Source organism: Allostigmatella hybrida, assembly GCF_020103775.1.
GTDB classification, from domain to species: Bacteria; Myxococcota; Myxococcia; order Myxococcales; family Myxococcaceae; genus Hyalangium; species Hyalangium aurantiaca.
In genome coordinates this window covers 113,493-168,799 of record NZ_JAHXBH010000017.1, presented here as the reverse complement: position 1 = coordinate 168,799, position 55,307 = coordinate 113,493, and the positions used below count along the sequence as shown (strand labels likewise).

General features: G+C 69.2%; 53 protein-coding genes and 1 pseudogene (2 of these 54 cut by a window edge). 23 read left to right on the top strand and 31 right to left on the bottom strand.

Annotated elements, in window-relative coordinates; translation table 11 throughout:
• On the bottom strand, positions 1-576 hold the 5' end (the start) of the coding sequence (locus tag KY661_RS24050; RefSeq protein WP_225412430.1) for a hypothetical protein. It extends 768 nt beyond the left edge of the window; only the first 576 of its 1,344 coding nucleotides appear in the window; it begins with the start codon at positions 574-576; its stop codon lies off the left edge, out of view.
• 184 nt (positions 577-760) lie between these two features.
• Between KY661_RS24050 and KY661_RS24045 the strand changes: the two are divergent.
• Positions 761-2,101 (top strand): annotated as a pseudogene (locus tag KY661_RS24045) (serine/threonine protein kinase).
• Between the two features lie 19 nt (positions 2,102-2,120).
• Here KY661_RS24045 and KY661_RS24040 read toward each other — a convergent pair.
• The 4 genes from KY661_RS24040 to KY661_RS24025 form a co-directional block, all read right to left on the bottom strand.
• A complete protein-coding gene (locus KY661_RS24040) occupies positions 2,121-2,879 on the bottom strand; it encodes a DUF5953 family protein (protein WP_225412429.1) in 759 nt (252 codons plus the stop codon).
• Between the two features lies 1 nt (position 2,880).
• Entirely contained in the window at positions 2,881-3,636 is a 756-nt protein-coding gene (locus KY661_RS24035) for a DUF6310 domain-containing protein (protein WP_317987294.1), read from the bottom strand.
• A gap of 308 nt (positions 3,637-3,944) precedes the next feature.
• Positions 3,945-5,078, bottom strand: a complete 1,134-nt coding sequence (locus KY661_RS24030) for a hypothetical protein (protein WP_225412427.1) — start codon at positions 5,076-5,078, stop codon at positions 3,945-3,947.
• Positions 5,079-5,126: 48 nt separating this feature from the next.
• Complete coding sequence (locus tag KY661_RS24025) at positions 5,127-5,777, bottom strand: DUF2278 family protein (RefSeq protein ID WP_225412426.1); 651 nt, start codon at positions 5,775-5,777, stop codon at positions 5,127-5,129.
• 171 nt (positions 5,778-5,948) lie between these two features.
• Between KY661_RS24025 and KY661_RS24020 the strand changes: the two genes are divergently transcribed.
• On the top strand, positions 5,949-6,530 hold the full coding sequence (locus KY661_RS24020) for a hypothetical protein (protein WP_225412425.1): 582 nt from the start codon (positions 5,949-5,951) through the stop codon (positions 6,528-6,530).
• An 82-nt stretch (positions 6,531-6,612) separates the two neighbouring features.
• Positions 6,613-7,263 (top strand): cobalamin B12-binding domain-containing protein, encoded by a 651-nt coding sequence (locus KY661_RS24015; RefSeq protein WP_225412424.1) that lies wholly within the window; start codon positions 6,613-6,615, stop codon positions 7,261-7,263.
• An 8-nt stretch (positions 7,264-7,271) separates the two neighbouring features.
• Here the strand turns inward: KY661_RS24015 and KY661_RS24010 are convergent, their stop codons facing one another.
• The 4 genes from KY661_RS24010 to KY661_RS23995 all read right to left on the bottom strand — a co-directional run bounded on the left by KY661_RS24010 (position 7,272) and on the right by KY661_RS23995 (position 13,110).
• Positions 7,272-8,555: a GAF domain-containing sensor histidine kinase gene (locus KY661_RS24010; RefSeq protein ID WP_225412423.1), complete on the bottom strand. Its 1,284-nt coding sequence runs from the start codon at positions 8,553-8,555 to the stop codon at positions 7,272-7,274.
• Between the two features lie 146 nt (positions 8,556-8,701).
• Positions 8,702-10,738 carry a secreted glycosyl hydrolase gene (locus tag KY661_RS24005; protein ID WP_225412422.1) on the bottom strand — a complete coding sequence of 679 codons (2,037 nt, stop codon included), beginning with the start codon at positions 10,736-10,738 and terminating at the stop codon, positions 8,702-8,704.
• Positions 10,739-10,797: 59 nt separating this feature from the next.
• Complete coding sequence (locus KY661_RS24000; RefSeq protein WP_225412421.1) at positions 10,798-12,318, bottom strand: right-handed parallel beta-helix repeat-containing protein; 1,521 nt, start codon at positions 12,316-12,318, stop codon at positions 10,798-10,800.
• Between the two features lie 225 nt (positions 12,319-12,543).
• Positions 12,544-13,110: a hypothetical protein gene (locus KY661_RS23995; protein WP_225412420.1), complete on the bottom strand. Its 567-nt coding sequence runs from the start codon at positions 13,108-13,110 to the stop codon at positions 12,544-12,546.
• A gap of 107 nt (positions 13,111-13,217) precedes the next feature.
• Between KY661_RS23995 and KY661_RS23990 the strand changes: the two genes are divergently transcribed.
• Positions 13,218-14,216 (top strand): class I SAM-dependent methyltransferase, encoded by a 999-nt coding sequence (locus tag KY661_RS23990; RefSeq protein ID WP_225412419.1) that lies wholly within the window; start codon positions 13,218-13,220, stop codon positions 14,214-14,216.
• A 4-nt stretch (positions 14,217-14,220) separates the two neighbouring features.
• On the opposite strand, the gene KY661_RS23985 is transcribed toward KY661_RS23990, so the two are convergent.
• Entirely contained in the window at positions 14,221-14,577 is a 357-nt protein-coding gene (locus tag KY661_RS23985; protein ID WP_225412418.1) for a DUF952 domain-containing protein, read from the bottom strand.
• Positions 14,578-14,769: 192 nt separating this feature from the next.
• Between KY661_RS23985 and KY661_RS23980 the strand changes: the two genes are divergently transcribed.
• The gene (locus KY661_RS23980) at positions 14,770-15,474 is read left to right on the top strand and encodes a hypothetical protein (protein WP_225412417.1); all 705 of its coding nucleotides are present in this window, start codon (positions 14,770-14,772) and stop codon (positions 15,472-15,474) included.
• A 44-nt stretch (positions 15,475-15,518) separates the two neighbouring features.
• Here KY661_RS23980 and KY661_RS23975 read toward each other — a convergent pair whose 3' ends face one another.
• The gene (locus KY661_RS23975; protein ID WP_225412416.1) at positions 15,519-16,607 is read right to left on the bottom strand and encodes a metallophosphoesterase; all 1,089 of its coding nucleotides are present in this window, start codon (positions 16,605-16,607) and stop codon (positions 15,519-15,521) included.
• A 48-nt stretch (positions 16,608-16,655) separates the two neighbouring features.
• On the bottom strand, positions 16,656-17,687 hold the full coding sequence (locus tag KY661_RS23970) for a hypothetical protein (RefSeq protein ID WP_225412415.1): 1,032 nt from the start codon (positions 17,685-17,687) through the stop codon (positions 16,656-16,658).
• A gap of 494 nt (positions 17,688-18,181) precedes the next feature.
• Here KY661_RS23970 and KY661_RS23965 point away from each other — a divergent pair, with 494 nt between their 5' ends.
• Positions 18,182-20,626 carry a discoidin domain-containing protein gene (locus KY661_RS23965; protein WP_398577229.1) on the top strand — a complete coding sequence of 815 codons (2,445 nt, stop codon included), beginning with the start codon at positions 18,182-18,184 and terminating at the stop codon, positions 20,624-20,626.
• 209 nt (positions 20,627-20,835) lie between these two features.
• Positions 20,836-21,135 carry a hypothetical protein gene (locus tag KY661_RS23960; protein WP_225412413.1) on the top strand — a complete coding sequence of 100 codons (300 nt, stop codon included), beginning with the start codon at positions 20,836-20,838 and terminating at the stop codon, positions 21,133-21,135.
• On the opposite strand, the gene KY661_RS23955 is transcribed toward KY661_RS23960, so the two are convergent.
• The 3 genes from KY661_RS23955 to KY661_RS23945 are packed head-to-tail and all read right to left on the bottom strand — an operon-like array spanning position 21,118 to position 23,510.
• Complete coding sequence (locus KY661_RS23955) at positions 21,118-22,203, bottom strand: hypothetical protein (RefSeq protein ID WP_225412412.1); 1,086 nt, start codon at positions 22,201-22,203, stop codon at positions 21,118-21,120. The genes KY661_RS23960 and KY661_RS23955 overlap by 18 nt on opposite strands.
• Positions 22,204-22,259: 56 nt before the next feature.
• The gene (locus KY661_RS23950) at positions 22,260-23,042 is read right to left on the bottom strand and encodes an alpha/beta hydrolase family protein (RefSeq protein WP_225412411.1); all 783 of its coding nucleotides are present in this window, start codon (positions 23,040-23,042) and stop codon (positions 22,260-22,262) included.
• A 9-nt stretch (positions 23,043-23,051) separates the two neighbouring features.
• Positions 23,052-23,510, bottom strand: coding sequence for a Crp/Fnr family transcriptional regulator (locus tag KY661_RS23945; protein ID WP_075005141.1), 459 nt, complete (start codon positions 23,508-23,510; stop codon positions 23,052-23,054).
• A 71-nt stretch (positions 23,511-23,581) separates the two neighbouring features.
• Here KY661_RS23945 and trxB point away from each other — a divergent pair, with 71 nt between their 5' ends.
• Genes trxB through moaC form a run of 3 tightly spaced genes read left to right on the top strand, consistent with a single transcriptional unit; the run spans position 23,582 to position 26,230 of the window.
• Positions 23,582-24,544, top strand: coding sequence for a thioredoxin-disulfide reductase (trxB, locus tag KY661_RS23940; RefSeq protein ID WP_225412410.1), 963 nt, complete (start codon positions 23,582-23,584; stop codon positions 24,542-24,544).
• Between the two features lie 28 nt (positions 24,545-24,572).
• Positions 24,573-25,763, top strand: a complete 1,191-nt coding sequence (locus KY661_RS23935; protein ID WP_225412409.1) for a trans-sulfuration enzyme family protein — start codon at positions 24,573-24,575, stop codon at positions 25,761-25,763.
• On the top strand, positions 25,760-26,230 hold the full coding sequence (moaC, locus tag KY661_RS23930; protein ID WP_317987293.1) for a cyclic pyranopterin monophosphate synthase MoaC: 471 nt from the start codon (positions 25,760-25,762) through the stop codon (positions 26,228-26,230). Before KY661_RS23935 ends, moaC begins: the two co-directional genes overlap by 4 nt.
• Here the strand turns inward: moaC and KY661_RS23925 are convergent.
• From KY661_RS23925 to KY661_RS23910, 4 genes are all read right to left on the bottom strand, one after another.
• The gene (locus tag KY661_RS23925) at positions 26,227-26,784 is read right to left on the bottom strand and encodes an NUDIX hydrolase (RefSeq protein WP_225412408.1); all 558 of its coding nucleotides are present in this window, start codon (positions 26,782-26,784) and stop codon (positions 26,227-26,229) included. The two genes, moaC and KY661_RS23925, sit on opposite strands and share 4 nt — an antisense overlap.
• 14 nt (positions 26,785-26,798) lie before the next feature.
• The gene (locus KY661_RS23920) at positions 26,799-27,623 is read right to left on the bottom strand and encodes a SirB1 family protein (protein WP_225412407.1); all 825 of its coding nucleotides are present in this window, start codon (positions 27,621-27,623) and stop codon (positions 26,799-26,801) included.
• Positions 27,624-27,706: 83 nt separating this feature from the next.
• Positions 27,707-27,985, bottom strand: a complete 279-nt coding sequence (locus tag KY661_RS23915; protein ID WP_075004757.1) for a hypothetical protein — start codon at positions 27,983-27,985, stop codon at positions 27,707-27,709.
• Positions 27,986-28,008: 23 nt separating this feature from the next.
• Positions 28,009-29,592, bottom strand: coding sequence for a YiiX/YebB-like N1pC/P60 family cysteine hydrolase (locus tag KY661_RS23910; RefSeq protein ID WP_225412406.1), 1,584 nt, complete (start codon positions 29,590-29,592; stop codon positions 28,009-28,011).
• Between the two features lie 181 nt (positions 29,593-29,773).
• On the opposite strand from KY661_RS23910, the gene KY661_RS23905 reads away from it, so the two are divergent.
• The 3 genes from KY661_RS23905 (at position 29,774) to KY661_RS23895 (ending at position 31,483) form a co-directional block, all read left to right on the top strand.
• On the top strand, positions 29,774-30,091 hold the full coding sequence (locus tag KY661_RS23905) for a DUF2795 domain-containing protein (protein WP_075004759.1): 318 nt from the start codon (positions 29,774-29,776) through the stop codon (positions 30,089-30,091).
• Positions 30,092-30,248: 157 nt separating this feature from the next.
• On the top strand, positions 30,249-31,043 hold the full coding sequence (locus KY661_RS23900; protein ID WP_225412405.1) for a hypothetical protein: 795 nt from the start codon (positions 30,249-30,251) through the stop codon (positions 31,041-31,043).
• Positions 31,040-31,483, top strand: coding sequence for a CoA-binding protein (locus KY661_RS23895; RefSeq protein ID WP_075004760.1), 444 nt, complete (start codon positions 31,040-31,042; stop codon positions 31,481-31,483). The genes KY661_RS23900 and KY661_RS23895 overlap by 4 nt, the downstream gene beginning before the upstream one ends.
• A gap of 9 nt (positions 31,484-31,492) precedes the next feature.
• Here KY661_RS23895 and KY661_RS23890 read toward each other — a convergent pair whose 3' ends face one another.
• Positions 31,493-32,362, bottom strand: coding sequence for a patatin-like phospholipase family protein (locus tag KY661_RS23890; RefSeq protein ID WP_225412404.1), 870 nt, complete (start codon positions 32,360-32,362; stop codon positions 31,493-31,495).
• A gap of 97 nt (positions 32,363-32,459) precedes the next feature.
• Between KY661_RS23890 and KY661_RS23885 the strand changes: the two genes are divergently transcribed.
• From KY661_RS23885 to KY661_RS23875, 3 genes are read left to right on the top strand one after another with little or no spacing between them, the layout of a single operon-like run.
• Positions 32,460-33,356: an ArsR/SmtB family transcription factor gene (locus KY661_RS23885; RefSeq protein WP_075004761.1), complete on the top strand. Its 897-nt coding sequence runs from the start codon at positions 32,460-32,462 to the stop codon at positions 33,354-33,356.
• Positions 33,353-36,865, top strand: a complete 3,513-nt coding sequence (metH, locus tag KY661_RS23880; protein WP_225412403.1) for a methionine synthase — start codon at positions 33,353-33,355, stop codon at positions 36,863-36,865. Before KY661_RS23885 ends, metH begins: the two co-directional genes overlap by 4 nt.
• A 9-nt stretch (positions 36,866-36,874) precedes the next feature.
• On the top strand, positions 36,875-37,960 hold the full coding sequence (locus KY661_RS23875) for a uroporphyrinogen decarboxylase/cobalamine-independent methonine synthase family protein (protein ID WP_225412402.1): 1,086 nt from the start codon (positions 36,875-36,877) through the stop codon (positions 37,958-37,960).
• 6 nt (positions 37,961-37,966) lie between these two features.
• Here the strand turns inward: KY661_RS23875 and KY661_RS23870 are convergent, their stop codons facing one another.
• From KY661_RS23870 to KY661_RS23860, 3 genes are all read right to left on the bottom strand, one after another.
• A complete protein-coding gene (locus tag KY661_RS23870; RefSeq protein ID WP_225412401.1) occupies positions 37,967-38,218 on the bottom strand; it encodes a DUF2934 domain-containing protein in 252 nt (83 codons plus the stop codon).
• Positions 38,219-38,329: 111 nt separating this feature from the next.
• Positions 38,330-39,445, bottom strand: coding sequence for an A/G-specific adenine glycosylase (gene mutY, locus KY661_RS23865; protein WP_225412400.1), 1,116 nt, complete (start codon positions 39,443-39,445; stop codon positions 38,330-38,332).
• A gap of 80 nt (positions 39,446-39,525) precedes the next feature.
• Positions 39,526-40,776 carry an ATP-binding protein gene (locus KY661_RS23860; RefSeq protein WP_225412399.1) on the bottom strand — a complete coding sequence of 417 codons (1,251 nt, stop codon included), beginning with the start codon at positions 40,774-40,776 and terminating at the stop codon, positions 39,526-39,528.
• Positions 40,777-40,877: 101 nt separating this feature from the next.
• On the opposite strand from KY661_RS23860, the gene KY661_RS23855 reads away from it, so the two are divergent.
• The gene (locus KY661_RS23855; protein ID WP_225412398.1) at positions 40,878-41,840 is read left to right on the top strand and encodes a RecB family exonuclease; all 963 of its coding nucleotides are present in this window, start codon (positions 40,878-40,880) and stop codon (positions 41,838-41,840) included.
• An 11-nt stretch (positions 41,841-41,851) separates the two neighbouring features.
• Here KY661_RS23855 and KY661_RS23850 read toward each other — a convergent pair whose 3' ends face one another.
• Together KY661_RS23850 and KY661_RS23845 are read right to left on the bottom strand one after the other, a co-directional pair.
• Positions 41,852-42,733 carry a tRNA threonylcarbamoyladenosine dehydratase gene (locus KY661_RS23850; RefSeq protein ID WP_225412397.1) on the bottom strand — a complete coding sequence of 294 codons (882 nt, stop codon included), beginning with the start codon at positions 42,731-42,733 and terminating at the stop codon, positions 41,852-41,854.
• 28 nt (positions 42,734-42,761) lie between these two features.
• Entirely contained in the window at positions 42,762-43,559 is a 798-nt protein-coding gene (locus KY661_RS23845; protein WP_225412396.1) for a TatD family hydrolase, read from the bottom strand.
• A 127-nt stretch (positions 43,560-43,686) separates the two neighbouring features.
• Between KY661_RS23845 and KY661_RS23840 the strand changes: the two genes are divergently transcribed.
• Together KY661_RS23840 and KY661_RS23835 are read left to right on the top strand one after the other, a co-directional pair.
• Positions 43,687-45,174 (top strand): TolB-like translocation protein, encoded by a 1,488-nt coding sequence (locus KY661_RS23840; protein WP_225412395.1) that lies wholly within the window; start codon positions 43,687-43,689, stop codon positions 45,172-45,174.
• A gap of 171 nt (positions 45,175-45,345) precedes the next feature.
• Positions 45,346-45,594: a hypothetical protein gene (locus KY661_RS23835; RefSeq protein WP_225412394.1), complete on the top strand. Its 249-nt coding sequence runs from the start codon at positions 45,346-45,348 to the stop codon at positions 45,592-45,594.
• A gap of 15 nt (positions 45,595-45,609) precedes the next feature.
• Here KY661_RS23835 and KY661_RS23830 read toward each other — a convergent pair whose 3' ends face one another.
• Positions 45,610-45,858, bottom strand: coding sequence for a hypothetical protein (locus tag KY661_RS23830; protein ID WP_075004771.1), 249 nt, complete (start codon positions 45,856-45,858; stop codon positions 45,610-45,612).
• Positions 45,859-46,144: 286 nt separating this feature from the next.
• Between KY661_RS23830 and KY661_RS23825 the strand changes: the two genes are divergently transcribed.
• Positions 46,145-47,101: a DHH family phosphoesterase gene (locus KY661_RS23825; RefSeq protein ID WP_225412393.1), complete on the top strand. Its 957-nt coding sequence runs from the start codon at positions 46,145-46,147 to the stop codon at positions 47,099-47,101.
• Positions 47,102-47,107: 6 nt separating this feature from the next.
• Here the strand turns inward: KY661_RS23825 and KY661_RS23820 are convergent, their stop codons facing one another.
• On the bottom strand, positions 47,108-47,692 hold the full coding sequence (locus KY661_RS23820) for a Maf family protein (RefSeq protein ID WP_225412392.1): 585 nt from the start codon (positions 47,690-47,692) through the stop codon (positions 47,108-47,110).
• A gap of 109 nt (positions 47,693-47,801) precedes the next feature.
• Here KY661_RS23820 and KY661_RS23815 point away from each other — a divergent pair, with 109 nt between their 5' ends.
• Entirely contained in the window at positions 47,802-49,052 is a 1,251-nt protein-coding gene (locus tag KY661_RS23815) for a metallopeptidase family protein (RefSeq protein ID WP_225412391.1), read from the top strand.
• 3 nt (positions 49,053-49,055) lie between these two features.
• Positions 49,056-50,240, top strand: coding sequence for a class I SAM-dependent rRNA methyltransferase (locus KY661_RS23810; protein ID WP_225412390.1), 1,185 nt, complete (start codon positions 49,056-49,058; stop codon positions 50,238-50,240).
• 3 nt (positions 50,241-50,243) lie between these two features.
• On the opposite strand, the gene KY661_RS23805 is transcribed toward KY661_RS23810, so the two are convergent.
• Together KY661_RS23805 and KY661_RS23800 are read right to left on the bottom strand one after the other, a co-directional pair.
• Positions 50,244-51,419, bottom strand: a complete 1,176-nt coding sequence (locus KY661_RS23805) for an MFS transporter (protein ID WP_225412389.1) — start codon at positions 51,417-51,419, stop codon at positions 50,244-50,246.
• Positions 51,416-52,192 (bottom strand): DeoR/GlpR family DNA-binding transcription regulator, encoded by a 777-nt coding sequence (locus tag KY661_RS23800; RefSeq protein WP_225412388.1) that lies wholly within the window; start codon positions 52,190-52,192, stop codon positions 51,416-51,418. The genes KY661_RS23805 and KY661_RS23800 overlap by 4 nt, the downstream gene beginning before the upstream one ends.
• A 119-nt stretch (positions 52,193-52,311) precedes the next feature.
• Here KY661_RS23800 and KY661_RS23795 point away from each other — a divergent pair, with 119 nt between their 5' ends.
• Entirely contained in the window at positions 52,312-54,324 is a 2,013-nt protein-coding gene (locus KY661_RS23795; RefSeq protein WP_225412387.1) for a S9 family peptidase, read from the top strand.
• A 7-nt stretch (positions 54,325-54,331) separates the two neighbouring features.
• On the opposite strand, the gene KY661_RS23790 is transcribed toward KY661_RS23795, so the two are convergent.
• Entirely contained in the window at positions 54,332-54,826 is a 495-nt protein-coding gene (locus KY661_RS23790) for a caib/baif family protein (RefSeq protein WP_075004778.1), read from the bottom strand.
• Between the two features lie 30 nt (positions 54,827-54,856).
• Positions 54,857-55,307, bottom strand: the 3' portion of a protein-coding gene (locus KY661_RS23785) for a hypothetical protein (protein WP_398577230.1). It continues 62 nt past the right edge of the window; the window shows 451 of its 513 coding nt (coding positions 63-513); the start codon falls outside the window, past its right edge; the stop codon is at positions 54,857-54,859.

Here is a 55,307-nt window from a genome sequence, read left to right as displayed (position 1 = left end):
GACCAGGACTCCGCGGGTGAAGCCTGAGAGGCTCAGGTTCCTGGGAGACACGCTCGCGGCGTCCGAGAAGAACAGGGCACTCTTCGCGTCACTCCAGTTCTCGGGGAAGGTGACTTGGGGCTTGGTGCCACCGGTGACAGATGCGGTGCTCAGCTCGACGGCGGGCGAGGCGGTGCCGTCCTCCAGGTGGGTGCGCGTGGCGACGGCTCCAATCTCCACCTGCCCCAGCGAACCGCCGGCGATATGGATTCGCTGGCCTTCCAGCACGAGGAGCCCCGTCTCGGCTCCGACCTGGGCGTCCGCGAAGAAGAGGTAGTGCTTGTTGTCCGGGAAGAGGGGCCCTGTGGCGAAAACGCCGGAGTCGACCTGCACCCGCCCCTTTCCGCTGATGTGGATGGGGTTGCCGGAGAGCTCGAAGGTGGCCGGCACGCCGCGGGGGCGCCCCGCCTTCTCGGCCGTCCAGCGGGCGCGGCGTTGCTCGAGCGTCTCGGGGGGCTGGTTCTCATCGTCCGGCCCGGCTCCCACAGCGGGGCCGGAGGAATCACCACACCCCAGTGAGCTCAGGAGGGTGAGCACGGCACATACCGATGCCAGGGATCTGCTCAGGTTTCGCATGAACGCTCCATCACGGCCGGCCCACGGTTGACCAGTGTATTGTCCGTGGGCTGACGTTCTGGATCATGCCGCAGTGCGCAGGCCCCCCGCCAGGCGCTCATGGGACTGGCCAACAGTAAACTTCCGGGGTGTGAAGCCGGTCTTGATGACTCCTGGAACGGAAGTGGGCCCATGGCGCGTGCTGGAGCAGCGCGGCCAGGGCTCCTACGGCGCCGTCTATCGTGTCGAGAAGGGAGGGCACCCGGAGGAGGGACCCTTCGCATTGAAGCTGGCGCTCCACGTGAACGATCCGCGTTTCGAACGCGAGGGGGAGCTGCTCTCCCGTCTCCAACACGCAGGCATTCCCCGGCTGGTGGAGCGGGGCACCTGGGAAGTGCAGGGAGGAGGGGGCTTCCCCTTCATCGTCATGGAGTGGGTGGAGGGAGTACCCCTCTACGAGTGGGCTGCGCAGCACCCGCTGACCTCGCGCCAGGCCTTGAAGTTCCTGGCGCAGGTGGCTTCCGCGTTGGCGGCCACACACGAAGCGGAAGGCGTTCACCGGGACGTCAAGGGTGACAATATTTTGGTGCGGACGTGTGATTCCGGGGCCGTGCTGATGGACTTCGGCTCGGCGTATTACCGAAGGGCCCGGGTGCTCACGCACCAGTTTCCGCCGCCAGGAACGCCCGAGTATCAGAGCCCCGAATGCCAGCGCTTCCAGTGGGAAGCCCGGCATCAGCCGTCGGCCCGCTATGAGGCTCAGCCCTCCGATGACCTGTACGCCCTGGGAGTGACGGCGTACCGGCTTGTCACGGGCAGGTATCCACCGGCCTTGGACATGAAGGTGACAGAAAAGGGGGTCGAGTTCTTTCAGCCGCCGTGGCTACCCCCCGAGACCTTGGTCTCCGTGTGCCCGGAATTGGCGGAGATCATCCAGCAACTGCTCAGCGACGAGCCCTCCGCGCGGGGCAGCACCTAGGAAGTGGCCGAGGTGCTGGAGTACCGTGCAAAGACTGCCGGACCTCGTGCGGACCTCCGCATCACCCCGTTGTCCGCTCAAGCAAGCCCTGGCCAGTTACTCCCGCCGCAATCATCTTGGGCGGAGGCCCCGTGGCTGGCGATGGCTGCGCTGGTGTACCTGTTGATCGGGGCATGGTGGATGAAAGAGGGACACGTGCCTGCGCCCGAGAAGGTTCAGCACGCGCAGACCCATGAACAAAGGGACGGTGGAACGGTAGGCCTCGGGGAGCAGGTGCTTGCCAGTCCTCCAGAGGCGCGCCCACATGAGCCGGGAATGAGTGGGATCGCTCTCGACATCCCCAAGAAGCCGCTGCCTGGGCAGCGGCGTCCTCCTTGTGAAAAATACACGGTGGAGATCCATGGGGGATGCTGGGCACAGGTGAGCGGTGCGGTATCGCCATGCAGTGCCAGTATGTATGAATGGAAAAAGGCGTGTTACCTGCCCCATATCGATCCCAGGAGGCCTTCGACCTCAGCTGCCCCGTAAAGGCCCTTGAATCGTGGGTTCAGTGCGCTGCGCGTCCGCCTATTTTCGGAAAACGCTCGTAGGCCCGAAGGAGTGCCGCGAGGTGCGCTGGGTTGTCGAGTTCAAGGGGGGCGTCCGTGAGCCGGACAACCCACCCACCCGTTGCGGTGCGTCGTGACTGCGAGAGCAGGTCCGCGTCGCGTGCTGGCTCTGGGAAGCCGATGGCCCGTGCGGCATTGGCAGACCAGTAGTTCAGCCATCCCAAGCGATGAGGAATCTCAGGCGAGCGGATATCTTTCCCTTGCTTGAGCGGTGGGAGTCCTCTGGGAGGGCTCGGCACCCCCTCCAACGTGCGGCTCGCTTGCCTCACAATGTCTAGGGCCGCGGCAAAGGGTGTGGCTTGCCCCCACAGCGCTTGCGCGCCCTCTGCGATTGCCTCCAGCATCTCCGCTGCTGCCGCAATGACAGCCGGTTCCAGTGGCAGGTCTGCATGGATGTCGAGCATCGGCTGACCGCCGGGGCCATATGTGGCCGGTATCTCCAATGCGGCCATCGTGACCGGGTAACTCTCGTCGTTATTGCAGACGAAGGGAAGACTGCGAGTCCTTCGTGCATGGGCGAACCATTCATCACGTTGCGGAAGGTGGATGAGCTTTTTGTCCTCTGAGACGGTCCAGTCAAGGCGCATGCCTGAGAGCGCCTGCTCCAACCCATGGACGGCACCGACAAGGCGAGCATCGTCACCCACATGAACGGGTGTATAAACTTTGATGCCCAGAACGTTTCGAATCACCGGCATTTCAGCACCAGGGCATGAGGACGATAATGAGATCGGGCGTCAAGCTCTCCAGCATGTCTTTGTGCTCTTGCGTCCGAACTCCAATGACAAACTGGTAGCCGCAGGCCTCTGCGAGTTCGCGCTCTCGCAGTCCTTCCGCCACCTGTTTTCCGAGTTCAATCCGCTGAATGTAAGCGTTGTACGTCTCGATGTCGGTAGTTTTGACTTCCCAGAGTGTTCGTGTGGTCAGTTGCAGGGCGTCGAAGCGCTTCCCATTGACGAGCACATCCCAGCCCGGGAAGCTGTTCTGCGGAACCCTGTCGGCGCACGTATTGTGCAGTTCATCTCCGCCCAGGTGAGGCACGCGCTGAGGCGTACACTTCGGGTTGCGCTCTCGCTCAACGGAAGAGGGTGGCAAGGGGGGCCAATTCTGGCCTGAGGGCTGCGGCTTGGGTCTTCGTTTCGGCAGGGCTGCTGTTGAGGAAGGCTCTGTTTGGAGCACAGGCCTCTCGTCATCAGGACGGACCCCGCTCAACTCATGCGTATCCAGAGCTTCCTGGATGGCGACGGCGACCACCACCGCGCCCGTGAGAATGACGGCGCCCACAACGATCTCCGGTGCCGCCAGAATACAGACGCCGATTCCTACGGCCGCCGCCCCCGCGGAGGCGACGGCGCATCGTCTGGTGGGGTCTCGAAACCGGACCTTCTCGCGGTCGAGTTCCTGAAAGCACCGGTCCACCAGCACGGGCCAGGGGTGGGAAGCCTCCTGGACCACGCACCGTCCCTCGTCTTTCCAAGGCAGCGCCGCCGCTCTCTGGAGGTTGGCGATCCGCTGGCTCCGGGCCACTGGCTTTTTCGGGCCTGGCGTCGGAGCAGCGCAGGCAGAGAGGAAGAGCAGAAGCGCGGCGTAAGTTCGGAGACGCATGACCCTGTCCGTTCAATCAAGCCAGGAGGCTGGAGGTCAAGGACGGCCTGCGCTGCTGGCCCAGTCCGGGTTCAGCAGCAGTCGCACGGGTGAACCCACGTCCGGCACGGCCTGCGCCCCACTTCCGGCAGCCACCTCACGAGGCGGGGCGTGGCCCGTTACTTCCCACCGCAGCTCGTGATGAAGGTCTCCGGCCGCTTGCAGGTGGCACTCCCCTTCACCTGGGTGAACACTGGGGCGCAGCTGGCCGAGGCGGGGGTCTTCCCGGGGGACGTGGAGAGCACGGACAGTGTGGGGATGCCAGCCGGGAGGCTCTCGCTGTTGGAGTCCGGGGTGTGCCCGATGATGCGGCGCACGTGCGACAGGCTCTGCCGGTACCATCCCAGGAAAGGCCGGTAGGCCGGGCCCGCGTAGTGGCTGTCGGCGATCATCGGCGTGTCGTCGGGGGGCGGCTTGCCCTGGTTGTAGCGCTCGAAGTCCGCGCCCAGGAGGAGGGTGCGGTCCGGGTTGCTGGCGAGCTGGCCATAGGTCATGCCTGTCCAGACCACCACGTGGGTGATGTTCGTGTTCGGTGCCTTGCCCTGTCCTCCCTGGGCATTGCCCATGATGTAGAGCAGGTCCCCAGGCAGCAGGTCTTTCTGGTGCGCGGCGAAGGTGTTCGCGTTGATGTCGAGCAGCACCCCGGCCATGCCCTGCTCACACGCCTGCATGTCGATCTGGCTGGGGAGCTGATCGAGAGGCACCCCGAGGGCGAAGCTATAGAGGAAGGTGGTGAAGTTCGAGCAATCGAAGCCTTGCTGCTTCACCTGCTCGTCCGGAAACGGCTGGCCTGGCGGGGCCTGGGTGCCGCCGGTGTTGCGGTTCGAGGTACAGGTCGTGGGAGAAGTGTCCTTCATCCGCTGCGGTTTCGCAGGCGGCAGCCAGGTGGGCACGTGGTGATGGCAGTAATTGAACTGCTGGCGGATGATGAAATCCACGGCGGCCAGAATGCGCTGCCGCTGCCAGCCCGGCTCCCGTACCGGGCACTGGGTGCCAGGGGCCACGTCGGGTACCCCGTAGAGGTACATGGAAGGCCCCCAGGTCCCCACCTGGGAGGAATTCACAGAGGAGGACAGATTCAGGCGGCAGGAGAGATCGGACTGCAAGGCTTCCGGACTGCCACACTGCGGACCGGAGATGGCGCAGGAGACCTGGGCGGTGCCCTTCGGAGGCGCTGCCCCGCCACGCGCGCTGACCAGGAGTGCCGCGGCCAGGACGCCTTGGCCATACCGTTTCCAATGGGACGTATTCATGGTGAGTTCCTTCCCGAAGAAAAAGAGGGTGTCAGGGGACGAGGCGCGTCAGTGGGTGCCGCCCGCCTGGGAGAGCTGGCTGTCGAAGGCGATGAACAGGCCGCTGTAGGTGCCGTCACCGTTGGAGACGATCAGCGCGCCATCCTGGTAGCGGCTCGGATGGGTGACGCCCTGGGTCATGTGCACCTCGTCGATCCCGGCCGTCCCGTCCGGGTCCGAATACCCGCGGCCGAAGACATAGAGGGTCCCGTTGCCCCCCACCTTCGCGGACTGGATGAGGGCTTCCACCATCTCCACCAGGCTCACCTCGCCGGGCGAGTCGCTCGGGGCCGACTCATCGAGGAGCTGCATCTGGTTCAGGTCGAAGAGGTCGCTGAAGCACACCCCCTGGTCGAGCGGGGTGAAGCTCTTGGAGGTGTTCCGGATCAGCTTCAGCACCGATTCGTCCGTCAGCGGGTCGAGCCGCAGGTAGCGCAGGTTGGGGTCCCCGAGCTTGGAGCGGATGTTGATGTTGCACTGGATCGTCCTGGGCTGGCCGACGTCGAGCGACAGGTTGAAGTGCTCAGAGTTCGAGCGCGCCCCCGAGGTGTCACCCGGCTGGCGGTCGTTGATGACGCCACCCGCCACGTCGATCTCCGGGGGAGAGAAGGCTTCGACGACGTTTCCGATGGCGAGGGAGTAGGTGTAGTGGCTGCTCATGATGGGCTCCTGGGCGTGAGGGCTGGAGTGCGACGGCCTTGAGGAGTACCAAGCGCATGCGTTGCTCACTGTGAGCCCGCTCACCCGAAACCTGTGAATGGGAAGACACCCCTTCAGGAAGCGCGAAAGAGAGCCCATGGGGTGGCAGGGCGCTTGCTATCCTGAGCATTCATGGCCACGAAACTTCGATGTCTCGCGCTGATGCTGGTGACGTTGGGTGGGGCCGGGTCATGCCGTGCCCATCAGGAAGACGGCATCCCGGCCGCCATGGCCTGCGTGGATGATGCGTGGGAGGACGACGACACGCTGGAGCAGGGGAAGGCCACCCCCCCTCTCTCCCACATCTACAACCACGGGCCCTTGGTGCTGGAGGGAAGGGTGGCGTGCCCTGGCGACGCGGACTGGATTCAGGCCTGGGTGGACTGCTGTCACCCTGCCGGTGCCGTCGTGCGCTGGGATGCTTCACGGGGACCGCTGGAGGTGGAGCTCCTGGATTCCAGTGGCCAGCCCATCCCGCTGAGCGAACCCGGAGACACCGTCCAACGCCAACCGGGTGAGATCCGCCTGCTTCGGGCCGAGCTTCAAAACGTCTTCTTCGTCCGGGTTCGTGCCGGGGGCGCGGCAGCGGTGCCGTACACCGTCAGCCTGATCGCGCCCGTGTTCGTCCATCGGAGGCCTGAGGACCTCTTCGAGCCCTCGGCAGCCTGCGCTCTGGCTCAAGGGCGCAGAGGGGGCCCCGTCGGGTGCCTGTGAGCCCTTGCGAGCGGCCCGCTTTGCAGGGGAGGGGAGCGTCATCAAGGTTGGTGTGAGGGCCCGTCCTCAAGAGGTGGGTGTCATGTCGAATCCCCGGCTGCCTTCTCCCCGTACCATCGCGGACGCGCTGCTTGCCGGAGACAACGCGGCCGTTTTCGATGCCGCGAGCCGCTACATGAGCTTTGGAGGTGCCCCGTTCCTCGTGGATGCGCTTGCCTGTCCCGTCATGGAGGAGGTGGGGGCGCGCTGGCATGCTGGCACTGCATCCGTGGCGGACGAACACGCCGCCTCGGAGCTGTTGCGTGAGCTTTTCTCAACCCTGCTGCCTGGCCTGGCGTGGCATCAGGGGGGCCCCAAGGCCGTCGTCACCTGCGCTCCCGGCGAGCAGCACCTTCTGGGGGCCAAGCTCATTTCCCAGGTCTTGGCGCTCGACGGCTGGCACGTGCGGTTTCTCGGCGCGGACACCCCTGCCAAGGACCTCGCCCTGTTCGTCGTCCGCGAGCACCCGGTCCTCGTGGGGCTCTCGGTCACCATGGCCGACCACGTTCCCGCCGCGCACACCGCGCTCGCGTTGATACACCGCAGGGCACCCGATGTCCGTCTCGTGGCGGGCGGGAGCGCGGCATGGGCGCTGAGGCCTGCCGGGCGAGAGGCGTGGACCGTGCTCTCCTCCACCCAGGAGCTCTTGTGGCTGACGCGCGGCGGCACTGGCGAACACATCGGCCTCCGCTAACCGGAGGCTCATCCCCCGGAGGGGAGGTGAGACGCCTCTCCGAGGGAGGGCCGCTGCGGCTGAGAATCCATCGGCAGGACCACGATGAAGGTCGAGCCCTTCCCTGGCTGACTGCGCACGACGATGGTCCCCCCGTGGGCCTCGACGATCTGCCGCGCGACATACAACCCAAGCCCCATTCCCCCGTAGCGCTTGGGAGAGACCGCCCGCTCGAAGCGCTCGAAGATGCGGCTTGTGTCCGCGGGCACCAGGCCGATCCCCTGGTCCTGGACGAACAGGCGCGCGACCCCCTGCTTCTCTTCCACGGACACGTCGATGGGATGCCCGGCCCCGTACTTGATTGCATTCGAGATGAGACTGGAGAGCACCTGCTCCAGCCTCAGCCGGTCCCACACGCCTCGAACCTGGCCAGGGGTATGGGCTTCCAGCTGGCACCCCGCTCCCTCCGCCTCTTCCTGGAAGCGGTCCGTCACCTCGGTGGCCAGTGCGGACAGATCCATGTCCTCCAGCAACAGGCCCAGCCGTCCGGTCGCGATGCGCGACACATCCAGCAGGCGGTCCACGAGCTGGATCAGGCGCTGCACCTGGGCCGTGGACCTTTCGAGGTGCCGCATCACCCGGGGGTCGTCGAACCCGGCCGCCACCACGCTGCGGCGGAGCGTCTCCAGCTGTAGCTTCAGGGGGGTCAGGGGCGTGCGAAGCTCGTGGGCGGCAATGGAGAGAAATTCGTCCCGTGATTTGACCCCCTCGCGCTCCTTCTGGAGCAGCGGCTCGAGTTCGCGTGTGGCCCGGAGCTCCACCTGGGCCATCACACAGGCCGCGAGATCCTTGAGGATGCTCGCCTCGCGGTCCGTCCAGCGGCGCGGGACTGTATCCAGAACGCAGAGTGTCCCCACGGCATGGCCGCCGGAGCCGATGAGCGGAGCGCCTGCATAGGCAATCGCTCCCAAGGTCCCCAGGGCCAGGCACTCGCGGAGCAGGGGGTGCTGACGGGTGTCCTCCACCAGCAAGGGCGCCCCCCCGGCCATCGTGTGTTGACACACCGTGTGCGACAGCGGCATCGCGCGTTGTCGCAGCCACGGCTCGGGCAGGCCAAGACAGCTCTTACAGAACAGGCGCTCTTCAGCCAGAAAGTTCACCATCCCCATGGGGGCGTGGAGACAGTGGCACGCCAGCCGGGTGAGGCGGTCGAACGCCTCCTCCGTTGGGCTGTCCATGAGCCCCGTCTGGCGAGGATCCTCCAGGCGTTCCTGCGAGCGGAAGAGGTTCTGCTCGTTGGCGCTCTCACCCATGGCCAGTCCTCTGGCTGCACACCCTTGCACCGCGCTTGACCGAATGGGGTGCGCCGTCCTTTATGTTAGGCATGCGCAGACACTGGCGCGCAGGCGAGGAGCAGGCAGCCACGGGCTTCGCTGCCTCTCAGTGAATAGGCGCGAAACTACCGGTCGCCCGTCCAGTTGTTCCCGCCGCCGTCCTTGAACGAGAACGTCCCGGTGGAGACCTCGTCCTTCAAGAACAGGTTGCCGGCGTTTGCCCGGGCGCCACCGATGCTCGAGTTCTTGAGGGTGATCGAACCCGTGGTGGGCATCTTCCCGCTGAGCGGGCTGGGCGGGGCCTTGTGCGAGTCATTGGCCACGATGCCAACATCGCCGGACTGCTCCAGGGTGATGTGGACGCCGTCGAACTCGGTGTCCTCGATCCGCTGCCCTTGCGTGGTCTGAACCAGGACCCCGTAGTGAACCGGGTCGATGATGTCGACGTCCTTCAGACGGATGCCCTGGAAGCGGATGGGGGAGTACGGCTCGGCCGGGGAGTAGGGGTTGGCGGCGAACAGCCAGACCGCGCCCCACTTCAGCCGCTTGGCCTCGTCTCCGTGCACGCCGTCGTCGTCCCACCACATGCGGCCTCCGCAGCGCTCCACCGTCATGTTCTCCACGGTGGTGAGCCCGGCGAACTCGTGCTGGGGCGCGAACTCGTTGTCCACGGTGATGCCCGGGTAGCGCAGGGTGTCGTAGACCACCGAGTCCTTGATGACGTTGTCGTGGCCGCCGTAGACCGCGAAGCCTGCGGCCCGCCAGATGAGGCCCGCCGTGCAGCGCTCGATGACGTTGCCCTGGTTGGGGCCCTCGGGCTGCTTGACCCAGGGCGTGCTGCCAATGGGCGCCTTGTCCCAGGTGATGGCGGACCACATGGCGAAGGCGTCATCGCCGGTGTTTCGCGCCGTGGAGTTCACGATGCGCGAGTGGGTGGTGCCGTTGCAGAGGTTGATGCCGTCCGCCAGGGTGTTGCGGAACCGGCAGTCCTCCCACAGCAGGTTGTTGCCGCCCTCGACCCAGCCGCCCACGATCATCCGCTCGATCCAGAGCCGCTTGAAGGACGCGTTGTTGTGCATGTAGCGGTCGAAGGCGCGGCCGATCCCGTCGTAACTGTCCCACGGCCAGTTGCCGATGGCCGCCGCCTCCTTGTTGTAGCGGGCCGCCCGGTTGCGCCAGCTTCCGAAGATGGCGAAGTCCTGGAAGGTGATGTTGTCGCCGCTCAGGCGGAACCCGAACTCGTAGTTGTAGCCCACCTGCTCGGGGGGAGGCGGCACGACGCGCGTGTGCCACATGCCGGCGCCCTGAACGGTCAGGCCGGCGGGAACGTAGACCTTGGGGCGCGCCGGATCCTCGTGCGCCATCACGTAATCGCCCGGTGGGAGGAAGATGCCAGGCTTGCCGCCGTTCACGGCATCCTGGAGGGCCCGCACCACCGCGGCTTCGGTGCGCTCGCTCACGACGACGTAGTCCGCCGGGGCGGGGAGGGGCGCCGGCACGAGCTCCAGGTCCATGAAGTCGAGGGTGACGGGGAGGGCCGCGGAGGCATCCGGCGAGACGAGCTTCACCACATCGCCCTTGCGGATGGTGGCCTGGCCGTCGGCCGCCAGCAGCACGTGCGCCTCGTCGTAGATGTGGTGCGTGGAGCTCCAGGGCAGCTGCAGGCCAAAACCCACGTCGTTGGGGCTCGGGGTCTGGGGGAGCTCGTCCACCTGCTGGCGTGGCAGGGCGTTGTGCGTCTCGGTGTTGTTCGGGCCGGTATAGAGCCAGGCGAAGTCCGAGTTCACCGTGAGCGTGGCCACCTTCGCGTCATTCACGTAGACATCCAGGTGGGCCTCCTTCTCGTCCGGCACGCTGTAGCGCACCACGACGGCGTTGGCCTCCACGCGGCTCGTCCACGTGACGGCGGCGGTGGGGCCATGCAGGGTCACCGCCTTGCGGCCCGAGGCTTCGCCGGAGAGCGTTCCTTCCAGCCACGGGCCGCTGGTGGTCTGCTCGAGGGTGGCGCCACCGGAGTAATCGCCCGCCTCGGCTTCGTACTCGTCCCAGGGGACGGTGGCGCCGCGGGGGACGGGGGAGCCGCTGGGGGGGGCGCTGGGGTCATCGCTGCAAGCCGCGAGCAGAAGGCACACGCAGGCCGATACGAAGATCGGACGAATCATCGTTTGCTGGCTCCTATACTTCGAAACAGGAAGTCTCGAAGTATAGGAGGAGTGCGCGCTCAGGAGCAGTCGGATTCGCGCGCGCCGATGTCCGGCCCCCGGCCACAGTAGGTAGCGCCCACGGTCTGGCCCGCGTCCCGTGCCGGAGACGTGGCGGAGAGCCAGAAGTCCTCGGGGGCTCCGCTCAGGAACGCGGGGTTCTTGTCCAGGGAGTGCGCGTCCCAGCCGGTGGCCGAGCGCCAGGCGGCGAGGTTCAGGTAGCTGCCGTCCTTGCGCAACACGGCCGCGCCCTTGAGCGAGGCGTACAGGTTGCCATCGAAGGAGGTGTCCTGGAGGGTGGTGCCCAGCCGCACCGCCGCGCCCGAGCACGCGCCGAGGATGTTGTTGCGCACCCGCACGCCCTGGCTGGGCCCGCTCACGCCGTTGCCCACGATGAGGCCGTAGGCGGGCATGTTCCACACGGTGTTGTGGTCCACCTTCACGTCGATGGCCGTGTCCACGCGGATGCCCGAGCCGTCGTTGCCGTCCGCGTTGTAGCCGTCGAACACGCGGTTGCGCCGCAGCACGATGCGGGTGGGGGGCGCGCCCTCGCGGATGCCGCCGATCTGGATGCCCCGGCCGTTGCCGCGCACCTCGTTGTCCTCCAGCGTGACGTCGAGCGCGGACAGGTGCACCACCACGCCCTCTCCCGCCGAGGAGGGGGTGCGGAGGTGGCCCCAGATGCGGTTGCCCCGGAGCGTCACGCGGGTGCACGTCTTGATGTCCACGCCGTTCTCCCGGTTCTCGTGCAAGTCATTGTCCTCGACGAGCAGGTTGTCGAAGGGCGTGCCCGGTTCGGTGGAGCCGCCCTCGGGCCCCAGGCACTGCACCCCGTCCCCGGAGTTGTGGTGGATGTCGTTGGCGCGGACGATGACGTTCTTGGAGTTGGTCTGCACACAGACGCCGTGGCTGTCATCATCGCCCGCGCGCCGGAAGTTGCTGATGCTGTTGCCCTCGATGAGCACATCATGGGCCTGCTGGGCGACGTAAGCGCCCGCGCCATCGGTGCCATTCTTGAGCGTGCTGGCGCGCAGGATGCCGTGGTGCGCGCCCACGCCGCGCCAGATGGCCGCGAAGGCCTTGTCTCCCACCGCGTCGAGGGTGAGCCCCTCGACGTGCCAGTACGCCCCGCGCACGTCCAGCAGGGCCGTGCGGCTGCCCGTGCCGCCCTTGAAGATGGGGCTGGCGCCCGGCGCGGCCTTGAGCGTGAGGGGGGCGCTGGCCGAGCCGCCCTTCTCCTCGAGCCGCAGCCGCTCGGAGTAGGTGCCGGACTTGAGGAAGATGGCCTCACCGGGCTTCACCTGCGACAGCGCCTTGGCCACGGTCCGGAAGGGGGCCACCTCCGTGCCCGCGGCGGTGTCCTGGCCCGAAGGGGAGACCCAGAGGATGCGGGAGAATGCCGGCGTGGCCGCGACGGCGGACCGGGCGTGCTCCGGGGCGAAGCGCTGCTCATCGGCCGCAGCAAGAACACCGGCCGAGGAAACCAAAACACCCACCAGGGCCATGGGCGAAATGGCCTTCAGCAAAGGACTCCGACGCATCCACACTCCTTGAGTGAGCCCCGCTTGGGGCGGGGGACAGGGGATGGGGCGCCGGACAGTTGGTTGGCGGAGATCATTCCTCCTGCCCGCCGCATCGGCCGCTTGGCCGTTCGCGGTAGGAGCGGGCAGAAGGTGTCATTTCAGAGGCTTGGCGGAAGCTTGCTGCTCTGCGCAGACGGCCGCAGGGAGGGGCCTTGGCCCCTCGGACGCCGTCCGGAATGCGTCTTACGGGCAGTACTCCATGTCCGAGCGGCACACCCCGTCGCCGCAGCGGCACGATCTGCCGCCGGGGCAGTTGTTACAGGGATCGTACGGGTCCGGGTCTGGCGGCGGGGGGCACGCCCAATACACGTACTTGCCGGCCGTCCTGCTGGGGGTGGACCCGCAGGTGGTCCGGTTTCCATTGCTGTCGATGACCATGGGCCACGCATTCACCTGGAAGTAATGCGTGCCGCAGGGGATCCCCATGGTGCTGAAATACCAGGCGCCCGCGTTGCCGGGGCGCTCGTCGAAGGCGTACCGGATGCCATCGACGTAGTAGTCCAGCCGCACCGCGTTGGAGAACTGGGACACCGCCCAGTAGCCCACACCCGAGACCTCGTTCATGTACATGGTGGCGTCCGAGAGGGTCAGGCTGCTGACGCTCAGGCCCGCGCACAGGGACGATTCTTGAGTGCCCAGGGACTCCTCGGCCGAAGCCGCGTCTGCTTCGAGGTGAGTGCCACCACAGGCCACGAGCAGCGCTCCGGACATCAATGCCCAGAGCGAGGTGCAGATCGATTTTCGAAGCATTTCAGCTCCTTTGCGAGTTCAGCGGAGAACAATCATATACTGTTTTTCCGGTATTTCAAGATTGGCATTCGGCCTGCGTGTGCCGGATTTCTGGATAGGGTGAGGGCATGCCGCGCCCCCCCGTGTCCGCTGAACGCCCGCGCCGTTTCCATGCTGAGCCGCTGGTCCACATCCTGCGCTACCTGGAGGCGGCGCTGGGTTCGGGCCCCGTGTCCATCGAGGTGCCGGATCCGGATCTGGGGCCGGGGCGCTACGCCGGAGAGCGGGTGGGGCCCGAGGGCGGTTGGGTTCACCGGCCGCTGCGGAATTGGTGTGATTTGGCCGAAGGGTTGTCCTGCCGTCTGCGCACGCCCCGCGCGGCCGGGGACACGCACGTGGTGTTCACCTTCGAGCCCCTGGGGGCCGAGGCGCCGTGGCACGCGGGCAGCGGGGAGGCGGCGCGCTCGGGGCCTCCCGAGGAACGGTATGGCGCCGCCTCCGCCTTCGCCCGGGTGCGGAAGTTCGAGGACGCGGGCTTCCTGCTGCCGTGGCGGGAGGCGGCGGGCCGGCTGAGATTGCCTCCGGGGGCGCGGGTGCTGGACCTGGGGGTCAACCGGGGGGATGAGCTGGCCGCGTTCGAGTGGGCGACGGGGGCACAAGAGCTCCGCTTCGTTGGCGTGGACCACAGTGCCAGCGCGCTTGCCGAGGCCCGGGGGGCCTTTCCGGACGCGCGCCATTCGTTCGTGCAGGCGGACTTGAATGCGCTCCCAGCGGGGTTGGGCCGCTTCGATGCGGTGGTGTCCGTGGGCACACTGCAAAGCCCGGGCGTGGACGACCGGGCCCTGTTGCGAAGGCTCGTGCAGGAGCACCTGGAGCCCCGGGCCGCGATGGTGCTGGGCTTTCCCAACTCCCGCTTCCGGGATGGAGAGGCCCTGTATGGCGCGCGCGTGCGCAACCTGACCGAGCCGGACCTGTCGCTGCTGGTGAAGGATCTGTCCTTCTACCGCCGCTACCTGCACCAGCACGGCTTCCGCACGTTCCTGGGCGGAAAGTACGACCTGCTCCTCACGGCGGTCCGCGGACAGCCGTCAGATGCCCAGGACGAGGCGGAGCCGTCCCAGGACTGAGGGGTCACGCACGGGGCTCCTCTTCGAAGCGCATCGTGCCGTCCGGCGCCACGGAACACGCCCGGACGGCGGTCACGGCGGAGACGGCCAGGGGCGCATAGAGGTGCGGGAACAGATCGCCACCGCGAGACGGCTCCCAGCGCAGGGCGTCGCCCAGGCCTTCGAGTGGGACCGTCAGCAGGAGAAGGTTGCCGCGGCCTGCGTAGTGGCGCCGGGCGGTCTCGGCCAGTTGAAGGGCGGTCGACATGTGGATGTAGCCATCGGCCCGGTCCACCGCCGAGCCGGTGTAGACGCCCTGGGCCCGGGCGGCCTCCCATTCGCTGGCGTCAACGAGTTTGAAGGCTTCGGTGGGCCGGGTCATGTGCCGGCCCTCCGTGCGGGGAAGAGGCATTCGTGCATCCGGTCACCCTACTGGACCAGGGGGTTCATTGGACTTGGGTCCAGGGGGCCGGCATGTCTGGCGGCACGCCGCACAGGCGGATTCTCCGGCCGTCTGTGCATTGAGTGTCCGATACCTACCATGAGGGAGTTCCAACCATCGGGAGAACACGTGATGAGACACTTCAAGGCGGCGGTCGTTGGCTCGTTGGCGGCGGCACTTCTCTGGGCTCCGGTTTCCCTGGCCCAGTCCACGTCATCTCCCTCGACCGCAACGGGGGGCACGGACACGGCTCAATCCGGGAGCGTGACGGGCACTTCCGGGCAGGGCGGCTCGGGCTCCGCGGGGGATTTCGGGAACTCGGGGACGAATGCGGGGGCCAGCGACTCGGGCGTGATGGGAACGGGCGGTTCAGGCAGTGCCGGGAGCGTGGGCGGCCAGGACAGCACGGGGACCGGGAATAACAGCGTGGGCACCGGCGGCAGCAGCACGGGCACGGGAGGGAGCGACCTGGGGAGCACCGGCACGGGTGGCACCGGAACGGGCAGCGATCTGGGCAACACCGGCACGGGCGGAGCGGGAACGGGCACCGGCCTGGACAGCACGGGCAGCGATCTGGGCAACACCGGCACGGGTGGGGCGGGAACGGGCACCGGCCTGGACAGCACGGGCAGCGACCTGGGCAACACCGGCGCGGGGGATGACCTGGGCGGCACCGGCGGGGCCGGCACGATCGGCACGGGCACCGGCGGCGATCTGGGGAGCACCAGCACGGAAGGCGACCTGAGCGGCACCGGGACGGGCTCGAACACCGCCACGGATCCTGGCACGGGAAGCGGGACCAGCACGGGGAACCTGGGCGGCAGCACGGGCCGCTAGGGTTGAAGCCTGCGCCCACCCCGGGCCGCTGACCCGGGCGCGGCTCAGGCCCGGCGCAGCGTGATGACCGCGAGCTCCGCCGGCGCGCCCAGCCGCGCCGGGGGGCCCGTGGTGCCAGCCCCCCGGTTCACATAGAGCCAGGAGCGGCCTTGCCGGTACAACCCCGCCGTCCACCGGGAGACGAACCGCGCGAGCGAGAGGCGGCGGACACCTGGCACCCCAAGCTGTCCTCCGTGCGTGTGGCCCGAGAGCGTCAGCTCCACCGCGCGGGCCTGCGCCTGGGGAAAGAGGTTGGGATCGTGCGCGAGCAGCACGGCGGGGACGCCCTCGGGCCGGTTCGCGAGCGCGCGCGCCACGTCGTCGCGCGAGGTCCATGTATCGTCGACGCCCGCGACATACAGGCGGGCACCCTCCCGGTTCACCACCACCCCCCGATTGCGGAGGACAGACACGCCCCGCTTCTCCAGCTCCCGGACGAGGTGCTCGCCGTCGGTGAAATAGTCATGGTTGCCCATGCAGGCAAAAGCGCCATCCTTCGCACGCAGACCGCCCAGGGCCCGCGCGACCGCCTCGACATGGGAGGCACCCTGGGTAATCAAGTCGCCGGTGACGGTGACCAGATCCAAATCCAGTGCATTGAGACGTGCGACCCAGGAAGAGACCCGGGCCTCGGGCGCGTGGGGGCCACAATGCACGTCTGAGATTTGACCAATGCGATAGCCTTCCAGCTCGGGCGCCAATCCCTCAATGCGAACCACGTGCTTGCGAAGCCTGGGCGCCCCGAGGACCGTGTCGACGCCCAATGCCAGGGAAAGGACTCCGGCGAGCCCCCAGGCCACGCCCCAGGAGACCCCCAGGTGGACCGCCAGGGCGGCGGGACCCATGAGCACGTCGAACACCAGGCAGGCGGCCCACCAGCCGAGCGCCAGGTAGGTGGACAGGGCAGGGGCCGTTGTGTGCCAGGGGCTCCGCAGCTGGCGCAGGTAGGGCCGCGAGATCAACAGCGCGGCCACCGCGGGCAGGGGCGTGCGTGTGAGCCAACAGAGCCAGAGCACCGTGGGAAGCTGGACGACGGTGGCCAGGAGGGCCGCCAGCAGCTGAAAGCGGTTTCGGAGGCGGGGTGGGCCGGACATGGAGTCCGTTATTTAACCGGCTTGGGCCCCGCCCGCTGGGGCCTGGGCTCAGAACGAGCCCATCCCGACCAGGCCGAAGGTCCTCCTCAGGTTGTCCTGGGTGCCCAGGAAGAGCCCGGACAGCACGGGGCCCGTGCGCAGCGTGGACGTGGCCATGAAGCGGTAGCGCGCGGTCTTCCACTGCTGGCTGAGCACGGTGCGCACGCTGAAGCGATCCCGCTGCACGCCGGTTTCGAGCACCGTCCAGAGGTTGGGGTCGGCGGAGTTGGAGTGGACGCCCAGGCTCAGCTCCAGCCAGGACAGCCGGCCCCGCAGGTTGGCCCACCGCGTGTCGAGCAGAACCCCCTCGGGCGTCCGCGCGGCCGCGCCGCCCACCTCGAGTTGTTCGAGGCGCAGGCTGGACAGCGCCAGCTGGGGCAGGTTCACGCGCAGCGCCATGTCCGCGCGGGCATTCCGGAACCGGGGCTCGGATTGCAGCCGGATGGACGCGTTCATGCGGCCACCCAGCAGGCGGCCCCGTACCGAGGAGGGCAGGCCGAGGCTCCGCGCCTTCGCGGTTCCCATCTGGTGAAGGATTCCCAGCGCCAGCACGCCTGCGGACACCACCGCGGCCGGCTTGGGAACGTGGAGGAAATCGAGCGCCTCGTTGAACTCGCGATTGAGGGCGCTGTCGGACCGGCCGAGCCGGGGGCCCAGATCCCGCACCCGCACCTGCCCGCCATCAGGGCCCAGCTCCAGGAACGAGGCGAGGTGCTGTCCCGCCGGAAGCTCCGACAAGGTGACATCCCGTGCCGGCTGCGAGAGGGCCTTCAAGGCATCCCGCTGCTGGTGATCCTGGGTGGGCAGGAACGCCCACGCCCGTGCGCGGATGCCCAGCGTCAGCGAGGGGGCGACGAAGCCTCCCTCCAGGGCCCGGTCCGGATCCGCGAAGGAGAAGAGCAGCTCCTCGAAGACGCCGCGATCCGGCATGTCCATGAGGGGCTGGGCCGACTGGTGCAACTCCAGGACTTGCGCCCAGGACGGTAGCGCCCCGAGCGTCACGGTGAGCATCACCGTCCATGCTGAGGTGCGCCGGCTCATTGAATCCAAGGTGGGGAGACCTCCCCTCCCAGGCAAGCAGGGGAGGGGAATCAGGCGGGGCCGGGACGTTGACCGGACAACCGCAGTCCCGGAGCGGCCCCTGTTCCCCGAGCGTCACCCCGCTCTCTTGCCCGGCTAGCAAGCGTGCGGTGCGTGCGGCTCCCGGCAACTGGTACACCCCCCCTCAGACATGGGTGTCTGGCCTTGAACAATCATTGACAACGTTATTGACACTTTGCGTCATCTTCGCTGGCAGCGCATGAAACAAGGGCCCGCTCTCCAAGGGAAGTCTTTCATCTCCTCAATGCGTGGCAAGGTGGTGCACTGCGTCAAACCGGAAGATAGATTTTTCTCAGCTTGTCCTGGAAAAGTGGAGAAGGGCGGCTGTATCATGCTCGTCTCATTTTTACCCCTCAAGCAGAGACACCGCCATCCTGTGGCAATCCAGGATGGGAGGAAATTCAATGATCAGAAGCATTGCATCGAGTTTGTCCGTGGCTGCCACGGTCGCGAGCCTGTGCGCGCTGTCTCCCAGCGTTGCCCAGGCGGCGGCGATTGGAGAGGCCAATACAACCATCTTTGGTCCCAAGGTCTATGTCTTTGACCCGACCATGCCCGCGGCGGACATCACCGGCGTCGCCAACACCATCTACGCCGGGCTGGAGTCCAACGAGTTCAGCAGCAACCGGTACGCGCTGCTCTTCAAGCCGGGCTCCTACAACGTCACGTTCAACGTGGGCTTCTATACCCACGTGGCCGGTCTGGGGCAGAACCCTGATAACGTCACCATCAACGGTGGCGTGAACGTGAACGCCGACTGGGACAACGGCAACGCCACGCGCAACTTCTGGCGCGCCCTGGAGAACTTCGCGGTCGTCCCCACGAACGGCCAGACGCAGATCGCCGTGTCCCAGGCGGCCCCCCTGCGCCGCCTGCACATCAAGGGCGAGCTGCACCTGTTCGACTTCGACAACAACTGGAACGCCGGCTGGGCCAGCGGCGGCTTCCTCGCCGACTCCCTGGTGGATGGCCTCGTGGTGCCGGCCTCCCAGCAGCAGTGGTTCTCCCGCAACAGCAAGTGGAGCGCCTGGAACAACGCGGTGTGGAACATGATGTTCGTGGGCAGCAACAACACGCCGGCCGCCACGTTCCCCGAGCCGCCCTACACGGTCATCGAGCGCACGCCGATCATCCGTGAGAAGCCCTACCTCTACATCACCAACGCCGGGCAGTACGCCGTGTTCGTCCCGGCGCTGCAGACGAACACCCAGGGCGTCAGCTGGGCCAATGGCTCCACGCCGGGCCAGTCGCTCTCCATCGACCAGTTCTACATCGCCCGTCCGGAGACGGCCACCGCCGCCACCCTCAACACGGCGCTGAGCCAGGGCAAGCACCTGCTGTTCACCCCCGGCATCTACCACCTGAGCGATACGATCCGGGTCAACAACCCCAACACCGTCGTGCTGGGCATCGGTCTGGCCACCCTCATCCCGGACACGGGCAAGGCGGCCATGGCCATCGCCGACGTGGCGGGCGTGAAGGTCGCCGGTCTGACGTTCGACGCGGGGCCGGTCAACTCGCCCACCATCCTGGAGGTGGGGCCCACGGGCGCTTCCGCCAACAACTCCGCCAACCCCATCTCGCTCCATGACATCACCGTGCGGACCGGTGGCGCCTCGGTGGGCCGGTATGATGTCGGCGTGAAGATCAACAGCAACTACGTCATCGGCGACCACTTCTGGCTGTGGCGCGCGGACCACGGTGCGGGCGCGGCGTGGACCACCAACGTTTCCAAGAACGGCCTGGTCGTCAACGGCGCCAACGTCACCCTGTATGGCGTGTTCAACGAGCACCACAACGAATACCAGACGATCTGGAACGGCAACGGCGGCCGTCTGTACTTCTACCAGTCCGAGATTCCCTACGATGTGCCGAACCAGCCGGTGTGGATGAGCAAGAATGGCACCGTGAACGGCTGGGCCTCGTACAAGGTCGCCGACTCGGTGACGAGCCACGAGGCCTGGGGCCTGGGCGTGTATTCCTACTTCCGGGACGCGCCCGTGAAGCTCCAAAGCGCCATCGAGGTTCCCAACGTCGCGGGCGTCAAGCTGCACAGCATGACGACCATCTGGCTGAACGGAGTGGCCGGCAGTGAAATCACCCACGTCGTCAACAACCTCGGGGGCCGGGTGTATGGAAACACCCCCGCTGGGGCCATGCGCCAGACGGTCACCGAGTTCTCGGGAACCGGTGCGGGCGACACCCAGGCGCCGGCCGCCCCGGCGAGCCTGCGGGCCACGGCCGTGTCCAGCAGCCAGATCAACCTGGCCTGGACCGCCTCGACCGACAACGTGGGTGTCAGCGGCTATGACATCTACCGCGGCGGGGCGCTGGTGGGCTCCTCCGCCACGGCGTCGTACAGCGACACGGGGCTGACGGGCTCGACGGTGTACAGCTACACGGTCCGGGCGAAGGACGCGGCCGGCAACGTGTCGGCGGTCAGCAACACCGCCAGCGCCACCACGCAGCCCGGTGGCTCCACGGGCGCGGCGCTGGTGCGCACCGGTTGGACGGCCACCTCGTCGCCCACGAGCGGCGAGCCCGCCAGCGCCCTGCTGGATGGCAACATGGGCTCGCGCTGGACCACGGGCGCGCCGATGGCGCCTGGCCAGTCGATCACCGTGGACATGAAGGCGGCCAAGAGCTTCAACAAGATCGTCCTGGATTCCACCGGAAGTGATCTGGACTATGCCCGCGGCTACGAGGTGCACGTGTCCAACGACGGGACGAGCTGGGGCTCGGCGATCGCCACGGGCACCGGCACCGGGCCCGTGCTCACGGTCACCTTCACCGCGCGCTCCGCCCGCTACATCCGGGTGACGCAGACCGGGACGAACTCGAGCTGGTGGTCCGCCCGCGAGTTCAACGTCTACTACTAAGACGTCACGGCTCCGCTTGAAGTGAAACGGCCTTGCTTCGGCTCACGCTGAAGCAAGGCCGTTGTGCGTTCTTGGCTGGGCGCCGGCCAGGCGAGCCCGGCGGGGCGTCACGCCAGGCCTCGCAGGGGGCTTCTTGTCCCTTCCGGCACCTGGGCAGGAGCCCGCGTGGCGCTTATCCCTATGCGCAGGATGGCAACGCGAGGTGGCGGATGTCCTCGGAATGGGCGGAAGAAGCGGAGCGGCAGGCGAAGGCGATGACGCGGGACCTCATCGAGGTGGGCCGGGTCAAGGGCTTCCGGGTGACGTACCAGAAGCGGGAGGCGCGGTTCTCGCTCCGGGCGGGCACCGTGACGGCCTACTTCTCCGCCCATGACTACCAGGGGCCCCGGGGCATGGACTGGCTCCGGCTCCGCATCGACGTGCTCACGCGCGTGAGACAGGGCTCGCAGACCGTGGAGCAGGGCCCGGAGGCCATGCAGGAGGGCGAGTCCTCACCGGCTCCCCATTGAGCGGCCCGCTTCGGCCTGGACCCACGCTCGCCAGGCCTCGACATCGGGGCCCAGGTCCCGCCCGGCGAGCGCCCGGAGCGCCTGGAGCGCGATCTCCCGGTCGATGAGCTGCCGCTGGCCGGCCATTTCCAGCAGCACGTCCCCGGCGTCGCGCAGGACGCGCCTGCGGAGGGAGGGGTCCTTCTCCACGAGCGCTTTGAGCAGGGCGCCGGCCTTGTTCCGGTCGCTGATCATCGGCCCATGGAGGGCCCGCAGCACCGGCTCCACAGGCAGGAGCGCCCGGTCCGCGCCCTGCTGGGCCTGCCAGAGCACCCGCATCGCCGCGTTGCGGGGCGCCTCGCCCGCGTCATTCAGGGAGGGCAGCAGCGCCTGGACGGTCTCCTCGCGCGAGCGGCCATAGGCCAGCAGGTACGCGGCCGTGGCCCGCTTCTCCTGGGACTTGTCGGTGCGCAGGACCTGGACCAGCTCCGCGAAATGCGGGGGCACCTGCTCGATGAAGCGGTCCTCCAGCGGCATGAGCCTTGGGTCCGTGGCGCCATAGAAGCAGTGGAAGGCGCGGGGGCAGGCGGTGTCCTTCGTGGAGAGCGCTCCCGCGTTGACGAGCTCCCACATCTTCGTGTGGTACGCGTTCCACGCCGCCAGCAGGCCCGCGGGGTCCTCGACGGAGCCGGTGGGCTCCGGGGCGTACGCCAGCCGCCACTCGTCGCCCTTGTCCACCAGGTCCACCGTCACGGCCAGCGTCTTGCCCTCCGCGTAGGTGGTCACCGAGGTGCGTACGAACGCCGGGGCGAAGCGCTCCTGGAGCCGCGCCTTGCCCTCCTGCAGGGCCTGGATGAACGTGCCCTTCGCCATGTCCACATCCGTGCCCACGGGGGGCAGTCCCGTGAAGCACTCCAGGATCTGCGCCTTGGGCTGGCGGGTGCCGAAGACCTCGATGCCCTCGTAGCGATAGACGTACGAGGGCGCTGGGGCGGGGGCTGCCGCCGGGGGGGGAGGAGGGGCCACGGCCCGGGGGGCCGCACACGCCGAGGAGAGCGCCAGGAGGGCCGCGCAGAGGGTCCGGTTCATGCGGCGCACGTCACCACACGTGCTTCCCGGGCAACAAGCGCCCGTGCACCCCCGGCTCACAGCAGGGCGCGGAGAGCCTCCACCACCTGCTCCCATTCCGGGGCCAGGGGGTTGATGACCTCGAAGTGCGCGGCCTGGTGCAGGGGGATGAGCTGGACGTCATCGCCCAGGGCAGCGGCGTGCGCCTGGTACCGCTCGCTGAGCGCCAGCGGAATGATGTCGTCCAGGGCCCCATGGAGAAGGATCTGGCGCACGCCGAGCGGCGCGAGCGCGAAGGGGGAGCCGAGCCGATAGTGCTCGGGGACCTGCGCGGGGGGGCCCCCGAAGAAGGTCTCGACGATGCCATCGCCCAGCCCCAGCTCCTGGACGCGCACCACGTCCGAGACCGCCGCGAGCGGCACGACGCCCCGCAGGGGGGGAAGGCCGGTGTCCCCGTGGCGCGCGGCGAGACACAGGACGAGGTGGCCGCCCGCCGAGTGGCCCAGCCCCACCACCCGGTTCAAGTCCAGGGGCCACGTGCGCGCCAGGGTGCGCAGGTGGGCGGCCCCCTGGACGACATCCTCCAGCGTGCCGGGCCAGCCGCCTCCCGGGTGGCCCACGCGCCGGTACTCCAGGCTCCAGGTCGCGAAGCCGCGCCGGGCCAGGTCCGCGCACAGGTGGCCCACGTGCTCCAGGCTGTACCGGGCGCGCCAGAAGCCTCCGTGCACCACCAGCACGGTGGGGTGGGGCCCCGGGCCCGGGGGCAGGCGCAGCTCGCCGAAGTGGTGTTCGCCGCTGCCATAGGCCAGCCGCGCGTCCGCCGCCGGGGGCGGCGCCTCGAGCATCCAGAGAGGGTCCATGGCCGTGTCCTAGAAGCGGGAGGTGGCGAAGAAGAGCTTCAGCCGGTCGTTGCTCTCCCGGAGCCGGTCCGACAGCGTGCGGACGAAGGTCCAGAGCAGCACGTAGGCCAGCTCCTTGTCGGTGAACATCAGCTGGTCCAGCAAGTCCCGCTGGATGACCCACACCGCGCACTCCGTGTGGGCGATGGCATCCGCCGAGCGCGGGTTATCCGTGATGACGGACATTTCCCCGAAATACTGGCCTTCTTCCAGGATGCCGAGGGCTTCCTCGCCAATGCCGGGCACGTTCTTGGAGATGCGCACCTTGCCGCCGGTGACGATGAACATCTCCCGGCCGGTCTCGCCCTCCCGGAACAAAAAAGCCCCCCGGGGGTAGGTGCGTGGATGGGCGATGGAGGCCACCTTGGCAAGCTGGCCCTGGGTCAAGCCCTCGAAGAGCGCAACCTTTTTAAGGGCTGTGGCATCCATGAGGTCAGCTTCGTACCACGCGCCCAAGACGCTCTGGTACTTTCCGGCCCCTTTCTGAAGGAGCAATCACCGTGGCGGACGAGAAGATCAACAAGGTCACCATCATTGGCTCGGGGCCCGCGGGCTACACCGCGGCCGTCTACGCGGCCCGGGCCAATCTGGAGCCGGTGATATTCGCGGGTGGCCCCACCATGGAGGACCCGCAGCGGGTGCCCGGCGGCCAGCTCATGGTCACCACGGAGGTGGAGAACTACCCAGGCTTCCCCGAGGGCATCACCGGGCCGGAGCTGATGGAGCGCTTCCAGAAGCAGGCCGAGCGCTTTGGCACCCAGATTCACATGGAGAACGTCGTCAAGGTGGACTTCTCGTCGCGGCCCTTCCTCATCCAGGGCGAGAGTGCGAGCTACCGCTCGGAGTCGGTCATCATCGCCACGGGCGCCTCCGCCAAGTGGCTGAACGTCAAGGGCGAGGACCTCTACAAGAACCGGGGCGTGTCCGCGTGCGCCACGTGTGACGGGGCCTTCTTCAAGAAGCAGGACGTGCTGGTGGTGGGCGGCGGCGACACGGCCATGGAGGAGGCCACCTACCTGGCGAAGATCGTCAACCACGTCACCCTGCTGCACCGCCGGGACACGCTGCGCGCCTCGAAGATCATGCAGGAGCGCGTGCTGAAGAACCCGAAGATTTCCGTCATGTGGAACAGCGCCGTGGACGAGGTGGTGGGCAACGAGAAGGGGATGACGGGCGCGGTGGTGCGCAACCTGAAGACGAACGACACCCAGCTGCTCAACGCCACGGGCCTGTTCGTCGCCATCGGGCACACGCCCAACACGCACCTCTTCCAGGGCGTGCTGGAGACGCACCCGAACGGCTACCTGAAGACGCAGCCGGGCTCGGCGCGCACCAACGTGGAGGGCGTCTTCGCCTGCGGCGACGTGCAGGACAGCGTCTACCGGCAGGCCATCACCGCGGCGGGCACCGGCTGCATGGCGGCCATCGAGGCGGAGCGCTGGCTCATCGAGCAGGGCAAGTGACGGCGGCGCCCTCCGGGAACGACAGCACATGAGCTCGAAGCGGATGAAGACGGTGGCGGTGCACGCGGGCAGCCGGCTGGCGGACAGCAAGTCCCAGCCGCTGGTGCCCGCCATCCACATGTCCACCGTGGGCTGGTTCGACAGCAGCGAGGACCTGGACGGGGCGCTGGACGGCAAGGACTACGTCTACTCGCGCATCAGCGCCCAGAACACCGCGCTCCTGGAGGAGGCGGTGGCAGCGCTGGAGGGCGCGGAAGGCTGCGTCTCCTACGCCAGCGGCATGGCGGCCCTGCGGGCCGTGTTCGAGGCGCAGAACCTCCAGCGGGGGGACCGGGTGGTCATGCCCGGGGATGGGTATGGCGTCACGCGCGCGCTCTACAAGGCCCTGTGCGCCCGCATGGGGGTGGAACTCCACGCGCTGTCCCTGTCCGAGGCCAGCGCCCCCGGGCGCATCGCCGAGCTGCGGCCGAAGCTCGTGCTCGCCGAGAGCATCACCAACCCGCTGCTGTCCGTGCCGGACATCCGCGCCCTGGCGCGGGCCTGTGAGCAGGTGGGCGCCGCGCTGGCGGTGGATGCCACCTTCCCGTCTCCGTATGGGCAGCGGGCCCTCTCGCTCGGGGCGCACTACGCCGTCCAGTCCGCGACGAAGTGGCTCAACGGGCACAGCGATGCGCTGGTGGGCACGGTGAGCGCCTCGCGCGAGCGGCTCGCCCCCCTGCGGTCCATGCGCCTGCTGGCCGGGGATGTGCTGGGGCCATTCGAGGCCTGGCTCACCCTGCGCGGCCTGCGCACGTTGCCGGTGCGCATGAAGGCCCACTGCGAGCACGCGGCGCACGTGGCCCGGCGCCTGGCGGAGTCTCCTCTGTTGGAGAGGGTCTATTACCCCGGGTTGCCTTCCCATCCGGACCATGCCGTGGCCCGGGCGGTGCTGGAGGGCGGGTTCGGGCCCATGGTGGCCTTTGAAATCAAGGGCGCGGACCGGGCCGCCTCCTTCCGCGTCCTGGAGTCGCTGCGGGTGGCGCGGCCGGGGCCGTCGCTCGGGGACGTGTGCACGCTGGTGATGCACGCGGCCAGCGCCAGCGCGCGCCGGATGACGCCCGAGGAACGCGCGGCGGCCGGGATCCGCGAGAACCTCATCCGCGTGTCGGTGGGGCTGGAGGATCCGGACGACATCGTGGAGGACCTGCTCGGCGCGGTGGAACGGAGGAGCACGCTGTGAAGATGGTGGACGTGGGCGGAAAGAAGAAGACCGGGCGGGTGGCGGTGGCCGTCGCGCGCCTGCGCATGCTCGCCGCGACGCTCGAGCGCATCCAGCAGGGCAAGGTGGAGAAGGGCGATGTGCTGGCCGCGGCGCGGCTCGCGGGCATCATGGCCGCCAAGCGCACCCCGGACGTGGTGCCGCTGTGTCACCCCATCGCGCTGTCGGGCGTGGAGGTGACGCTGGCCCCGTTCGAGGCGGGGCTAGAGGTGCGCGTGGAGGTCCGCACCGTGGACCGCACGGGCGTGGAGATGGAGGCGCTCACGGCGGCGTGTGCCGCGGCCCTCACCGTCTACGACATGTGCAAGAGCGTGGACCGGGGCATGGTCATCGAGAACGTGCAGCTCGAGCACAAGTCCGGAGGCCGCTCCGGCACCTGGAACCGGACGGAGCCGAAGCCCCCTCGCCGGGCGGCCCGCAGGGGTTAGCGCGCGGCGTCCGCGTGCAGCCGCGCCAGGTGGAAGGCGGCCACGATGATGGCGTGGGTGATGTGGCCCTCGCGGATGAGGCGCGGCACGTCCGCGTAGGGGTGCAGCTCCACGACGAGGTCCTCCCCTTCGTCCGGGCGGCCCCCGTGCTTCTGCACGCAGTCGCGCGCGAGGAAGGAGTAGCAGGTGTTGCCCTGGAGGGCGGGGTTGGGCCTCACGCTCCCCAGCGCCTCCACCCGGCCCGGCACGTAGCCCGTCTCCTCCTCCAGCTCCCGGGCCGCGGCCACCGCCGGGTCTTCCCCCGCCTCCACGAGGCCCCCCGGAATCTCCAGGGTGCTGTCGCACGTGCCGAAGCGGAACTGCCGCACCAGGACGATCTGCGCCTCGGGCGTCAGGGCGATGATGTTCACCCAGTCCGGCGTGTCGATGAGCAGGCGCGGGTGCTCGTGGCCCGTGCGCGGGTCGGCGAAGATGTCGCTGCGGACCTTGGCGATGCGGTAGTCGTGCTCGAGGCCACGGCGCAGGCGCTGCCAGGGACGGGGAAGGGGGGACACGGGGGCTCCAGACGTCAGTTGAGCTGCTCCAACCGCTCACGCAGCTCCTTGGACAGCAGCTCCAGGCGGTCGCGGTCTGGCGCGTCCGGGGACAGCTCCAGGCAGCGGTCCACATCCCTGAGGGAGGCGCGGAACGCCCCCACCTTCATCAGCAGCAGGGCGCGCGTGCGCAGCTCGCCCGGGTGGTCCGGGGCCAGCAGCAGCAGCAGGTCCACCACGGTGAGTCCCCGCTCGGCGTCGTCCCGCTCCAGGTACACGCGCTTGAGGTTGGAGAGCATCCGGTAGGTGATGAGCTCCACGGGCGCGGGGGCCAGCTTGGCGCTGTCGAAGCGCAGCTGCGGCGCCACGCGCTTGAGCAGCTCCTCGCAGCCATGCTCGGTGAGGATGTCGCCGTTGTGGAACGGATCAATGACCAGCTTGTGGTCCCCGGCGTTGCAGGCCACCAGGAAGTGGCCAGGAAAAGCCACGCCGTACAGGGGGATGCCTGCCCGCCGGGCGACTTCCAGGTACACCACGGACAGGGTGATGGGCAGCCCCACCTTGTGGGCCAGCACATGGTCCAGGAAGCTGTTGTTGGGCGAGAAGTAGTCCTTCTCGTTGCCGCGGAAGCCCTCGATGTCCGCCAGGACGTGGCGCAGGGCCCGCAGCCGGGACAGGGACTCGCCTTGCTCGAACTGGCGTTCGACTTCCACCGACACCCGGGCGGCCAGCATGTCCAGCGTGTGCAAACACGCGGCGGTGTCCAGCGCGGGGTTGGCCAGGGTGGCGATGGCCAGGGCCGCCAGATCCAGGCGGGGCGGATCCGCAGCCAGGGCGGAGACCAGGCGCTCCCGGGCCAACGGAGAACCGAATCCGGAGGAGAAGTTCACGCAGCAAGGACTAACCCACCTGAGGCCGAACGGCAAAGGCAGGGAAGCGCTCGTTAGAACGTGGGAGGAGGGCGTGCGGGCAGCCGGCCCTTGACCTCGGCCCGCAGGGCGATCTGCGCCGAGATGAGCCCGGCGAGCAGGCCGTCCTCGTACTCGAACGTCGGATGTTCCTTGAGTTCCGGGAAGTCATGCGCGTTGCGCAGGTCCTCCGGGCCGATGTTGGGCACCGCCTCGCGGGCCAACCGGAGCACCTTGGCCTGTTGCTGGGAAATCATCCGATCGAAGAGCTGATGGGAAAGCTCCAGCATCTCGTGCGCCACCGCTTCGGTCATCGTCCTGCCTCGGGGGTCATGGGTCACTTCTGGGCGATGTCCCACTTCAGCCGCCGGTAGCTCTGGCGGAAGGAGAGGGCATCCCCCTCGATAGCGGCCTGCCCCTGCTCGCGTCCATCCAGAAAGGCGACGAAGTCGAGTTGTCGGCCGGGCAGGCCGTACTCCTGGTCGAACAGCTTGACGAGCTCGTTGGCGGGCAGGGTGCGCCGGCCCGCCACCTCCACCAGGCCGATGCGCAGGCCCGTCATGCCCTCGGAGGGCGCATAGGCCTTGTAGACGAGCTCCGTGCACACCAGCGTCGCGTCCGAGAAGAAGTCGAAGTCGAAGTCATAGGGGCGGCCCTGGTAGGTGAACGCCCGCACGATGGCCTGCGCCTTCTCCCGGAGCGGCAGCCGGGGCCGCAGCACGCCCAGGTAGTCCACGCGCATGCCATGCTCGGGGCCGGTGAAGGAGACGCCCTCGCTGATGGACTCGATGATGCGCAAGGCGTCCCCGTGCCCGTCCGTGCCCTGGTAGCGCGCCCACTTCTCCGGGAAGAGCCGGGCCAGGTGCTCGCCGAGCGTCCGGGGCTGGCCGGGCAGGGTGGCGAGCCACGCCGCCACGTCCGCGTCCCCGTCGAAGTGGGTGGAGAGCTGCTCCGGCGTGCCCACGTACAGCTCCGCATGGGGCCAGAAGCCCGGCAGGCCGATGTTGGAGAGGTACCAGTTCTGCCGCGCGACAAGGATGTCTCCCGGCTGCGTCCTCTCCAGCACGGCCAGGACCTGCTCGCGGGAGATGAGGGGCTTGCCCTGGCGGGCCACGCGCGTGTCGCCCATCCACTCGGCCACGGAGCGCTGCACGGGGAAGAGGGCCCGCGCGGCGTTGTCCTGGACGGCATCCTTGGCCGCCACGGTGAAGAAGGCGGGACCCCGCTGGAGGAGCTTGCCCCGGGCCACCTCGGAGGCGGCCTTCATCTCCTGGAGGGCCCAGACCGCCAGGGGGAGCTTGTGCGCCCCGGCCTTCCTCAGGAGGCCGCGGGCCTGCTCCCGGTAGCGATCGCCCGTGTAGAGCTGGGCCGCGGTGGAGATGTGGATGACCTTCTGCTTGAACTGCGTGAAGGCGCGGGCAGGCAGGCCGTACTCCGCGGAGGGCTCGTCCAAGAGCACCTCCAGCTGCTTCCGGCCATTCGTCAGCTCCGCGTAGGTGAGCCCGTGGGCCAGCTCCGTGGTGAGCGCCGTGTGGGTAAGGAGGTAGCCCCAGCCGTGCTTCGCGGGCTGGGTCAGCGAGGGCACCGTCACGAAGTTCCAGTAGCGCTGGCGGATGACCTCCGTGGAGACGAAGTAGTCGAAGAAGGCCGCCCACGTGGTGAGCAGCGTGTGCTTCTGCTCAGGGGTGTAGGGGATGGCCTGATCCTGCAGGTAGAGGGCGCGCTGGGCGCGGAGCTGCTCCTGCAGGGCCCAGAGCCCGGCGGCGTGGCGCTGGAGGGCCTGGAGATCCTGTTGGGCCAGGAACGCGAAGGAGCCCGGGTCCAGCTCATAGACGCCGAGGGGCTGAGCCGGGGCGGGCAGAGGGGCCGGGGGGGCACCGGAGAGCGTGAGGAGGGCCAACAGCAGGGGGGCGGAGAGCATGGCGGGGGCGGGTCCAGCAGGAGACCCCGCCAATCTACCCTGGAGAGGCCCAGGACGGCTGCCTGCCCGGCCTGTGGGCGGTGCGGGCGGTGGCGTCCGGGGTAGCCCGGCGTGGGGAGCATCCCCAGCTTTCAGGAATGCAACCCAGCCCCTGAGGCTGGGAAGAAAGGCGGTTTTTTCGATGGCTTACGGACAGGCGGAGAACCCGGCGCTCTCGATCCCCACCCACTTGGACGCGGTGGAGTATCCGGTGTGGCGTGAGCAGCTTGCCAAGGCGGCTGCGGACAACGGTGCCTCCATTGATGTCATCAACGTCCTCAAGTGCTTGCCGCGCTCGCAGTACGAGTCGAAGGAGCAGGTGCAGCGCGACCTGGCCGAGGCGGCGCGGCGGTTCGCCACTGGCAACCATGACGAGGACGATGGGGTGGCGCGTGACCGGCGCAACATCGGCAGGGATTTGGTGGAGAACGCTCCTCCGGGGAACTCGCGTCATCCTTGAGCGGGGACGTGGAAGAGGCTCGCGGGCGCTGGCGCTTTCTGCCAGCGTCCGGGGCCGTATGGGCTTTCGACGACTTTCGTGGCTGTGCTGTGCCTGGCTGATGGCTTCCTGCACGAAGCCTCCCCCGCCGCTCGTGCCAGAGGCGGGAGTGCCGCCCGTGCGGCTCGAGTTCCGGCCTCCCGTGGACCGTGCCATGACGGAGCGGACGCAGAGCACGCGAGCGGTGGAGCGCGGCGGGCAGCGCAGGACGGAGTCGGTGGAGATGACCACCGTGACGCGCTTCACGGCCGCCGAGAATGGCTGGGAGCTGACCCAGACGGTTCCCCGGGCGCAATTGTCCCGGGAGGGCACGCCGGTGAGCTCCCCGGTGGATGGGCTGCTCACCCGGTTTCCCCTGAGCGTTCGGTTGGCCTCGGACGGGGCCTTCGTGAAGGTGAACAACGCCGGTGAGGCGTTGAAGGCGCTGCGGGCCATGGTGCCCGCCGGGCAGAGCCTGGGGGCGCTGGAGGCTTTTTGGTCCCCGGAGTCCGTGGAGGCGCGCGCCCGCCAGGAGTGGGAGGCGAAGTATGGCGGGTTGTTCCAGCGGAACCTGGCATTGGGACAGCACACCTGGGCGGTGGACCGCTTTCCCCTTCCCGAGGGGGAGGCTGTGTACCTGCTGGAGCGCACGGTCACCGGCACGCGGTTGACGGACCAGGGCGAGGCGCTGGTGCTGAGCCTGCGCTGTCTGGCGTCCTTGCCCGAGGAGGCGCCCGCGGAGCTTCAAGAGGTGATGCAGGCGGCGGGCTCGCCCCCGCTGACCCCGGGCGTGAGCTGTGAGGGGGAACAGGTGGTGGCGCGAGGGCTCTTCGTGCCGGTGAGCCGGACCTTGACGGTGCGTGCCCAGGGGGCGGAGGCACTCTGGACGCTGACGGCGCAAACGAAGCTGGAGCTGCTGGAGGAGGCACGATGAACTTCCGGGACAACCTCATCGAGAGCGAGGCGGGCATCGAGCGCGTGGTGAAGGCCTCGAAGCGTGTGGCGGTGCTGGGCATCAAGACGGAGCAGCAGGCGGGGCAGCCCGCGCTCTACGTTCCGGAGTACCTGGTCCGGGCGGGGGTGGAGGTGGTGCCGGTCCCCGTTTACTACCCGGATGTGACGCACATCCTGGGCAAGCCCGTGTTCCGGCGGCTCGTGGACATTCCGGGCGAGGTGGACCTGGTGGATGTGTTCCGGAGGCCCCAGGACATTGATGCGCACGTGGACGACATCATCGCGAAGAAGCCGAAGGCGGTGTGGTTCCAGTCCGGCATCCGCAATGCCGCCGCAGCCGAGAAGCTGGCCCAGGCGGGCATCCAGGTGGTCCAGGACCGGTGCTTGATGGTGGACCACCGGCGCTACGGCTCCCGCTGACGTCTCAGCTCAGGATGCTTCGAACTTCTGGGGCGGCCGGGCCAGGGCCCGCTCCGCGGACAGCCGTGCCTGATCCAGGGCGCCGAAGCCTCGCTCCAGGGTCGTCGGGGTCACCGGCGGCAGGTTGGATGTGACGACGTACACCGGCACCTTCCGGGTCTCCAGCAAGCTCAGCTGGAGCCGGAAGTGGTCGTGCCGCAGGGCCGCTGAGGCCGTCGCCAACCCCTGGGCGTACACCAGAGGGCCTCCGACGACTTTCCGCGTCTTGCTCGGCAGGTAGTGCACGAGCAGCGCGTCCAGGTCCTTGCCGATGGTGTTCTCGCTCAGCGCCAGGGCGGGCGCCTTGTCCACCAGGCCTCCGTCCCAGTAGTGGTTCTGCCCGATGGGCACCGAGCGGAACAGCCCCGGGTAGGCACACGTGGCGTGGATGGCCGGTGCCAGCTCTCCCGAGGTGAACACGTCGTGCGTGCCCTGGGTGAGGTTCGCGGCCACCAGGAGCAGCGGGTGCGGCAGCTCCTCGAAGGTGCGCACCGGGAGGTTGTCCTCCAGCAGCGTCCGGAAGCGCTTGCCCTTGAGCAGGCCCGAGAAGCCATGCCCCTTGCGCACGTCCATCACCGCGCCAATGGGGTCCGGATCCCAGAAGTTCTCCTTCGTCTGCTTCAGCAGCAGCTCCTCGATCTCGGGGATCGGCATGCCCGCAGCCCCGAGCGCCGCCACCATGCCCCCCGCCGAGGTGCCCGCGTAGGCCGCGGGCTGGATGCCCGCGCTCGCCAGCCCCTTCAGGAAGCCGGCGTGACCGTAGAAGCCGAAGTAACCCGCGGAGAGGACGAGACCGATGCGTTTGCCGTCGAGGAGCTGGTTCAAGGTGGGAGTGGCCATGGCACCCACATAGACGAGGGACTCTCCGGGAGCAACGCATCGCGTCGCGCAACCCTGTGGTATCCGGCCACGAATCGATGTATGTTGATGCACCGATATGGATGTCCTCTCCCAGTCCTTTCGCGTCCTTGGCGATGCGACACGGCTGCGGATCCTGCGCCTCGTGGCCCAAGCTCCGCTGAACGTGACGGAACTGGTGTCCCTGGTGGGCGTGGCGCAATCCTCCGTCTCCCACCACCTGGGCAAGCTCAAGGGGCTGGGCCTCATCCGCGAGGAGCGCCAGGCCGGCTACAGCTACTACTCCCTGGCCCTGGAGCAGGCAGACAGCCGCTGGCCGCTCATCCGCCTGGCCCAGGAGGCCGAGGACGACACCGGCGACTCTGCCCGGCTGAAGGACCTGCTCCGCGCGCGCGAGGACCGGCAGGCGCTCAACGAGCGGCTCCTCGAGCCCGGCCAGTCCTGGTCCCTGTGGGCGGGCGCGCTCGCCTCGCTGCTGCCCCCCCTGGACGTGGCGGACTTTGGCTGTGGCACCGGCACGCTCTCGGTGGCCATCGCCCGCTGGGCCCACCGCGTCTGGGCCATTGATCAAAACCCCGAGGCGCTCACCCAGGCCAAGGAGCGCGCCGCGCGCGAGGGCCGCTCCAACATCCAGTTCCTGTGCGAGAACCTGCACCGGCTGTCCCTGCCCGCGGGCGAGCGGGATCTCGTCGTCATCTCCCAGAGCCTGCACCACGTGGAGTCCCCGGAGGCGGTGCTGGCCGAGGCCTCCCGGCTGCTCAAGCCCGGGGGCAAGCTGGTGGTGCTGGAGCTGATGACACACGAGGAGCGCTGGGTGCTCGACCGGCTGGGCCACAAGCACCTGGGCTTCTCGCCCGAATTTCTCGAGGCCGCGTTGCGTGAGACCGGCTTCCAATCTCTCAACCGTGAGGTCCACGCGCGCGACGGGGCCAGTCCGTTTCGCGTGTTCCTCCTGACCGGAGTCAAAGCCGCATGAGCCACCTGCCCGCCCCCCTGCCGCTGCCCCCTGGTGAGAATGGCCGCCGCGTCGAGGCTCTGCGCGCCGCGATGCGCGAGCGCGTCCTGGTGCTCGACGGGGCCATGGGCACGCTCATCCAGGCCCAGAACCTCAAGATGAACGACTTCGGCGGGGCCGAGTACGAGGGCTGCAACGAGCACCTCGTCCTCACCCGGCCCGACGTCATCCAGGGCATCCACGCGGAGTACTTCGCCGCGGGCGCGGACGTGACGGAGACGGACTCCTTTGGTGGCACGCCCCTGGTGCTCGCCGAGTTCGGCCTGGGCCACAAGGCGCTGGAGATCAACATCGCGGCCTCGCGGCTGGCCCGCCAGGCCGCCGCCGACGCCGAGGCAAAGGACGGCCGGATGCGCTGGGTGGCCGGCTCCATCGGCCCCACCACCAAGGCCATCTCGGTGACGGGCGGCATCACCTTCGACGAGCTGGTGGACCAGTTCGCGGCGCAGACCGAGGGCCTGGCCATCGGCGGTTCGGACTACCTGCTGGTGGAGACGTGCCAGGACACCCGCAACGTGAAGGCGGCGCTCCTGGGCATCGAGCGGGCCTTCCGCAAGCTCGGCTACGCGCTGCCCGTGGCGGTGTCCGGCACCATCGAGCCCATGGGGACGATGCTGGCGGGCCAGTCGGTGGAGAGCCTCGCCGCGTCGCTGGAGCACGTGGAGCTGCTCTACCTGGGGCTCAACTGCGCCACCGGCCCGGAGTTCATGACGGACCACCTGCGCTCCCTGTCCGGCATGAGCCCCTTCGCCGTCTCGTGCGTGCCCAACGCGGGCCTGCCGGACGAGAACGGCAACTACCTGGAGTCGCCGGAGATGCTCGCCCGCTCGCTGCGGCGCTTCTGTGAACATGGCTGGCTCAACGTGGTGGGAGGCTGTTGTGGCACGCGCCCCAGCCACATCCGCGCCATCGCCGAGGCGGTGAAGGGGCTGCGGCCCCGGACTTCCACGGTCCGGCCGCGCTCCACGCTGTCCGGCGTGGACTTCCTGGAGGTGACGGATGACCTGCGCCCCATCATCGTGGGCGAGCGCACCAACGTCATCGGCAGCAGGAAGTTCAAGGAGCTCGTCGCCGCCGGGCAGTACGAGGACGCCTCGGAGGTGGCCCGCGCCCAGGTGAAGCGGGGCGCCCAGGTCATCGACATCTGCCTGGCGAACCCCGACCGGGACGAGCTGGAGGACATGACGCGCTTCCTGGACGTGGTCGTCAAGAAGGTGCGCGTGCCCTTGATGATCGACTCCACGGACGAGAAGGTCATCGAGCGGGCGCTCACGTACTGCCAGGGCAAGGCCATCATCAACTCGGTCAACCTGGAGGACGGCGAGGAGCGCTTCGAGAAGGTGGTGCCCCTGGCGCGCCAGTACGGCGCGGCGCTGGTGGTGGGGTGCATCGACGAGGTGGGCATGGCCGTCACGCGCCAGCGCAAGCTGGAGGTGGCGAAGCGCTCCGTGGAGCTGCTCACCGGCAAGTACGGGATGAAGGCGGAGGACCTGTACTTCGATCCGCTGGTGTTCCCGTGCGCCTCGGGCGATGCGCAGTACACGGGCAGCGCGGTGGAGACCATCGAGGGCGTGCGGCTTATCAAGCAGCACTTCCCCCAGTGCAAGACGGTGCTGGGCATCTCCAACGTGTCCTTCGGCCTGCCCACCGCGGGCCGCGAGGTGCTCAACTCCGTGTTCCTCTACCACTGTGTCCAGGCGGGCTTGGACATGGCGCTCGTGAACTCGGAGAAGCTGGAGCGCTACCCGTCGCTGCCCCAGGAGGAGCGCACGCTGTCGGAGGACCTGCTCTACAACCGGGGCGGAGACCCCGTGACGCCCTTCGCCGCGCATTTCCGCGAGCGCAAGCCGCAGAAGGCCGCCACCAGCTCCCTGCCGCTGGAGGAGCGGCTGCAGCGCTACATCATCGAGGGCTCGCGCGATGGCCTCTTCGCGGACCTGGACCTGGCGATGGAGAAGTACGGGCCGCTGGAGATCATCAACGGCCCGCTGATGAAGGGCATGGACGAGGTGGGCCGGCTCTTCGGCGCCAACGAGCTCATCGTCGCCGAGGTGCTCCAGAGCGCAGAGTCCATGAAGGCCGCCGTGGGCCACCTGGAGCCGCGCATGAGCCAGACGCAGACGGCCACGCGCGGAAAAATCGTCCTCGCCACGGTGAAGGGGGACGTGCACGACATCGGCAAGAACCTGGTGGAGATCATCCTCGCCAACAACGGCTTCCAGGTGGTGAACCTGGGCATCAAGGTTCCGCCCGAGCAGCTCGTGCAGGCCGTGCGCGAGCACCGGCCGGACATGCTCGGCCTGTCGGGCCTGCTGGTGAAGAGCGCGCACCAGATGGTGGCCACCGCGGAGGACCTCAAGCGCGCGGGCGTGGAGGTGCCCATCCTCGTGGGCGGCGCGGCGCTCAGCCGCAACTTCGTCGACAAGAACATCGCCCCGGCCTACGCGGGCACGGTGGCCTATGCGCAGGACGCCATGAGCGGCCTGGACCTGGCCAAGCAAATCGTTGACCCCCAGGGGCACGACAAGCTCCGGCAGGAGCTCGCCGAGCGCCGGGCGAAGCTCGCCCAGGAGGTGAAGGACCGGCCCAAGGTGAGCGCCCCCGTCATCCCCGCCACGCGCAGCAAGTCGGTGAAGGTGCTGGAGAAGGTGCCCCCGGTGCCGGACTACGAGCGGCACGTGCTGACGAACACCCCGCTCGACCACATCTGGAAGTTCATCAACCCGGTGATGCTCTACGGGCGGCACCTGGGCCTGCGCACCTCCTCGCGCGTGCTCGGCACGCCGGCCGAGGCGGAGCTGAGCAAGACGGAGGAGGGGCGCAAGGCGCTGGCGCTGAAGGACGCAGTGGAGGAGCTGAAGGCCTTCCTGCGCGGCGGGGTGATGCACGCGCGCGCCGTCTTCCAGTTCTTCAAGGCGGGCAGCGACGGCAACCGCGTGGTGCTCTTCGACGGGCTCACGGGCGAGCAGAAGGCCGTCTTCGACTTCCCCCGCCAGGAGAAGGAGGACGGGGTGTGTCTGGCCGACTACGTGCTGCCGCTGGAGGGTGGGATGCCGCGCGACAACCTGGGCATGTTCGTCACCACCGCGGGCGGCGGCATCCGCGAGCTCTCCGAGGCCTTCAAGGCCAAGGGCGAGTTCCTCAAGATGCACGCGGTGCAGGCGCTGGCGCTGGAGACGGCCGAGGGCTACGCGGAGCTGCTCCACACCCAGCTGCGCAGCATGTGGGGTTTCCCCGACAAGCCGGACATGACCATGCTGGAGCGCTTCCGGGCGGAGTATGAGGGCAAGCGCTACTCGTTCGGCTACCCGGCGTGCCCCCGGCTGGAGGACCAGGCGGGGCTGTTCGCCGCACTGCGTCCAGAGGAGATCGGCGTGCAGCTGACCGACGGCTTCATGATGGAGCCGGAAGCGTCCGTGTCCGCCGTCGTCTTCCATCATCCTCAGGCGCACTATTTCTCGGTGACATAGACTTCCCCCATGAGCGCGCCCGACATCCGCCGTGCCGTCCAGTTGCTGCCCACCTGTGCCACCACCGGCGTGGGCAGCCTGCCCCACACGCAGGTGGAGCTGGGGCTCCAGGCCGCGCTGGCGCTGGAGATTCCCTTCCTGCCCCAGCTGCCGCGGAGGGATCCCGCCGAGTACATGATTCCCGCGGCCCTCGAAGGGCTGCCCGGCCTGCGCTTCGACGAGGACGGCATGTGCACCGTGGACCTCGCCGCCTGGGAGGCGGGGCGCACGGCGTTCGAGGCCAAGCTGGACGAGGCGCTGAACTCCGGACAGCTGGAGGACTTCGAGCCCACCACAGAGAGCTGCCATGCGTGGCGGCCCTTCCTCTGGGAGGTGGAGCACCGGAAGCTCGCCCTGGTGAAGGCGCAGATCGCCGGCCCCTTCACGGTGCGCGCGGTGGCGCTCACGAGCGAGGGCGGGGCGCCGCTGGACGTGCCAGGGCTGGACATCGCCATGTACCGGCTGGTGATGGCGCGCGCGCTGGCGATGGTGAAGGCGCTGCGGCGCGCGAACGCCACGCCGCTCTTCTTCCTGGATGAGCCCGGGCTCTATGCCTTCCAGCGCACCCAGCCCCGCCACCTGCTGGCACTGCAGGAGCTGCGGTTGATGGTGCTGGCGCTGCGCCGGGAGGGCGCCCTGGTGGGCATCCACTGCTGCGGCAACACGGACTGGGCCGCGCTGCTCAACATCCAGCCGGATGTGCTCTCGCTGGATGTGCGGCTGTCGCTGGATGCGGTGCTGGAGGAGGCCGAGGCGCTGGCGCGCTTCCTCGACTCGGGGGCCACGCTGAGCCTGGGCATCATCCCCACGGACCTGGCGTCCACCTACAACGTGCAGGAGCTGACCGAGTCGGTGGAGGCCTCGCTGAAGGCGTCGCTGCCCAAGGGGCGGCGCTTCACCCAGGTGCTCTCCCACGTGCTGCTGACGCCCGCCTGCGGGCTGGCGATGCGCTCGGTGCCGGACATGGAGCGCATCCTCGGAGAACTGAGGGTTGCTCAGCGCAGCCTGCATGAGACGCTGGACGCTGAGCGAGGCCCGGAGTTCTACGTCATCTGAAAGCGGTTACTGGCGGCCGAGCTTCAGCTCGCGCTCGGCCTGGTACCAGTCCTGCTCGTTGCTGCCGTGCTCGCCGCCCCGGGCCTGGTAGATTTCATAGGCGCGGCGGGCGATCTGCTCCTCGGTCGGAGCGCTGCGGACGGGCTCGGATGCCGGCGTGGCCGCAGCCTTCGGAGCCTCCTTCAGTGCCTCCTTGGGCGCTGCCTTCTGGGGCTCTTTGCTGGGCGAATTCGACGCTTTGGCGTTTTGCCGGGCCACGGAACACTCCTGGTAGAGGGGTAAACGGCGCCACCATACGCTGCTGGGTCCGGGCTGGATCTGCACTTTGGTACGTGGGTTATGGGGTGAACAGCACCATCCCCCCAATGTTCATCGAGCGACATCGGGGAGCACGCCCTTCGCGAGCGCGGCGTCGAGCGCCCGCTGCATGGCGGTGCTCATGCCCAGCTCCGAGGCCTGCGCGGGCGTGCACCAGCGCAGCTCGTGGAAGGCCGCGGCCCGCGACGGCCGCCGGGGCCCGGTGACACGCAGCAGGTGCAGGGTGAGCGCGCGGTGGGTGAGCTGGCGCTTCACCGTGCCGAGCATGCCCTGGGCGGTGAGGGGGACCTCCAGGGCCTCCGAGAGGCGCGTGGCGGCCTCGGCCTCGGGCGCGCCGGGCGCCACCTCCACGGCGGGCAGCTCCCACAGCCCTCCGAAGAGCCCCTTCTCCGCGCGCCGGGCGAACAGGAGCGTGTCCCCGTGGGGCCACACCGCGAGCGCGAGCGTCAGCAGCTTGGGCGTGGCGCGGACCTTGGCGGGGGGCAGCTCGGCGGTGCGGCCCGTCTGGTAGGCGAGGCAGGCCTCGCGCACGGGGCACAGCAGGCACAGGGGGCGCTCGGGGCGGCACACGGTCGCTCCGTGCTCCATGAGGGCCTGGTTGAAGTCCCCGGGCCGCTCGCCCTTCACCAGCGCACCGGCCAGGGCCCAGAGGCGGGCCTCCCGCGCCCGGTCCCCGGGCAGGCCTTCCACCACGAAGAGGCGCGAGAGCACGCGCGCCACGTTGCCATCCACCAGGGGCGCCTCTTCCCCGAAGGCGATGGAGGCCACGGCCCCCGCCGTGTAGCGGCCAAAGCCGGGCAGGGTGAGCAGGGCCTTGGCGGTGGAGGGGAAGCGTCCGCCGAACTGGGCGGTGACTTCCTGGGCGGCGCGGTGGAGGTTGCGCGCCCGCGAGTAGTAGCCCAGGCCCTTCCACGCGGCGAGCACGTCCTCCAGCGGCGCCGCCGCCAGGGCCTGCACCGAGGGAAAGCGCGCGAGGAACCGCTCCCAGTAGGGGATGACGGTGGACACCTGCGTCTGCTGGAGCATGACCTCGCTGAGCCAGATGGCGTAGGGCTCGTTCGTGCGGCGCCAGGGGAGAGCCCTCTTCTGCCGGTCATACCAGGCCAGCAGGGGGGCCCGGATGGCGGCGAGCCGTCCGGCATCCAGCGCGGGGACATCCAGGGTCATGGCGGCGCGCACCTTACCTGGTTGGTTGTCCGTGGCGAAGGTTTCTCCCCATGTCGGGTGGGCCCTGGAGGCCGCGGGCCTCACCACAGCCCGTGTTCGCGCAGCAGCTCTCCCACCGGGCGTGTGCCCTGCTGATACGCGGCGAAGAGCCGCCCGGCCAGCTCCCGGGGCGGGTTCTCCCAGCGGAGCCCCGGCCGGCAGGCCACGAGCGAGGTGTGGACGTCCTCGGCGGAGCGGAAGGAGACGTGCTCGGGCAGCAGCGGGTTCTGGCTGGTCAGGAAGGACTGCCGCGGGCCCAGCTCCCGGAGGCACGCCTCGGCCCAGCGGGGGTGCAGGCCGTTGGGAAGCTCGTCGGCGATGACGAAGTCCTCGTGCACATCCAGGTAGTAGAGGAAGGACAGCAACCGCTTCTGCCCGTACCCCAGGGACTCCTGGGAGAGGGACGTGCCGTCCGGCCGGGTGAAGAGGAAGGTGAACTGGCCAAAGCCCACCCGCCCGCCGTTCTCGTACGTGCGCTTGTCCAGCACCTCCACCCGGAGTTGCCCCGAGGTGAAGCCCGCCAGGGCCACGAACTTCGCCAGGAAGCTCTGGGCAAGCTCGTCGTGGCGGAACTCGAGCGCATCGGCCAGGGGCCCCCGCTCCACGTGGTGGCGCAGCCAGCCGGGCATCCACGTGGGCAGGGCCATCAGCCCCAGGGGAAACACCTCGTCGTTGCGCATCTCCAGGGCGAAGCGGCTGTCGCCAATCCGGGTGAAGGTCCCCAGCGATTCATCGAACCGCCAGGGGGCCAGCAGGAAGGTGCGGCGCAGGAACTCCTTGAGCCGGTCCTTCAGCTCCCGCTCCAGGTACTGGGCCGTCATGAACAGCAGCGTCCACACGGAGCGGTCCAGCGGGGACCAGTCCATGGTCCGCGCGTAGGCGGACTGGCCATCCACCTCGCAGAAGAGCCCCGAGGCGGTGGCGCGCATCCGAAGCGAGCAGGCAGGCGCGTCGAGCCGCAGCGTCGCCTCCAGCAGGGGCTCCAGGGCGCGCGAGGCGCGGGGGGCCTGGCGCAGCACCAGGGCCGCCGGATCCGGAGGGGCGCCGCCCGCCGCGTTCCGCGCCACGATGTCCAGCGCCATGCCTGGCATCGTCAGCCCGTATTCCAGGGAAAACTCCTCGTGCAGGAGCGCCGAGAAGTCGGAGATGAGGACGGCGGAGATCAGCTCCAGCAGCGCCGTCCGGCCGGTGCCGTTCTGTCCCACGAAGAGGTTGAGCGACGGACCGAAGACGAGCTCGGTGCCCGGGGGCACGGCCCGGTACTGGTGGACCTTGAGGCGCGTGAGCTTCATGGCGTCTCCCGGACAGTACCGGTTTGCCTGGCCACATTCGCTTGATTCCTCGCCCGCCCCATTTCTTGCCGGCCGGCCGGGCGCTTAGGATGCTGCCGCGAATGCGGCGCCCCCCCCTCAGCAACGACTTCTCCTGGTCCAAGAGCCGCCACGAGAAGTTCAACGAATGCCTGCGCTTGTACTACTTCCACTACTACCGCTCCTGGGGCGGGTGGGAAGCGGACGCGCCCCAGGACATCCGCGAGCTGTACGTGCTCAAGAAGCTGAGCAACCGCTACACGTGGGCGGGCAGCGTGGTGCACGAGTCCCTCAAGGATGCGCTGCTGGACTGGCGCGCCGGGCGGCCGGTGGACCCCCAGGCGGTGGAGGCCCGGACGCACCGGCTGATGCAGGACGACTTCCGCCACTCCAGCAAGAAGGCCTACTGGACGCAGAAGTACCGCAAGCCCTTCTCCGGCCTGGTGGAGCACGAGTACGCGGAGGCCATCCCCAGCGAGACGTGGAAGCAGAACTGGGAGACGGTGCGCGCGGCGCTGGCCTGGTTCTTCGCCTCCCGGTGGCCCACCCTGGCGCGCGCGCTCAAGCCGGCGCAGTGGCTGGAGGTGGACGCGGGCGCCGACTTCTCCAGCTTCTCCCTGGAGGGGGTGAAGGTGTTCGCCATTCCCGACTTCGCCTACGTGGACGAAGAGGGCAGGCCCGTGGTGGTGGACTGGAAGACGGGCAAGGTGCGCGAGGGGTATGACGACCAGGTGCTGGGCTACGCGCTCTACCTCTCCCAGCGCTACAAGTTCCCCGTGGAGAAGGTGCGCGCCTCGCTGGTGTACCTGAACGAGGGGCTGGAGCAGGAAGTCCAGGTGGACCCCTCGGCCGTCGACGCCTTCAAGGAGCGCTTCCTCCAGAGCGTCGCGGGCATGCGGGCCCTGCTGAAGGAGCCCGCCCACAACACGCCCCGGGAGGCCGAGGCGTTCCCGATGACGGAGAACCTGGCGGTGTGCGTGCGCTGTGCCTTCCGGCGGGCCTGCCAGCGCGAGGACATGGCGGCGGCGCCGCCCCGGGTGGCCTGAGCGCGGGGCTCTTAGCGGGCGGAGGCCAGCCGGCGCACCACCACGCCCGCGGCGTTCATGCCGAAGGCGGAGGTGACGAAGACGGCGCTGCCGTCGATCTGCGTCCGGTGGTCGCAGGTGTGGAAGTCGTTGTCCTGCGGGCAGACGCACAGGAAGCCATCGGTGGCGTCGTCATACCGGAGGGCCACCGGCTGGCGGCGCACCTCGATGGAGTAGACGGCGGTGATGCCCGTGTGCCGGTCCGTCTCCACGCCGTGCTTGCGCTTGAGGAGCTTGCGGATGTCCTTGGCGAACGGGTCCATGTGGGTCTCGCACAGGTCCTCCACGCGGATGGCGGTCGGGTCCAACCGGCCCGCGGCGCCCATGGAGCTGACCACGGGGATGCCCAGGGTGACGCAGCGGTGGAGCAGGTGCAGCTTGGCCTTCACGTTGTCGATGGCGTCCACCACGAAGTCGTAGCGCCCCGGGGGCAGCATCTGCTCGGCGGTCTCCGCGCGGTAGAAGTCGCGCACCGCCTCCACCTGGACGTCCGGGTTGATGTCCCGGCAGCGCTGCACCATCAGCTCCGCCTTGGACTTGCCCACGCCCTTCACCGTCGCGTGGAGCTGGCGGTTGGTGTTGGTGACGCACACGTCGTCATGGTCCACCAGCGTGAGGTGGCCTATGCCGCTGCGCACCAGCCCCTCCACCGCGTAGCTGCCCACGCCGCCCACGCCGAAGACGACCACCCGTGCCGCGGACAGCCGCTCCATCGCCGGGTCTCCCAGCAGGCGTCCCGTCCGGTCGAACCGGCGCGAGAGCTTGAAGGGGCGGGCCAGGGGGGACGCGGGCGCCTCCGAGGGCAGGGCCGGAGACGGGGCAGGGGCGGGGGTGACGGTGGGCTGCGTGCTCATGGAACTCCTCTATAGCGCGACCGCCCGCCTACCGCGAAGCCGGGGGAAATGCTTCCCGGAAGAGCTTGCGGGCATTGAGGGCCGTCCGCTCGGCGAGCACTTCGGCGGGCTCTCCCAGCACGTGGGCCATCCCCTCGATGATGCGGGGCAGGTAGCCCGGCTCCGAGCGCTGCCCCCGGTGCGGGGTGGGGGCCTGGTCCGGCGAGTCCGTCTCCGCGACGAGCCGCTCCGGGGGGATGACGCGCAGGGCATCCAGCGGCTTTCGCGCCTCGGCCCAGGTGACGGGGCCCGCGAAGGAGAAGTGGCAGCCCTTCTGGATGTAGAAGCGCGCCAGCTCCGCGCCCCCGCTGTAGCTGTGCATGAGCACCCCGGCCTCGGGGAAGGGCTCCTCCTTGAGGAAGGCGATGAGGGCCGGGTGCGCCCGGTGGCAGTGCATCAACACGGGCAGCCCATGCTTGCGCGCCAGGGCCATGTGCCCGCGCAGCACCGCGAGCTGCCGCTCCATCGGCGCGCCTGGAATGGACGGGCCGTCGAGCCCGCACTCGCCCACGGCCACGGCGCCGCCCCGGGCGAGCAGAGCATCCAGGCGCTCCAGGTGCTCCGCGTCCTGGTGGGCGGGCAGCTCCGGGAGCAGCTGCGGGTGGATGCCCAGCCCCACCTGGATGCGCGGCTCCTGGCGGGGCAGCTCCAGCAGGGGCTCCCACGTGTCCGGGCCCACCGCGGGAATCACGATGCCCTGGAGGCCCGCGGCCCAGGCGCGCGTGAGGACCTCGGAGCGGTCGGGCTCGAACCGCGAGGCGTCGAGATGGCAGTGGGTGTCGATCATCGGAAACGAGGCACGGGGGCCGTTCAATGAGGAACAGGGGAGACGTTGGGAACGCATCAGCGCGCGGTCAACGCCCCCGCGCCCGGAAACCCCCACGCTATACGCCCCCTTTGGTTTCAGGAGGGTCATGATGAAACGCGCGCGGATGAGTTTGCTGTGCAGTGCACTTCTGGTGGCACTGACGGGGTGTGGGGACGAGTGCAAGGATCCATCCGACTGCACCGACGACAAGGGCAGTCCTGCGGAGGGCAAGCGCTGGGTCTGCGAGAGCAACGAGTGCGTCGAGCGGGATGAGACCGCGCCGGCGCCCGGGCCGGGCGATGGTGGCACGGACGGAGGCCCCACGGATGGCGGCCCCACGGATGGCGGGGACCCCACGGATGGTGGCGACCCCGGCCCCGGGGATGGAGGCACCCCGGATGGCGGCGGCATGACGGTTGGCAAGGGCGGGGCGTGCACCACGTCCATGGAGTGCATGGCGGGCCTTCGCTGCGAGGGCACCGCGGGTGCCCAGACGTGCCAGGCCCTGCACGTGGCGGTGACCAGCGCGGGCACGGCGGTCGCCACCCAGGTGACGGCGGTGCGCCATGACGACACCACCACGGCGCCCGCCGTGCTGAGCGAGGCCGCGGCGGAGCCCAGCCGGTACCCCCGGTGGAATGCGGACGGCTCGGCCGTCGCGTTCGTGGAGGGGGCCGAGGGCGTGGGCACCTCGCGCCTCGTGTCCCGCACGCTTCCGTTCACCGCGGGGCAGACCACGGTGTTGACGGAGGGCGCGGCGGCGGGGACCGAGGACTTCCCGCAGCTGGAGTGGTGGCCGTCCACCAGCCTCGTGTGGACGAAGCGGGCCGGGGCGAGCACCTCGGGCCTCTGGACGGTTCCGGGCGCGGGCGGCACCGCCACGGAGCTGACGGGCAACGGCGTGTTCCCCTCGTGGGCGCGCAATGGCACGAGCCTCGCGTACAGCACGCGCGCGGCTGGGTTGCTGGCGCTGGCGTCGGCGGGGGCTCAGTCCGTGGCCATTGCCGGGGGCGCGGGCGGCGAGCAGCCGTTCCACAACCAGGCCAATGACTGGGTGCTCTATGCCAAGGAGAACGGCACGGACGACGTGCTTGGCCCCCTCTATGAAATCTTCACGATTTCTCCCACGGGCGGCACCATCCACCCCATCGCCAACAAGACCTCGGAGCCGACCAGCGGCGGCTCGGTGGACTCGTTCATCGCCAACCCGACCTGGGCGCCGGATGGCACCTGGGTGGCGTACGTGCGCACCTACTTCTCCAAGCCCTCGGATGGCAGCGCCTCCGCCCTGTGTGGCACGGCGGCCGCCACGCAGTGCCCGGGCCGGGATGCGAATGTCATTTTCCTCCGGAAGATCAACCCGGAGACGGGCGCGGGGGACGGCACCGAGGTGCAATTCGTGACCGGTGGCACGCTCCCGTCGTTCTCGCCGGACGGCCGGTTCATCGCCTACGTCCGGGCCAGGCGCCTGCAGATCCAGCAGATCAACCCTGCGGATGGCACCGCGGTGGGCGCCGTCGTCACGCACGGGCTGGGCACGGACGTGCAGACCAACCGCGGTGACGACAACCGCCCGCGCTGGCAGCCGCGCTAGGCCCACGTCCCGGCGCTGAAGGAAGCACCTTGGGCCCGCGTTCCCTTCATGGGGGGACGCGGGCCTTCTTGTGCCTACCTCCTCCAGGGCCGGGGACTTGTCAGGCGCGCCGGATCCGCGTAGGAGGGCGCCCGCTGCGGCTTGGAGCCGCGCGCCTCCCGGAGGACACGGATGAAGCTTCTGCCCGCGCTCTGCTTCCTGGCTTTCGTGGGGTGTGCCACCGCCCCGGTGCCGAAGACCCTGCGGCTCTCGGAGAACGGTGGGGCACACGCGCACCGCCCCGAACAGGACGTGGGGCCGGTGCGTGTGGAGACGCGTGCGGGGACCTTTCTGGTCAACCCGTTGCACGCGGAAGACTTCGCGAAGGCGCTGGCCGGGGAGCCGACCCCGACGCGCTTCTACGCGGGTACGGACCTGTAACGCCTGCTCCGGGTGCTACGGCACCACGACGATGCGGCGGCCCAGGGCCTTGGAGAGCTGGGGCGAGGTGACGACCTTCAGCACCTCGGCCATCTCACCGCCGGCTGTATCGAACGCCGCCGCGATCAGCTCCCCGAGCGTCAGCGGGGCTGCCTTCTTCTGGGACGGCTTCATCCGCTGGACGGACCGCCGCAATGCCGGCATCACCCGCCGGCCCTGTCGCCTGACCGAACCACCCATCTTCGCTGTCGTCGTCTTGGCCATGGTGCTCCTCCCCACCCGCTGGGTGTGGTTGCTCACCGAGTGATGGCCATTCTATAAGCAAGCGGTGAGCCAAGCGCTCGTCTCAATCGCGTGAACAGGATTTCGCGGGGTTAGCGGAGGGATTGAGGGCGGCCACCGTGGAAATTTTGCCCGAGGGGCCCTCAACCGCGTCAGGGGTGCCTCATTTGGTTCCATTTTTCGTACATCCATCACCCCGGAGTTCAACGTTCCGTTCAATGGTGGGCCGGGCGGACACGGGGCGCTTGGGGTAAAGGCGGCAGCAGCCATGAACGTTCAGGTTCTCTTTCACGACAACTGTTTCGATGGGGCCGCGAGCGCGGCGGTGTTTACCCGCTTCTACCGGGAGAAGGTGCGTGCGGATGCCACCTTCACGTACCAGGGGCTGGCGCACAAGCCGGGGGCGGAGGGCATCGACCCGGCGGTCTTCACGGGGGCGGAGAACGTCATCGTCGACTTCCGCTACAGCCAGGACGCGCGGCTGACGTGGTGGTTCGACCACCATGTCTCCGCCTTCCAGCAGCCCGGGGACGAGGCGCACTTCCAGGCGGATACGAGCGGCCGCAAGTTCCACGACGCCCACCGCAAGAGCTGCACGAAGTACCTGGCGGACGTGGCCCGGGAGCGCTTCGGCTGGGATGCCTCGCCGCTGGCGGACCTCATCCATTGGGCGGAGCTCATCGACGGGGCGCAGTTTCCGAGCCCGCAGATGGCGGTGGCGCTCGAGGAGCCCGCGCTGCGCATCATGACGGTGCTGGAGTCCGCCAAGTCCCCGGACCTGATTCCGGAGGTCATCCGGCGCATGCAGCACGAGTCGCTGGCGGACATCGCCGCCTCGCCGCTCATCGCCGAGCCGCTGGCGCCGCTGCTGGAGCGGCACATGCTGAACATGGAGCAGGTGCGGGCCAAGGCGCGCTACGAGCAGGGCGTGGTGTTCTTCGACCTGGCGGACGAGGGCGTGGACAGCCTGAACAAGTTCATCGCCTACGCGCTCTACCCCGAGGCCCGCTACACCCTGTGGGTGGGCCAGGGCCCCAAGCGGGCCAAGGTGTCGCTGGGCTCGAACCCGTGGAAGCCCGAGCTGCGGCGGCATGACCTGGCGGCCATCGCCTCGCGCTACGGCGGGGGCGGCCACCCGGTGGTGGCCGCGGTGAGCTTCAAGCCGGGCGAGCTGGACAAGGCGCGCAGCGCCTACCGGGAGATCCTCGCCGAGCTCTCGGCCTGAGCGCCTTCAGCGCGCCGTCTCGAAGAACGTGAAGCCCGCGGTGCGCAGCATCCGCACCACGGTGAGCATGGGCAACCCCTGCACGTTGGTCCGGTCTCCATCGAGGTGGGACAGCAGGGCCTGCCCGGCCCCCTCGATGCGGTAGCTGCCCGCGCAGCCCTGCCACTCGCCGAGCCCCAGGTAGCGCTCCAGCTCCTCGGGCGTGGCGGGATAGAAGGTGAGCCGGGAGACTTCCAGGCTCTGGGCGAGGTGGCCCCCAGGGCCCAACAGACACACCCCGGTGCAGATGTCGTGGGTCCGCCCGAGCAGCTTGCCGAGTTGCTTGCGCGCGGCGCCCACGTCCGGCGGCTTGGAGAGAACTTCTCCCTCCACTTCCACGAGCTGGTCGGCGCCCAGGATCCAGGCCTCGGGATGGCGCGCCTGGACGGCGCGGGCCTTGCGCGCGGCGAGCTCCTGGACGGCTTCTCGGGCCGAGAGGGTGGGGGCCACGTCCTCGTCCACGCCCGGGGCTTCGGCCACGTAGGGCAGGCCCAGCCCATCCATCAGGGCCCGGCGCGCGCTGGACGTCGAGGCAAGAATCAGAGGTCTCATGCGGCCGCACCCTAGACCAGGAGATGCATGCCTGTTGCGCCCTGCGGCCAGGCAAGCGGGCGGGAGGTTTCTTTCCGGGCATGGGGGGGATGCCGTAGCCTGAGGGTCCATGTCGCGGCGTGGTCTGCTCGCCTTCTTCCTTCTGCTGGGTGCCTGTCAGCGCAGCTCCTCGGAGCCTGTGCTGGCTGCGCCCGTTCCCTGTACCGCCCAGGCCTCCGTTCCCGAGGCCCCGGCGGTGGCCGAGCCGTCCCCGCCCGTGGCCCCTCCGCCGCTCGCGGCGGGCCCGGAGGAGGACAGCCGCGCGCCGGTGGCCCCGCTCGCGGTCTGCCGCGCCGAGGGCATCTCCCCGCTGGAGGCCGCGCGGCGCTCCTATGACGAGGGCCACTTCGAGGCGGCCCTGTCCTGTGCGGCCCAGGCGGCCGCGCTGGAGCCCGACTTGGCCGAGGCCCATGCCGAGCGGGGGCTGGCGCTGTCCGAGCTGGGCCGCATCCCCGAGGCCCAGATGGCGTTCGCGCGCGCCCTGGCGCTTGAGCCCGGCTCGCGCGAGGCCCTGCTGGGGGCCGCGCACCTCTTCACGGTGCAGCTGCCCTCCACCCGGGAGCGGGACGAGCTGGGGCTGCTCTACTCCGAGCGGGGCCTGTCCCAGCCGGGCACACCCCCGGACGTGGTGATCCAATTCGCGCTCCTGTCGGCCATGGCCTTCAACGACCTGGGACACGCGGGGGATGCGCTGGAGCGCGCGGCCATCGTGCTCGCGCGGGAACCCGGCAACCACGAGGCCCTGTTCGAGCGGGCGCTGGCCCTCTTCGAGCTGTGCCGCTTCGCCGAGGCGAAGGCCGCCTTCACCGCGCTCCTGAAGTTCCCCGGCCGGGAGGCCCACGCGCACCAGCGCCTCGGGCTGCTGCTGGAGCGCGAGGGCAAGTGGGCCCAGGCGCAGGCCCACTTCGACAAGGCCCGGGCGCTGGCTCCCGAGGACTTCCCCCCGCCGCCCTTGCCCACGCCCGAGGAGTTCCGCGCGGCGGTGGCCCGGGCCGTGGAGGCGCTCCCCGAGGACATGCGCAAGGACCTGGAGGGCATCCCCGTCACGGCGGAGGAGATCCCCGTGGATGCGGACCTGATGTCCGGCGAGCCGCCGCTGTCGCCCTCGATTCTGGGGCTCTTCCGGGGCCCGCCGCTCGGCGAGCCGTGCGATGGCTCGGAGAGCCCGTGCCGCTCGGTGGCGCTCTACCGCCGCAACCTCGCGCGCGTGGCGTCCAGCCATGCGGAGCTGCTGGAACAGATCCAGGTGACGTTGCTGCACGAGGTAGGGCATCTTCGCGGCGAGGATGACGAAGAGCTGGCCGCCCGCGGCCTGGAGTGAATGATGGCCGCGCGAAACCTTCCCGTTGCACGAGTGAGCCTCAAGGGCGCTAAGAGCCTGCGCCGGGGCACCCCCTGGCTCTACCGCACCGAGCTGGTCGAACCGCCCGAAGGCGAGGGGCGGGGGCGGGTGGTGGCCGTGGTGGACCCCCAGGGCAATCCCATTGGCCAGGCCTTCTACGCCCAGCGCTCGCCGCTGGCCTTGCGGCTGCTCACGCGCCGCCCCGCCACGGAGGAGCCCACGGACGAGGCCTTCTTCCGCCGCCGCCTGGAGGCGGCCCTGGCCCGCCGCGCGTCCCTGAAGCACCGGGATGGCCTGCGGTTGGTGCATGGCGAGGCGGACCTGCTGCCGGGCCTCTTCGTGGACCGGTATGGCGCGGGCCTGACGCTCCAGACGCTCTCCGAGGGGATGGACGCCCGGAAGGAGTGGATCGCCCGGGTGCTGGTGGAGCTGACCGGGGCCACCCACGTGGTGTGCCGGGACGATGCCTCGGGCCGTGACTTCGAGGGGCTCGCGCGCCAGGTGATGCTGCTGCACGGCACGGGCGAGGCGCGCTTCACCTACCACGAGGGCGAGAACCGCTTCGAGGTGGACCTCCTGGGGGACATGAAGACCGGGGCCTTTCTGGACCAAGTGGACAACCACCTGCGCGCGGGCGAGCTCGCCCGGGGCGAGGCGTTGGATCTCTTCAGCTACCACGGGGGCTTCGCGCTCTCGCTGAGCCGCACGTGCGACTCGGTGCTCGCGGTGGAGCAGGACCCGAAGGCCTCGGAGCGCATCCAGGCCAACGCCGCGCGCAATGGCCGCAAGAACGTCACGGTGGAGAACGCCAATGCCTTCGATGTGCTGCGGCGCTTCGCCGAGACGGGCCGCCGCTTCGACACGGTGGTGCTGGATCCGCCGGGCCTGGCCAAGCGCCGCGAGGGGCTGGCCACCGCGCTGCGCGCCTACCACGAGCTGAACCTGCGCGCCCTCAAGTGCCTGAAGCCCGAGGGGGTGCTCGTCACCTGCTCGTGCTCGGGGAAGCTGGACCGCCAGGGCTTCGAGCAGATGGTCTTCTCGGCCGCCGAGGATGCCCGGCGGCCGGTGCAGATCCTCGAGCGGCGCGGGGCGGGGTTGGACCACCCGGTGCTCGCCAACCTGCCGGAGACCGAGTACCTCAAGGCGCTCTACGTCCGGGCGATGTAAGCCTCAGGCCTGGAGCCCCCGCACGCGCGAGCCACTGGCCGCCACGAGCACCAGGAAGGCCACGAGGAGCCCCAGCGCGGCGGGCAGCCCCACGGGCTCCGCCACGAGGCCAATCAGCGGCGGGCCCACGAGGAAGCCGCCATAGCCCAGGGTGGACACCGCCGCGATGCCCACGCCGGAGGGAACGCCCGGGGCGCGGCCCGCGGCGCTGAACAGCACCGGGATGAGGTTGGACAGCCCGAGCCCCACACAGCCGAAGCCGATGAGGGCCGCCACCGGGTGGTGCAGCACCAGGGCCGCGCCCAGGCCACCGGCCGCCAGGAATCCGCCCGCGCGCAGCAGCCGCTGGGGGCCGAAGGCGTTGACCATCCGGTCTCCTGTCAGCCGGCCCGTGGTCATCGCCAGCGAGAACACCGCGTAGCCCGCGCCGGCCAGGCCCACCTCGGTCCCGAGGGACCGGCGCAGGTAGACGGCGCTCCAGTCCGCCATGGCCCCCTCCACCATCAGCACCAGGAAGGTGAGCAGCCCCATGAACAGCAAGGGGCCGCGGGGAAACGCGAAGGCATGCGCGGGGCCCCCCTCATCGGCGGAGGCTGGCAGCAGGAAGCGGGAGGCCGTGAGGATGACGGCCAGGCCCAGCACGGACACCCCCAGCATGTGGGCGGGGGGCGTGAGTCCCCAGGACAGCAGCAGGATGGAGCTGCCCGCCCCGGCCAGTCCCCCCAGGCTGTACAGGGCATGGAACGAGGACATGACGGTCTTGCCCAGCTTGCGTTCCACGGTCACCGCGTGGGCATTCATCGCCACGTCCATGGCGCCATAGGCGGCGCCAAAGCTCACCAGTGCCACCAGAAGGAGCGGAAGGCTGGGGGCCCGCACGGGCAGCGCCACCAGCGGGCAGAAGAGCAGGGAGCTGACGAGCGTGACGGCCCGGCTGCCCCAGCGGGCCACCAGCATGCCGGTGAGGGGCATGGCCACCAGGGCGCCCAGGGCCACCCCCAGCAGCGCCAGGCCCAGCAGCGAGGTGCTCAGCCCGAGCCGGGCCTGGACCGTGGGGATGTGAGGCACCCAGCTCGCGAAGGACAGGCCATTGACGAAGAAGACGGCGGAGATGGCGATTCGCGCGGGGTGAGGGGCCAACGCGAGGGGCGCCGGGAGGGCAGGGGTCGACACGGTCATGCGGTCACCACACGGAGTTTGAGCTTGTGAAAGGGGGCGAGCACGGCTTCGGGAACCGTGGCCTCGGTGACGAGGGTGGCCAGCCGCTCCGTGGGGGCCACCACGAAGGGCGAGATCGTCCCGAGCTTGTCGGCGGTCGCCACCGCCACGGTCTCGGCGGAGCCCTGGATCATCGCGCGCTTGATGGCGACCTCCTCGGCATGGGGGGTGGTGATGCCCGCCTCGCCGTGGAGGCTGCACACGCCCAGCAGGCACAGGTCCGCGCGCACCTGGCGGACCGCCTCCACGGTCTCGGCACCCACCGTCGTCATCGCCTCCCGGTGGATCCGTCCTCCCAGGAGGTGCACCTCGATGCCGGTGTGCTCGATCAGGGCCAGGGCCACCGGGGGGCTGACGGTCACGACGGTGGCGCGCAGCTCGCGGGGCAGGCTGCGGGCAATCTCCAACGTCGTGGTGCCCCCATCGATGAAGAGCACCTGGCCCGGGCGCACCATGTCCGCGGCGACCTTCGCCAGCGCCTGCTTTGCGGGTTGCTGCACCTGGGTGCGCGCGGTGTAGGCCAGCGTCGTCTGGGCCCGGGGGAGGGCGCCGCCATGGACTCTTCTCAACAGTCCGGCCTCATCCAGGTCGCGCAGGTCCCTGCGGATGGTGTCCTCGGAAACATGCAGAATCCGGCACAAGTCGGCAGCGGAGACGCGGCCTTCCGTGGAGAGCTGCTCCAGGATGGCCCGCTTGCGCTCCTCGGGAAGCAGGGTGGAGGGGGTTTCAGTCATGGTCGTCCGGGTCATGCGGTGGGGTGCGTTTTTATGCATGATGTTGCGTGATTGTGCCGGAGTCAAGCGCCCGGGCGCCGCATGGAGAAGCCCCAGCAGGCGAGGTAGCGTCGCCGCCCATGCGCACCTTCCCTTACGTGGTCGTCTCGGCAGCCCTGCTCGCCGCGTGTGCGAGCTCCCGTCCCCCGCCTCCTCCGGAGGCCGGGCCCCCGCCCCCGCCTCCTCCCGCGGCGGAGGAGGGGGCTCAGACGCCGGTGGCGCCTGACGTGCCCGCGGGGGCGGAGGCCGCGCGCATCGCGGAGTTCTCGCGTCAGGCGACGCCGTTCGTGGATGCGTTCGTCAACTCCGAGGCCCTCTTCACGCGCGATGGGAAGCAGGTGCTCTTCATCTCCTCGCGCGACGGCCTCCCCCAGGTCTACCGGGCAGATGCGGCGAGCCCCACCTCGCAGGCCACCCGCCTCTTCGAATCCAAGGAGCGGGTGACGCTGATCGACACCACCCCGGATGGCCGGTCCCTGCTCGTCTTCTCGGACAAAGGTGCCGACGAGAACTGGTCGGTCTGGAAGGTGGGCCTCGATGGCTCAGCCCCCGTGGAGCTCACGCCCGGGGAGACCCTGAGCCGGGATACCGCGTTCCTGCCGGACCTGGCGCCGGACACCCTCTACATCGGCGCCCGGCGCATGGATGAAGTCGCCTCCGCCGCGTACGCCGTCCCCGCAGCGGGGGGGCCCTCCCGCGTCATCTACCGGGATGACAAGCCGGGCTTCCTCGTCCACGTGAGCCGCGACGGCAAGCAGGGGCTGTTCGCGCGCTACCTCTCCGCGTCGGAGAACTACCTGCTGCACCTCGACATGGCGTCGGGCAAGACGCGGCCGCTGTATCCGGCCCAGGGCACCCAGGTCAGCCTCTTCTCCGCGCAGTTCTCGCCGGATGGCCGGACCGTCTACGTCTCGACCGATGGAGGCGGGGAGCAGGCGCTGGTGCTCGCCCTGGACAGCGCGAGCGGCAAGGAGCTCGCCCGGTACGTCGAGAAGGACCCCGCCAAGGCCACCATTCAGACCCTCCTGGTGGCGAAGACCGGGGACACGCTCGCCCTGGGCCTCAGCGCGGGCAACCGCAGCGAGGTCCGGCTGCTCGATGCGCGCACCCTGAAGCCGCGGGCCCGGGTGGAGCTGCCGCTCGGCCAGGGAAGCCCCCAGGCCTTCTCGGAGGACGGCCGGCGGCTCACGGCCATCTGGTCCACCCCCGCCTCCATCACCGATGCGTGGGTCATCGACGTGAAGACGGGCAAGGCCTCCCCCCTGCGCCAGGAGCCACGCCCGGCCCTGAAGCAGCTGCCCGCCCTCGAGACGAGCATCGTGGACATCCGCGCGCACGACGGGCTGGCGCTGCCCACCAACGTGTACCTGCCGAAGCAGCGCTCCGGGAAGCTGCCCGTCATCGTCAGCTACCATGGCGGCCCCGCGGGCAACTCGAAGATCAAATGGTCCGCGGCCACCGCCTTCTTCGTGTCCCAGGGCTACGCCTGGGTGGAGCCCAACGTCCGGGGCTCCTCGGGCTTCGGCCGCGCCTTCGAGGAGGCGGACAACGGGGCAGGGCGGCTGGAGGCCTTCAAGGACATCGAGGCGGTGGGCCGCTGGGCGGCCTCTCAGCCCTGGGCGGATCCGGACCGGGTCATCATCTATGGCGGCAGCTACGGCGGCTACACGGTGCTCATCGGGCTGACGCGGATGCCGGACCTGTGGCGCGCGGGGGTGGACGTGTTCGGCGTGGCGAACATGAAGACCTTCATGGCCACCACGAGCGGCTTCATCCGGGAGGTGTTCCTGCTGGAGTTCGGAGACCCGGACAAGGACGCGGCCTTCCTGGAGTCCATCTCACCGCTCAAGGACGTGGCCCGCATCGCGGATCCGCTGTTCGTCTACGCGGGGGCCAATGATCCCCGGGTGCCGCGCGGGGAGTCGGACCAGATCGTCCGCGCGCTGCGCGAGCGCCAGGTTCCCGTCGAGTACATGGTGGCCGGGAACGAGGGGCACTCCATGGCCCGGCGCGAGAACCAGATTGAGTTCATGGCGCGCACGGCCCGCTTCCTCGAAGCCCACGCGGGCCCCCGCGAGGCGGCCGCGCCCTGAGCGGGGCTCAGGGGATGCCCAGCTCCTTGCGCAGCCGGTTCACCACCTTGAAGTACTCGGTGCGGGAGAAGGGCACGTTGAGGATGTAGAAGTCCTTCTTGGAGAGCCCCACGCAGCCGAAGCAGTAGTTGCAGTCCGAGAGGTTCCGGCAGAGCACCAGGTAGGCGCTGCCGGTGCAGTTCTCGCACTGCACGCAGTAGGCGCAGGCATGGCAGCTCTTCGAGTCCACGCAGTGCGAGCAGTTGTTGCACAGCTCGCACCGCGTGCAGTGGGTGCACTGGTAGCAGTTGCTGCAGTCCTTGCAGAACATGCAGTTGGCGCAGCGCTGGCAGCCCTCGCACGCGTAGGAGCCCGGGTTGCCCGGATCCGAGGCGAACGTCTTCGTCAGCCGCTGGAACTGCTCCAGGAACTCCCGCTTGCCCACGGTGGCCAGGGCCTGCCGCGCGGCCTGCTCCTCCTCATGTGACTCCGGGGTGGGGGCCCGCGTTCCTTTGTCCTTCACTTGGGGGAACTCCTTCCTTTCGTTCCTGACTTAGCGCAACCGGGCCAGTCCTTCGAGGTCGATGCCCCGGGCAATCCGCCGCACCTCCACGGTGCCGGGAAAGCCACGGCTCGTCACGGCCACCACGAAGCGGTCGCCCACCAGGAGGTTGGCCTCCGCAGTCGTCTCCTCCGCGTCGTAGCGCACGAACCCCACCGCCGCATCCCAGAAAATGGGCGCGGAAGGATCGCTCGCAGGCCGGCCCTTCGCCCCCTCGGCCGCCTCGCGGATGGCCTTGGCGATCTTCCAGCCCAGCGTGGTGTCGACGATGCGGACCTTCACCTCGCGCTCCTCGCCCAATGTGAAGGTGCGCTCGGCCTCGCTCACGGAGATTTCGCCATACTTGCCCGTGGAGCCCTCGGTCGTGGCATGGGTGAAGCCCTCCAGCGAGTCTGGCAAGAAGGGGGCCAGTTGCCGGAAGTACACGCAGGGTGCGGCAGGG

Excerpts from the sequence above, each read along its gene's own strand:
- KY661_RS24040 (WP_225412429.1), bottom strand. The coding sequence starts at position 2,879 with ATGCCGGTGATTCGAAACGTTCTGGGCATCAAAGTTTATACACCCGTT.
- KY661_RS24030 (WP_225412427.1), bottom strand. The coding sequence starts at position 5,078 with ATGAATACGTCCCATTGGAAACGGTATGGCCAAGGCGTCCTGGCCGCG.
- KY661_RS24025 (WP_225412426.1), bottom strand. The coding sequence starts at position 5,777 with ATGAGCAGCCACTACACCTACTCCCTCGCCATCGGAAACGTCGTCGAA.
- KY661_RS24020 (WP_225412425.1), top strand. The coding sequence starts at position 5,949 with ATGGCCACGAAACTTCGATGTCTCGCGCTGATGCTGGTGACGTTGGGT.
- KY661_RS24015 (WP_225412424.1), top strand. The coding sequence starts at position 6,613 with ATGTCGAATCCCCGGCTGCCTTCTCCCCGTACCATCGCGGACGCGCTG.
- KY661_RS24010 (WP_225412423.1), bottom strand. The coding sequence starts at position 8,555 with ATGGGTGAGAGCGCCAACGAGCAGAACCTCTTCCGCTCGCAGGAACGC.
- KY661_RS24005 (WP_225412422.1), bottom strand. The coding sequence starts at position 10,738 with ATGATTCGTCCGATCTTCGTATCGGCCTGCGTGTGCCTTCTGCTCGCG.
- KY661_RS24000 (WP_225412421.1), bottom strand. The coding sequence starts at position 12,318 with ATGCGTCGGAGTCCTTTGCTGAAGGCCATTTCGCCCATGGCCCTGGTG.
- KY661_RS23995 (WP_225412420.1), bottom strand. The coding sequence starts at position 13,110 with ATGCTTCGAAAATCGATCTGCACCTCGCTCTGGGCATTGATGTCCGGA.
- KY661_RS23990 (WP_225412419.1), top strand. The coding sequence starts at position 13,218 with ATGCCGCGCCCCCCCGTGTCCGCTGAACGCCCGCGCCGTTTCCATGCT.
- KY661_RS23985 (WP_225412418.1), bottom strand. The coding sequence starts at position 14,577 with ATGACCCGGCCCACCGAAGCCTTCAAACTCGTTGACGCCAGCGAATGG.
- KY661_RS23980 (WP_225412417.1), top strand. The coding sequence starts at position 14,770 with ATGAGACACTTCAAGGCGGCGGTCGTTGGCTCGTTGGCGGCGGCACTT.
- KY661_RS23975 (WP_225412416.1), bottom strand. The coding sequence starts at position 16,607 with ATGTCCGGCCCACCCCGCCTCCGAAACCGCTTTCAGCTGCTGGCGGCC.
- KY661_RS23970 (WP_225412415.1), bottom strand. The coding sequence starts at position 17,687 with ATGAGCCGGCGCACCTCAGCATGGACGGTGATGCTCACCGTGACGCTC.
- KY661_RS23960 (WP_225412413.1), top strand. The coding sequence starts at position 20,836 with ATGTCCTCGGAATGGGCGGAAGAAGCGGAGCGGCAGGCGAAGGCGATG.
- KY661_RS23955 (WP_225412412.1), bottom strand. The coding sequence starts at position 22,203 with ATGAACCGGACCCTCTGCGCGGCCCTCCTGGCGCTCTCCTCGGCGTGT.
- KY661_RS23950 (WP_225412411.1), bottom strand. The coding sequence starts at position 23,042 with ATGGACCCTCTCTGGATGCTCGAGGCGCCGCCCCCGGCGGCGGACGCG.
- KY661_RS23945 (WP_075005141.1), bottom strand. The coding sequence starts at position 23,510 with ATGGATGCCACAGCCCTTAAAAAGGTTGCGCTCTTCGAGGGCTTGACC.
- KY661_RS23935 (WP_225412409.1), top strand. The coding sequence starts at position 24,573 with ATGAGCTCGAAGCGGATGAAGACGGTGGCGGTGCACGCGGGCAGCCGG.
- KY661_RS23915 (WP_075004757.1), bottom strand. The coding sequence starts at position 27,985 with ATGACCGAAGCGGTGGCGCACGAGATGCTGGAGCTTTCCCATCAGCTC.
- KY661_RS23910 (WP_225412406.1), bottom strand. The coding sequence starts at position 29,592 with ATGCTCTCCGCCCCCCTGCTGTTGGCCCTCCTCACGCTCTCCGGTGCC.
- KY661_RS23905 (WP_075004759.1), top strand. The coding sequence starts at position 29,774 with ATGGCTTACGGACAGGCGGAGAACCCGGCGCTCTCGATCCCCACCCAC.
- KY661_RS23895 (WP_075004760.1), top strand. The coding sequence starts at position 31,040 with ATGAACTTCCGGGACAACCTCATCGAGAGCGAGGCGGGCATCGAGCGC.
- KY661_RS23890 (WP_225412404.1), bottom strand. The coding sequence starts at position 32,362 with ATGGCCACTCCCACCTTGAACCAGCTCCTCGACGGCAAACGCATCGGT.
- KY661_RS23885 (WP_075004761.1), top strand. The coding sequence starts at position 32,460 with ATGGATGTCCTCTCCCAGTCCTTTCGCGTCCTTGGCGATGCGACACGG.
- metH (WP_225412403.1), top strand. The coding sequence starts at position 33,353 with ATGAGCCACCTGCCCGCCCCCCTGCCGCTGCCCCCTGGTGAGAATGGC.
- KY661_RS23875 (WP_225412402.1), top strand. The coding sequence starts at position 36,875 with ATGAGCGCGCCCGACATCCGCCGTGCCGTCCAGTTGCTGCCCACCTGT.
- mutY (WP_225412400.1), bottom strand. The coding sequence starts at position 39,445 with ATGACCCTGGATGTCCCCGCGCTGGATGCCGGACGGCTCGCCGCCATC.
- KY661_RS23860 (WP_225412399.1), bottom strand. The coding sequence starts at position 40,776 with ATGAAGCTCACGCGCCTCAAGGTCCACCAGTACCGGGCCGTGCCCCCG.
- KY661_RS23855 (WP_225412398.1), top strand. The coding sequence starts at position 40,878 with ATGCGGCGCCCCCCCCTCAGCAACGACTTCTCCTGGTCCAAGAGCCGC.
- KY661_RS23850 (WP_225412397.1), bottom strand. The coding sequence starts at position 42,733 with ATGAGCACGCAGCCCACCGTCACCCCCGCCCCTGCCCCGTCTCCGGCC.
- KY661_RS23845 (WP_225412396.1), bottom strand. The coding sequence starts at position 43,559 with ATGATCGACACCCACTGCCATCTCGACGCCTCGCGGTTCGAGCCCGAC.
- KY661_RS23840 (WP_225412395.1), top strand. The coding sequence starts at position 43,687 with ATGATGAAACGCGCGCGGATGAGTTTGCTGTGCAGTGCACTTCTGGTG.
- KY661_RS23835 (WP_225412394.1), top strand. The coding sequence starts at position 45,346 with ATGAAGCTTCTGCCCGCGCTCTGCTTCCTGGCTTTCGTGGGGTGTGCC.
- KY661_RS23830 (WP_075004771.1), bottom strand. The coding sequence starts at position 45,858 with ATGGCCAAGACGACGACAGCGAAGATGGGTGGTTCGGTCAGGCGACAG.
- KY661_RS23825 (WP_225412393.1), top strand. The coding sequence starts at position 46,145 with ATGAACGTTCAGGTTCTCTTTCACGACAACTGTTTCGATGGGGCCGCG.
- KY661_RS23820 (WP_225412392.1), bottom strand. The coding sequence starts at position 47,692 with ATGAGACCTCTGATTCTTGCCTCGACGTCCAGCGCGCGCCGGGCCCTG.
- KY661_RS23815 (WP_225412391.1), top strand. The coding sequence starts at position 47,802 with ATGTCGCGGCGTGGTCTGCTCGCCTTCTTCCTTCTGCTGGGTGCCTGT.
- KY661_RS23810 (WP_225412390.1), top strand. The coding sequence starts at position 49,056 with ATGGCCGCGCGAAACCTTCCCGTTGCACGAGTGAGCCTCAAGGGCGCT.
- KY661_RS23805 (WP_225412389.1), bottom strand. The coding sequence starts at position 51,419 with ATGACCGTGTCGACCCCTGCCCTCCCGGCGCCCCTCGCGTTGGCCCCT.
- KY661_RS23800 (WP_225412388.1), bottom strand. The coding sequence starts at position 52,192 with ATGACTGAAACCCCCTCCACCCTGCTTCCCGAGGAGCGCAAGCGGGCC.
- KY661_RS23795 (WP_225412387.1), top strand. The coding sequence starts at position 52,312 with ATGCGCACCTTCCCTTACGTGGTCGTCTCGGCAGCCCTGCTCGCCGCG.